The 56,859-nt window shown below is 61.6% G+C and carries 53 protein-coding genes and 1 pseudogene (2 of these 54 running past the window's edge); 25 read left to right on the forward strand and 29 right to left on the reverse strand.

Annotated features, from left to right (window positions below):
- From HAV21_RS07135 to purU, 8 genes are all read right to left on the reverse strand, one after another.
- A protein-coding gene (locus tag HAV21_RS07135) for an IclR family transcriptional regulator (protein ID WP_166841185.1) crosses the window boundary here: on the reverse strand, positions 1–85 show its 5' end (the start). The gene continues 722 nt to the left of window position 1, outside the view; 85 of the gene's 807 nt are visible here — the first part of the coding sequence; its start codon is at positions 83–85; its stop codon lies beyond the left edge, outside the window.
- A gap of 164 nt (positions 86–249) precedes the next feature.
- Complete coding sequence (locus HAV21_RS07140; protein ID WP_166841186.1) at positions 250–1,479, reverse strand: molybdopterin molybdotransferase MoeA; 1,230 nt, start codon at positions 1,477–1,479, stop codon at positions 250–252.
- Positions 1,480–1,591: 112 nt separating this feature from the next.
- The gene (gene fdhA / locus HAV21_RS07145) at positions 1,592–2,809 is read right to left on the reverse strand and encodes a formaldehyde dehydrogenase, glutathione-independent (RefSeq protein ID WP_166841187.1); all 1,218 of its coding nucleotides are present in this window, start codon (positions 2,807–2,809) and stop codon (positions 1,592–1,594) included.
- A 159-nt stretch (positions 2,810–2,968) separates the two neighbouring features.
- Positions 2,969–5,287 (reverse strand): FdhF/YdeP family oxidoreductase, encoded by a 2,319-nt coding sequence (locus tag HAV21_RS07150; protein ID WP_166841188.1) that lies wholly within the window; start codon positions 5,285–5,287, stop codon positions 2,969–2,971.
- Positions 5,288–5,297: 10 nt separating this feature from the next.
- The gene (locus HAV21_RS07155; protein WP_166841189.1) at positions 5,298–6,197 is read right to left on the reverse strand and encodes a bifunctional 5,10-methylenetetrahydrofolate dehydrogenase/5,10-methenyltetrahydrofolate cyclohydrolase; all 900 of its coding nucleotides are present in this window, start codon (positions 6,195–6,197) and stop codon (positions 5,298–5,300) included.
- On the reverse strand, positions 6,194–6,820 hold the full coding sequence (locus HAV21_RS07160) for a cyclodeaminase/cyclohydrolase family protein (RefSeq protein WP_166841190.1): 627 nt from the start codon (positions 6,818–6,820) through the stop codon (positions 6,194–6,196). Before HAV21_RS07160 ends, HAV21_RS07155 begins: the two co-directional genes overlap by 4 nt.
- Positions 6,821–6,823: 3 nt before the next feature.
- Entirely contained in the window at positions 6,824–9,316 is a 2,493-nt protein-coding gene (locus HAV21_RS07165; RefSeq protein ID WP_142936897.1) for an FAD-dependent oxidoreductase, read from the reverse strand.
- Positions 9,317–9,373: 57 nt separating this feature from the next.
- Positions 9,374–10,288 (reverse strand): formyltetrahydrofolate deformylase, encoded by a 915-nt coding sequence (purU, locus tag HAV21_RS07170; RefSeq protein WP_142936896.1) that lies wholly within the window; start codon positions 10,286–10,288, stop codon positions 9,374–9,376.
- A gap of 117 nt (positions 10,289–10,405) precedes the next feature.
- Between purU and HAV21_RS07175 the strand changes: the two genes are divergently transcribed.
- Complete coding sequence (locus tag HAV21_RS07175) at positions 10,406–11,086, forward strand: GntR family transcriptional regulator (protein WP_142936895.1); 681 nt, start codon at positions 10,406–10,408, stop codon at positions 11,084–11,086.
- A 28-nt stretch (positions 11,087–11,114) separates the two neighbouring features.
- On the opposite strand, the gene HAV21_RS07180 is transcribed toward HAV21_RS07175, so the two are convergent.
- Positions 11,115–12,047, reverse strand: coding sequence for a LysR family transcriptional regulator (locus HAV21_RS07180; protein WP_166841191.1), 933 nt, complete (start codon positions 12,045–12,047; stop codon positions 11,115–11,117).
- Positions 12,048–12,209: 162 nt separating this feature from the next.
- Here HAV21_RS07180 and HAV21_RS07185 point away from each other — a divergent pair, with 162 nt between their 5' ends.
- The 11 genes from HAV21_RS07185 (at position 12,210) to HAV21_RS22180 (ending at position 22,506) form a co-directional block, all read left to right on the forward strand.
- Positions 12,210–13,511 carry an aromatic ring-hydroxylating dioxygenase subunit alpha gene (locus HAV21_RS07185; RefSeq protein ID WP_142936893.1) on the forward strand — a complete coding sequence of 434 codons (1,302 nt, stop codon included), beginning with the start codon at positions 12,210–12,212 and terminating at the stop codon, positions 13,509–13,511.
- The gene (locus HAV21_RS07190; protein ID WP_166841192.1) at positions 13,508–14,917 is read left to right on the forward strand and encodes a ferredoxin reductase; all 1,410 of its coding nucleotides are present in this window, start codon (positions 13,508–13,510) and stop codon (positions 14,915–14,917) included. The genes HAV21_RS07185 and HAV21_RS07190 overlap by 4 nt, the downstream gene beginning before the upstream one ends.
- A gap of 171 nt (positions 14,918–15,088) precedes the next feature.
- The gene (locus HAV21_RS07195; protein WP_142936891.1) at positions 15,089–15,427 is read left to right on the forward strand and encodes a hypothetical protein; all 339 of its coding nucleotides are present in this window, start codon (positions 15,089–15,091) and stop codon (positions 15,425–15,427) included.
- A gap of 93 nt (positions 15,428–15,520) precedes the next feature.
- Positions 15,521–16,915: a deoxyribodipyrimidine photo-lyase gene (locus HAV21_RS07200; protein WP_166841193.1), complete on the forward strand. Its 1,395-nt coding sequence runs from the start codon at positions 15,521–15,523 to the stop codon at positions 16,913–16,915.
- 140 nt (positions 16,916–17,055) lie between these two features.
- Positions 17,056–18,555 (forward strand): CoA-acylating methylmalonate-semialdehyde dehydrogenase, encoded by a 1,500-nt coding sequence (locus tag HAV21_RS07205; protein ID WP_166841194.1) that lies wholly within the window; start codon positions 17,056–17,058, stop codon positions 18,553–18,555.
- A complete protein-coding gene (locus tag HAV21_RS07210; RefSeq protein ID WP_166841195.1) occupies positions 18,555–19,619 on the forward strand; it encodes an enoyl-CoA hydratase/isomerase family protein in 1,065 nt (354 codons plus the stop codon). Before HAV21_RS07205 ends, HAV21_RS07210 begins: the two co-directional genes overlap by 1 nt.
- Positions 19,620–19,630: 11 nt before the next feature.
- Positions 19,631–20,551, forward strand: coding sequence for a 3-hydroxyisobutyrate dehydrogenase (gene mmsB, locus HAV21_RS07215; protein ID WP_166841196.1), 921 nt, complete (start codon positions 19,631–19,633; stop codon positions 20,549–20,551).
- A 42-nt stretch (positions 20,552–20,593) separates the two neighbouring features.
- Entirely contained in the window at positions 20,594–21,373 is a 780-nt protein-coding gene (locus HAV21_RS07220; protein WP_166841197.1) for an enoyl-CoA hydratase, read from the forward strand.
- 48 nt (positions 21,374–21,421) lie between these two features.
- Positions 21,422–21,796, forward strand: coding sequence for a hypothetical protein (locus HAV21_RS07225; protein WP_142936885.1), 375 nt, complete (start codon positions 21,422–21,424; stop codon positions 21,794–21,796).
- Positions 21,797–21,988: 192 nt separating this feature from the next.
- Positions 21,989–22,315: a hypothetical protein gene (locus tag HAV21_RS22175; RefSeq protein WP_243753161.1), complete on the forward strand. Its 327-nt coding sequence runs from the start codon at positions 21,989–21,991 to the stop codon at positions 22,313–22,315.
- A 53-nt stretch (positions 22,316–22,368) separates the two neighbouring features.
- Positions 22,369–22,506 carry a hypothetical protein gene (locus HAV21_RS22180; protein ID WP_238703269.1) on the forward strand — a complete coding sequence of 46 codons (138 nt, stop codon included), beginning with the start codon at positions 22,369–22,371 and terminating at the stop codon, positions 22,504–22,506.
- Here the strand turns inward: HAV21_RS22180 and HAV21_RS07235 are convergent.
- Positions 22,503–23,168, reverse strand: a complete 666-nt coding sequence (locus tag HAV21_RS07235; RefSeq protein WP_166841198.1) for a TenA family protein — start codon at positions 23,166–23,168, stop codon at positions 22,503–22,505. The two genes, HAV21_RS22180 and HAV21_RS07235, sit on opposite strands and share 4 nt — an antisense overlap.
- Before the next feature lie 106 nt (positions 23,169–23,274).
- Here HAV21_RS07235 and HAV21_RS07240 point away from each other — a divergent pair, with 106 nt between their 5' ends.
- Together HAV21_RS07240 and HAV21_RS07245 are read left to right on the forward strand one after the other, a co-directional pair.
- The gene (locus HAV21_RS07240) at positions 23,275–24,150 is read left to right on the forward strand and encodes a universal stress protein (protein ID WP_166841199.1); all 876 of its coding nucleotides are present in this window, start codon (positions 23,275–23,277) and stop codon (positions 24,148–24,150) included.
- 95 nt (positions 24,151–24,245) lie between these two features.
- Positions 24,246–25,142 carry a helix-turn-helix transcriptional regulator gene (locus HAV21_RS07245; RefSeq protein WP_166841200.1) on the forward strand — a complete coding sequence of 299 codons (897 nt, stop codon included), beginning with the start codon at positions 24,246–24,248 and terminating at the stop codon, positions 25,140–25,142.
- A 42-nt stretch (positions 25,143–25,184) separates the two neighbouring features.
- On the opposite strand, the gene HAV21_RS07250 is transcribed toward HAV21_RS07245, so the two are convergent.
- A complete protein-coding gene (locus HAV21_RS07250; RefSeq protein WP_166841201.1) occupies positions 25,185–25,694 on the reverse strand; it encodes a cyclophilin-like fold protein in 510 nt (169 codons plus the stop codon).
- Entirely contained in the window at positions 25,691–26,887 is a 1,197-nt protein-coding gene (locus HAV21_RS07255; protein ID WP_166841202.1) for an MFS transporter, read from the reverse strand. Before HAV21_RS07255 ends, HAV21_RS07250 begins: the two co-directional genes overlap by 4 nt.
- Positions 26,888–27,033: 146 nt before the next feature.
- Here HAV21_RS07255 and HAV21_RS07260 point away from each other — a divergent pair.
- Positions 27,034–28,459 (forward strand): annotated as a pseudogene (locus HAV21_RS07260) (DUF222 domain-containing protein).
- A gap of 23 nt (positions 28,460–28,482) precedes the next feature.
- Here HAV21_RS07260 and HAV21_RS07265 read toward each other — a convergent pair.
- Positions 28,483–28,992 carry a MarR family transcriptional regulator gene (locus tag HAV21_RS07265; protein ID WP_024819327.1) on the reverse strand — a complete coding sequence of 170 codons (510 nt, stop codon included), beginning with the start codon at positions 28,990–28,992 and terminating at the stop codon, positions 28,483–28,485.
- Between the two features lie 42 nt (positions 28,993–29,034).
- A complete protein-coding gene (locus HAV21_RS07270) occupies positions 29,035–30,753 on the reverse strand; it encodes an AMP-binding protein (protein ID WP_166841203.1) in 1,719 nt (572 codons plus the stop codon).
- Positions 30,754–30,886: 133 nt separating this feature from the next.
- On the opposite strand from HAV21_RS07270, the gene HAV21_RS07275 reads away from it, so the two are divergent.
- The 3 genes from HAV21_RS07275 (at position 30,887) to HAV21_RS07285 (ending at position 34,087) form a co-directional block, all read left to right on the forward strand.
- Positions 30,887–32,104, forward strand: coding sequence for an acyl-CoA dehydrogenase family protein (locus tag HAV21_RS07275; protein WP_166841204.1), 1,218 nt, complete (start codon positions 30,887–30,889; stop codon positions 32,102–32,104).
- 104 nt (positions 32,105–32,208) lie between these two features.
- Positions 32,209–32,796, forward strand: coding sequence for a TetR/AcrR family transcriptional regulator (locus tag HAV21_RS07280; protein WP_208096373.1), 588 nt, complete (start codon positions 32,209–32,211; stop codon positions 32,794–32,796).
- A 4-nt stretch (positions 32,797–32,800) separates the two neighbouring features.
- The gene (locus HAV21_RS07285; protein ID WP_166841206.1) at positions 32,801–34,087 is read left to right on the forward strand and encodes a glycosyltransferase; all 1,287 of its coding nucleotides are present in this window, start codon (positions 32,801–32,803) and stop codon (positions 34,085–34,087) included.
- A 36-nt stretch (positions 34,088–34,123) separates the two neighbouring features.
- Here HAV21_RS07285 and HAV21_RS07290 read toward each other — a convergent pair whose 3' ends face one another.
- From HAV21_RS07290 to HAV21_RS07300, 3 genes are all read right to left on the reverse strand, one after another.
- Entirely contained in the window at positions 34,124–35,686 is a 1,563-nt protein-coding gene (locus tag HAV21_RS07290) for an APC family permease (RefSeq protein ID WP_142936875.1), read from the reverse strand.
- A gap of 144 nt (positions 35,687–35,830) precedes the next feature.
- Positions 35,831–37,483: a GMC oxidoreductase gene (locus HAV21_RS07295; protein WP_166841207.1), complete on the reverse strand. Its 1,653-nt coding sequence runs from the start codon at positions 37,481–37,483 to the stop codon at positions 35,831–35,833.
- Positions 37,484–38,995, reverse strand: coding sequence for an aldehyde dehydrogenase family protein (locus tag HAV21_RS07300; RefSeq protein ID WP_166841208.1), 1,512 nt, complete (start codon positions 38,993–38,995; stop codon positions 37,484–37,486).
- Positions 38,996–39,121: 126 nt separating this feature from the next.
- On the opposite strand from HAV21_RS07300, the gene HAV21_RS07305 reads away from it, so the two are divergent.
- From HAV21_RS07305 to HAV21_RS07315, 3 genes are all read left to right on the forward strand, one after another.
- Positions 39,122–40,708 (forward strand): molybdopterin-dependent oxidoreductase, encoded by a 1,587-nt coding sequence (locus HAV21_RS07305; protein ID WP_243753162.1) that lies wholly within the window; start codon positions 39,122–39,124, stop codon positions 40,706–40,708.
- Between the two features lie 230 nt (positions 40,709–40,938).
- The gene (locus tag HAV21_RS07310) at positions 40,939–41,685 is read left to right on the forward strand and encodes an SUMF1/EgtB/PvdO family nonheme iron enzyme (RefSeq protein ID WP_142936871.1); all 747 of its coding nucleotides are present in this window, start codon (positions 40,939–40,941) and stop codon (positions 41,683–41,685) included.
- 151 nt (positions 41,686–41,836) lie between these two features.
- Positions 41,837–42,433 carry an NUDIX hydrolase gene (locus HAV21_RS07315; RefSeq protein ID WP_166841210.1) on the forward strand — a complete coding sequence of 199 codons (597 nt, stop codon included), beginning with the start codon at positions 41,837–41,839 and terminating at the stop codon, positions 42,431–42,433.
- Positions 42,434–42,937: 504 nt separating this feature from the next.
- Here the strand turns inward: HAV21_RS07315 and HAV21_RS07320 are convergent.
- From HAV21_RS07320 to HAV21_RS07330, 3 genes are all read right to left on the reverse strand, one after another.
- Positions 42,938–43,216, reverse strand: coding sequence for a hypothetical protein (locus HAV21_RS07320; protein WP_166841211.1), 279 nt, complete (start codon positions 43,214–43,216; stop codon positions 42,938–42,940).
- A 135-nt stretch (positions 43,217–43,351) separates the two neighbouring features.
- The gene (locus HAV21_RS07325; protein WP_142936868.1) at positions 43,352–44,446 is read right to left on the reverse strand and encodes an NAD/NADP octopine/nopaline dehydrogenase family protein; all 1,095 of its coding nucleotides are present in this window, start codon (positions 44,444–44,446) and stop codon (positions 43,352–43,354) included.
- 71 nt (positions 44,447–44,517) lie between these two features.
- On the reverse strand, positions 44,518–46,095 hold the full coding sequence (locus HAV21_RS07330; RefSeq protein WP_142936867.1) for an AbgT family transporter: 1,578 nt from the start codon (positions 46,093–46,095) through the stop codon (positions 44,518–44,520).
- Between the two features lie 273 nt (positions 46,096–46,368).
- On the opposite strand from HAV21_RS07330, the gene HAV21_RS07335 reads away from it, so the two are divergent.
- The 4 genes from HAV21_RS07335 (at position 46,369) to HAV21_RS07350 (ending at position 49,557) form a co-directional block, all read left to right on the forward strand.
- The gene (locus HAV21_RS07335; protein ID WP_142936866.1) at positions 46,369–47,031 is read left to right on the forward strand and encodes a GntR family transcriptional regulator; all 663 of its coding nucleotides are present in this window, start codon (positions 46,369–46,371) and stop codon (positions 47,029–47,031) included.
- A 290-nt stretch (positions 47,032–47,321) separates the two neighbouring features.
- A complete protein-coding gene (locus tag HAV21_RS07340) occupies positions 47,322–47,828 on the forward strand; it encodes a hypothetical protein (protein ID WP_142936865.1) in 507 nt (168 codons plus the stop codon).
- 203 nt (positions 47,829–48,031) lie between these two features.
- On the forward strand, positions 48,032–48,475 hold the full coding sequence (locus tag HAV21_RS07345) for a hypothetical protein (protein WP_142936864.1): 444 nt from the start codon (positions 48,032–48,034) through the stop codon (positions 48,473–48,475).
- A 596-nt stretch (positions 48,476–49,071) separates the two neighbouring features.
- Positions 49,072–49,557, forward strand: coding sequence for a hypothetical protein (locus HAV21_RS07350; RefSeq protein ID WP_142936863.1), 486 nt, complete (start codon positions 49,072–49,074; stop codon positions 49,555–49,557).
- A 76-nt stretch (positions 49,558–49,633) separates the two neighbouring features.
- Here the strand turns inward: HAV21_RS07350 and HAV21_RS07355 are convergent, their stop codons facing one another.
- From HAV21_RS07355 to HAV21_RS07395, 9 genes are all read right to left on the reverse strand, one after another.
- Positions 49,634–50,038 carry a hypothetical protein gene (locus HAV21_RS07355; RefSeq protein WP_166841212.1) on the reverse strand — a complete coding sequence of 135 codons (405 nt, stop codon included), beginning with the start codon at positions 50,036–50,038 and terminating at the stop codon, positions 49,634–49,636.
- Positions 50,031–50,588, reverse strand: a complete 558-nt coding sequence (locus HAV21_RS07360; protein WP_243753163.1) for an RNA 2'-phosphotransferase — start codon at positions 50,586–50,588, stop codon at positions 50,031–50,033. The genes HAV21_RS07355 and HAV21_RS07360 overlap by 8 nt, the downstream gene beginning before the upstream one ends.
- An 87-nt stretch (positions 50,589–50,675) precedes the next feature.
- Complete coding sequence (locus HAV21_RS07365; RefSeq protein ID WP_142936860.1) at positions 50,676–51,167, reverse strand: hypothetical protein; 492 nt, start codon at positions 51,165–51,167, stop codon at positions 50,676–50,678.
- Between the two features lie 345 nt (positions 51,168–51,512).
- Positions 51,513–52,433 carry a hypothetical protein gene (locus HAV21_RS07370; protein WP_166841214.1) on the reverse strand — a complete coding sequence of 307 codons (921 nt, stop codon included), beginning with the start codon at positions 52,431–52,433 and terminating at the stop codon, positions 51,513–51,515.
- An 11-nt stretch (positions 52,434–52,444) separates the two neighbouring features.
- Positions 52,445–52,780, reverse strand: coding sequence for a hypothetical protein (locus HAV21_RS07375; RefSeq protein ID WP_166841215.1), 336 nt, complete (start codon positions 52,778–52,780; stop codon positions 52,445–52,447).
- A gap of 88 nt (positions 52,781–52,868) precedes the next feature.
- Complete coding sequence (locus HAV21_RS07380) at positions 52,869–53,456, reverse strand: TetR/AcrR family transcriptional regulator (RefSeq protein WP_166841216.1); 588 nt, start codon at positions 53,454–53,456, stop codon at positions 52,869–52,871.
- 137 nt (positions 53,457–53,593) lie between these two features.
- Complete coding sequence (locus HAV21_RS07385; RefSeq protein WP_166841217.1) at positions 53,594–54,949, reverse strand: MFS transporter; 1,356 nt, start codon at positions 54,947–54,949, stop codon at positions 53,594–53,596.
- 4 nt (positions 54,950–54,953) lie between these two features.
- Positions 54,954–56,207: a hypothetical protein gene (locus tag HAV21_RS07390; RefSeq protein WP_166841218.1), complete on the reverse strand. Its 1,254-nt coding sequence runs from the start codon at positions 56,205–56,207 to the stop codon at positions 54,954–54,956.
- Positions 56,204–56,859, reverse strand: the 3' portion of a protein-coding gene (locus HAV21_RS07395; protein WP_166841219.1) for a SagB/ThcOx family dehydrogenase. Its footprint extends 409 nt past the window's final position; the window shows 656 of its 1,065 coding nt (coding positions 410–1,065); its start codon lies beyond the right edge, outside the window — the gene reads right to left on this strand; it ends in the stop codon at positions 56,204–56,206. The genes HAV21_RS07390 and HAV21_RS07395 overlap by 4 nt, the downstream gene beginning before the upstream one ends.

The following is a 56,859-nucleotide window of genomic DNA, read 5'->3' on the forward strand; positions in this document are numbered from 1 at the left end:
TCTGGAGCGCACGGTCCACCGATTGCACGCCGCCATTTGGGGCGTCCACGTCCTTGTCAGGGTCCGGGTTGTTGTTTGCGGCCATGGTGCCTCGTGTCATTGTCCAAGCAGGCCGCCGTAAGCCGGTAGCCATGTTCGGCCTGCACCCTCGTCTTTCCTCATCCTAGACGGAGTTTTCCACGGGCCTCGACTCGGACCACGGACCCATTCACACCACGGGCCTCGACTCACACCATGGGCAGCGACCGGCTAAGTCCAGGGCAGCGGCAGCACCGGCACGGGCGCTCCGGCTGCCACGCCTTCAGGAGGCACTGCCATGTATCCATGTGCCCAGGCAAGCCCACGCATCATTCCCGGACCCGTGTGGGAGGCCGGGAACACCAGGTCATGAACTACGGTGCAAGGAATTAGCCGTGTTCGCCGTGGGTCCGGTTCAATGTCAGCCCCGGACGTCATGGGGCTGGCTTCAGTGAGGGGCCTGTTTCCCAGCGCAGCCAGCAGGGGTTCGCCAAGGGTCATCAGCGCCATCATGGCCGCCAGCGGGTTCCCCGGAAGCCCGATGATGAACCGACCATCAGGAAGTTCCGCCAGCACTGCCGGATGTCCCGGGCGCATGGCTATCCCGTCCAGTAGGAGCCTGCCGCCCAGCGCCGCAACGGCGTCGCGGAAATGGTCTGTGCCGGATTTCCCTGTTCCGCCGGTGGTAATCGTGACGTCCGGCCGTTCGGCGTCGGGAACTGAGCCTTCAGGAGCGCCGCTCAGTGCCGCCATCCACTCGTCATACGAGTCGCCGATTCTTTGCTGTCCGCGAGGCTCCCCGCCCAGTTGCGAAATGACAGTATCCAATTGAGGACCGAAGGCGTCGCGGACCTGTCCCGGTGCAGGCTCACCTGAGGTGACTACTTCGGAACCGGTAAGTACGACGGCGACCCTCGGCTTGCGTTGTATCCGGACGTAATCGTGGCCTGCTACAGCGGCCAGGGCGATGTGTGCCGGGTTGAGGAGGGTGCCGGCGGGTATGAGGACGTCGCCGGTGGTGGCTTCTTCTCCGGCCGGACGAATGTGACGGCCGGGGAGTGTTTCGTCGGGCGTTGAATTGGGCCTGAGGGTGAGGTGCCCGGCGCCGGAGACGCGGCCGCTCTCCTTGCGCAGAATGGACGTGGCACCTGCGGGGACGAGCCCTCCGGTGGCGATAACGCTGGCTTGACCTGCGGCGAGCGGCCCACCCGGCGTGGTTAACTTCCATGGGCCGCCGCCGTTAATGGCCCAACCGTCCATGGCTGATGAGGCATAGTGCGGGAGATTTCGTGGCGCGGTGACGGGGCTGGTGAGCGTGCCGCCGATTGCTTCGCGGAGGGTAACTGCCACGGAGGGTAGCGGCGTGGCGCATGTGTAGGACAGCTGCCGCGCTTCGGCCCAGGTAGGCGCATGCCGCCGGACAATGGTGGTGCCGGGGGCGACTCTTTCTTGGGTGAGCATGGTTCTTCGCTTCCTGGGGTAGTGCTGCTGTTCCAACGCAGATACCGGGGACTGCACGGCCTTCCCGTAATGCGTGCCGCGCAGTCCCCGGTATCAGTTGATGCGTACTGTATTAACCCTTCACGTAGCCGTTGGGGTTCAGCACGAACTTTGTTGCCGATCCGGCGTCGAACTCGGCGTAGCCGCGCGGAGCGTCCTCGAGCGGGATGGCCTTGGCGTTGACGGCCTTGGCGATCTGGACCTTGTCATGGAGGATGGCCATCATCAGCTGGCGGTTGTACTTCATGACGGGGCACTGGCCGGTGGTGAAGGACAGGGACTTTGCCCAGCCGGTACCGAGGGACAGTGAGAGGGAGCCGTGCTTGGCTGCCTCGTCGATTCCACCCGGATCGCCAGTGACGTAGAGGCCCGGGATGCCCAGGGAGCCGCCGGCGGCGGTGATGTCCATGAGGGAGTTCAGCACGGTCGCCGGAGCCTCGTGGGAGGCATCCTTGCCGTGGCCGCGGGCTTCGAAACCAACAGCGTCCACGCCGCAATCCACTTCCGGAACTCCAAGGATCTGTGCGATCTGCTCCTTGGGATCGCCGTTGGAGACGTTGACGGTTTCGCAGCCGAAGGATCGCGCCTGCGCCAGCCGGTCCTCGTTCATGTCGCCCACAATCACGACGGCGGCGCCAAGCAACTGGGCGCCGACGGCGGCGGCAAGGCCCACAGGCCCGGCACCAGCGATGTAAACCGTGGATCCTACGCCCACGCCGGCAGTAACCGCGCCGTGGAAGCCGGTGGGGAAAATGTCCGAGAGCATGGTCAAGTCCATGATCTTTTCCAGGGCCTGATCGCGGTCCGGGAAGCGCAGCAGGTTCCAGTCAGCGTAGGGAACCAGCACGAACTCTGCTTGTCCGCCTACCCATCCGCCCATGTCAACGTAGCCGTAGGCGCTGCCGGGGCGGTCGGGGTTGACGTTGAGGCAAATGCCGGTCTTCTGTTCCTTACAGTTCCGGCAGCGGCCACAGGAGATGTTGAACGGCACGGAGACGATGTCGCCTACCTTGATGAACTCGACGTCGGGTCCCACCTCCACCACCTCGCCGGTGATTTCGTGGCCGAGGACCAGGTCCTTCGGAGCCGTGGTGCGGCCGCGGACCATGTGCTGGTCCGAACCGCAGATGTTGGTGGTCACCGTCCGGAGGATCGCGCCGTGCGGTACTTTCCTTCCGACGTTGGCAGGGTTGACGCCTGGTCCGTCTTTGAGCTCAAACGTGGGGTAGTCAGTGTCGATGATCTCAACGACACCGGGTTCCTTGTAGGCGACTGCTCTGTTTCCTGACATGGTCACTCCCTATTCTTTGGCTGTTACTGACATTGCTGCCCAATGGACCGAAAACGGTGCTTCGATGAGGAAATACCTCCCCAGGTTTCAGGCACCGAAGCACCAATTACGGCCCACCGGACGGGTAAAAAACTGACAAGTGGAAAATCTGCTCTGGATCTACGCTTTCTCCAGCCGGATGATCACCGACTTCGAGGTGGGTGTTCCACTGGTATCGGCCACGGAATCCAAGGGCACCAGGACATTTGTTTCCGGGTAGTAGGCGGCGGCGCACCCTTTCGGCGTCGAATAGGACACGATGCGGAAGTTCTCGGCCCGCCGGTCCGTCCCTTGGAACTCGGAAATCAGGTGGACCATGTCGCCGTCGGAGAATCCCAGCTCGGTGATGTCGTCGGCGTTGATGAGCACCACGCGACGGCCACCGTGGATTCCGCGGTAGCGGTCGTCCTTGCCATAGATGGTGGTGTTGTACTGGTCATGTGAGCGCAGGGTCTGCAGGACCAGCCGGCCGGGCGGGATCTTGATGAACTCCAGCTCGTTGCCCGTGAAGTGTGCTTTCCCGGATGCGGTGTGGAACTTCCTGGCGTCGCGCGGTGGGTGTGGCAGCACGAAGCCGCCGGGGTGCTGGATGCGTGCTTCAAAGTCCTCAAAACCATCGAAGACGGCCTCAATGTGCTTCCGGATCAGGGTGTAGTCGTCCCGCATGGCCAGCCAGGATGCCTGGGGCGTGTTGGGCAGGTGCCCGTGACCGTCCGTAAACAACCTGTCCGCGAGATTGCAGACGATCGCCACTTCCGAGTGGAGGTGGTCGCTTGCAGGTTTGAGGCGTCCCCGTGAGGCGTGGACGGCGCTCATGGAGTCCTCCACGGTGACCCGCTGGTCGCCCGTGCGTTGCGTGTCCTTCTCGGTGCGGCCGAGGGTGGGCAGGATCAAAGCCCGCCGACCCGTGGACAGGTGTGAGTGATTCAGCTTGGTGGAGATCTGCACGCTCAGGCCAGTGTTGGCCAGGGCCTGCTCGGTAACCTCTGAATCGGGGGCGGCCCGCACGAAGTTGCCGCCCATCCCCATGAAGAAACGGACTTTCCCGTCGCGCATGGCGCGGATGGCTGCCACGGTGTCGTAGCCATGCTCCCGGGGGGAGCGGAACCCGAATTCCTGGTCCAGCCGGTCATGGAACGTCGGAGGCATCTTTTCGAAGATGCCCATGGTGCGGTCGCCTTGAACGTTCGAGTGCCCGCGCACGGGGCACACGCCGGCGCCGGGCTTGCCGATATTGCCTTGGAGCAGGAGAACGTTGACCACATCGCGGAGGGTGGGGACGGAATGTTTGTGCTGGGTCAGTCCCATGGCCCAGCACACGATGGTGGCGCTGGAGGCGAGCAAGCGCTCACCCGTCGCATGGATCTGCTCCAGGGTCAGGCCGGTTGCCTCCACAATGTCATCCCACTCCACCTTCTCCAGGTAGCGCAGGTAGTCATCGAGACCCACGGTGTGGTTGTTGATGAAGTGGTGATCCAGCACGGTGTCCAGGCCCGGAGTGTTCCGTCCCGCAGCTTCGGCCTCCAGAAGGTATTTGCCCAGTCCTTGGAACAGGGCTTGGTCTCCACCGGCACGGATCTGCAGGAAGTCGTCCGTCAGCTGGGTCCCTTGAATCATTCCGGCCAGGTGCTGGGGGTTTTCAAAGTGCAGGAGCCCGGCTTCGGGAAGCGGGTTGACGGACACGATGATCGCGCCGTTCTTCTTGGCCTTTTCCAAGGCGCTGAGCATGCGCGGGTGGTTGGTGCCGGGGTTCTGTCCAGCGACGAAGATCAGTGACGCCGTCTCCAGGTCCGTCAGGCTGACGGAACCCTTGCCGATGCCAATGGTTTCCACCAGTGCGGAGCCGGAGGATTCGTGGCACATGTTGGAGCAGTCCGGGAGATTGTTGGTGCCCAGGCCGCGAACCAAGAGCTGGTACACGAACGCGGCTTCATTGGAGGTCCGGCCGGAGGTGTAGAAAACCGCTTCGTCCGGGTGTTCCATGGCCCGCAACTCTTCGGCCATGAGGTCATAGGCATCTTCCCAGTCAATGGTCCTGTAGTGAGTAGCGCCTTCATCGAGGAACATCGGGTGGGTGATCCGGCCTTGCTGGCCCAGCCAGAAGTCATCGCGGGTTTTGAGCTCAGCAACGGAATGGTGGGCAAAGAACTCCGGCGTGACGCGGCGGCGGGTGCCTTCCTCAGCCACTGCCTTGGCGCCGTTCTCGCAGAACTCTGCCGCATTACGCTTTTCATGCTCGGGCCAGGCGCATCCCATGCAGTCGAACCCGTCCAGCTGATTCACAGCTAGAAGGGTCTGAACGCTTCGCAGCGGTCCCATCTGTTCCAGCGAAATTTTCAGGGCGTTGGCAACAGCGGGGATGCCTACGGCCTTGGTCTTGGGTTTGGTGACGGTCAGCTTTGACTCGTCAATGTTCTCGCGTGGAGCTTTGGAATGCATGGGAACCCCTTCAGATCCGGGAAGTGGAAGCGGCCAGCAACCCGCTGTGGGACTGCTGTCGGGCGGCTTCCACAGTGTGCAGGAGCAGGAGCGCGGTGGTCACTGATCCCACCCCGCCCGGGACCGGACTCAGCCCGGCCGCCACGCCGGTGACACTGGCCTCGTCAACGTCTCCCACCAGGGAACCGTCGGCCAGGACGTTCGTGCCGACGTCGATCACCACAGTCTTCTCCGAGACGTGATTCCCGGTCAAGAGCCCGGTCCGCCCAGCAGCAACAACCACGACGTCGGCGGGCCGGGTGTAGTGTTCCAGCGCCCCGGATTTGGAATGGCAGACGGTGACGGTCGCGTCTTTCGCGAGGAGCAGCAAAGACAGCGGCTTGCCCACCACGGCGGAACGCCCGACGACGGCCACGTTCCGTCCCGCTACCGGGATCTGGAAGTGGTCCAGCAGTTCCACCACTGCCCGGGCGGTAGCGGGGGCGAAGGCGAGCTGTCCCACAGCCAAGCGACCGAGACTGAGGGGATTGGCGCCGTCGATATCTTTATCCGGGGCGATGAGCCCCACCAGCCGGTCAGGTCGCACGGCAGCGGGCAGGGGAGTCTGCAGGATGATGCCGTGAACGGTGGGTTCGGCGCTGAGGTCCGTAAGGACGTTGGCCATGACCTGCTCGGTGGCGTCGTGGCCAAGATCGACTATCCTGCAGCCGATGCCTGCCCGCCCGGCTGCACGTTCAATGGACCGAACGTACCAGTGTGTGGATTCATCGTCCGTTGCCACAACAACAGCCAGCACCGGGTGGAGGCCCTCATCGTCCAGGAGGGTTGACTCCTGCTGGGCCCGCTGCTGGATGAGGGCAGCGAGCGGCTTGCCGGAAAGTACTTCGGTGTTCCCTTGCACTGCGGTCATGAGAGGATCCTTTCGCGGACGCGCTTCGCCAAGGCATCTGCCGCCAGCACCACCTTTTCCTCAATCCCGTCCGTCTGTTCTGCCAGGCGGGAGCGGGCTTGGCCGTGTTTAATGGCCACGAAGTTGATGTCGATGTTGACCCGGGCCGTGGTTGCAGCTGCGCGTGCTGCGTCCGCGGCAGCCGCGACGTCGCTGATGACGTTGGGGTTGGCCACATCAAAGAGTTCGGTGGCAAGGTCCACCACTTCACCGGCAACGTTGATCAACTGCGCGGGAGTGTGGGCCGCCTGGACCAGCGCTTCCTGGATGGCAGCAGACTTTATTGCCTTAAGTTCATCGCTGTCTGACGCGAGCTTGTAGGAGTCGATGACGGACTGGAAAGCGTGCTCATCGGCGTCCGCCAGGCGCAAGGACTCCACCATCAGGTGGTCGGCGGCGCTGGTGATCCGGTTGACCAGAGCGGCGTGTTCCTCATACTTTGCGCCGGTGGTGTATCTGGCCACCATGGCTACCAAAGCGGCACCTTGGGCGGCATGCAGGGCTGCGGCCGCGCCCCCACCGGGGGTGGGCTGGCGGGAGGCAAGCCTGGAGAGGTAATCGTTGATGGCTTCTGAACTGATCATGGATTAGCCCCGGAGCCGGCTCATGGTGGGGTCGTACAGCGGATCTTCGGTGACGGTTGCCTGGATGCGGCGGCCGAAGTATTCGATTTCCACGGAGTCCCCCAAGGACACTGCAGAGGGCAGGTAGGCGTAGGCGATCGGCTTGCGGACCGAGTAGCCGTAGGCGGCGCTGGTTACATAACCCACGGCCTGGTCCTTGTAGAACACCGGTTCCTTGCCCAGCACCAGGCTCCTGCCGTCGTCGACGGTCAAGCAGCGCAAGCGGCGGGCTGAGCCTTCCTCGGTGCGGCCTTCCAAAGCGGCCTTACCGACGAAGTTTTCCTTGGTCATTTTTACGGCAAACCCGAGGCCCGCTTCGTAAGGATCGTGCTCGGTGGTCATGTCCGAGCCCCAGGAACGGTAGCCCTTTTCCAGTCGCAGCGAGCTGAACGCGGCACGGCCTGCGGCAATGACGCCGAACGGCTGGCCGGCCTTCCACAGGGCGTCCCAGAGGCGCTGCCCGTTGTCTGCGCTGGTGTAGAGCTCCCAGCCGAGTTCGCCCACGTAGGAAAGGCGCATCGCAGTGACAGTGACCCCTCCGATGGTGACCTTCTTGGAACGGAAGTACTTCAGGCCGTCGTTGCTGAAGTCGTCGCTGCTGACGGTGCTGATGAGGTCGCGGGCCAACGGACCCCACAGGCCGATGCAGCAGGTGCCGCCAGTGGTGTCACGCACCTGGACCCAGTCGCCGGCGTCGCCGTTCTCCGTTTGGTGCCGTGCTGCCCGCTCGAAGTAGGCGGTGTCCATGTTGCCGTTGGCGCCCAGCTGGAAGGTGTCTTCGCTGAGGCGGGCCACCGTGATGTCACTTCGAATGCCGCCGGCCTCGTCCAGAAGGAGCGTGTACGTTACCGCGCCGGGCTTCTTGGACATGTCACCGGTGGTCAGTTCCTGTAGCAACTTCACGGCTCCCGGGCCGGAGATCTCGAGGCGCTTCAGTGGCGTCATGTCATACATGGCAACGGCTGTGCGGGTTTTCCAGGCTTCAGCTGCGGCAATGGGCGAGCTGAACATTCCGGACCAGGCGTCACGGGCCGGGGGCTGCCAATCGTCCGGCATTTCCTTGAGGAGTTCAGCGTTGGCTTCGAACCAGTACGGACGTTCCCAGCCGGCGCCTTCCAGGAAGTAGCCGCCCAGCTGCTTATGGCGGGCGTGGAAGGGGCTGACGCGAAGATTGCGGGGGGAGAGCTTGGGCTGGAGCGGATGCATCACATCGTAGATTTCCACGAAGTTCTGCTGGGACGTTTCGCTGACATATTCGGGGGTCAGCTGAACCTCTTCGAAACGGTGGATGTCGCAGTCTCCCAGATCAATCTGAGACTTTCCGTCCACCAGCAGTTCGGCCACAGCGCGGGCAATGCCGGCGGAGTGGGTCACCCACACGGCCTCTGCAACGAAGAACCCGTCCACTTCCTTGGACTCGCCCACCAGTGAGCCACCGTCCGGGGTGAAGGAGAAGATGCCGTTGAAACCATCCTCGATTTCACTTTCGCGCAGTGCCGGCAGGATCTGCTTGGTGGCCTCCCACGCAGGAAGGAAGTCCTCCAGCGTGAAGTCCAGGCGGGAGGGCATATTGTGTTCGCTGATGCTGCTGGGCTCGTAGCTACCCAGCTCGTCAAGGTCCACGGGCATGGGGCGGTGAGCGTAAGAGCCAATGCCGTAGCGCTCGCCGTGCTCGCGGTAGTAAAGGTCCTGGTCCTGGTGACGCAGGATGGGCAGCTGGGCGCCGTTGGGCAGTTCGTTCTTGCCCTTCTGGGCGGGAACCGGCGTCGTTTTTACATACTGGTGAGCCAGCGGGAGGAGCGGAACGGACATTCCGATCAGCTCGCCCACCTTGGCGCCCCAGAAACCGGCGCAGGAAACCACGATGTCCGCGGGGATCACGCCGTCGGCGGTTTCGACGCCGGTCACGCGGCGGTTGGTCTGCTCAATTCCGGTGACCTCGGTGTTGCCGATGTACTTCACCCCGGCAGCTTCGGTGCGCTTGATCAGCAGCTGCACGGCACGGGCTGCAAGCGCCAGGCCATCGGTGGGGACGTGCAGGCCACCGAGGATGTCTTCCTCATTGATCAGCGGGTAGAGCGCCTTGCACTCCTCGCGGGAGAGGATCTTGCCGTCGATGCCCCATGACTGTGCGTAGCCGAGCTTGCGCTTCAGGTCAGCCAGGCGGGTCTCCGTGGTGGCTACTTCCAGTCCACCCACCTGGTTGAAGCAGCTCTGGCCATCCTCCGTGAGGGACAGGAGCTTTTCCACCGTGTACTTGGCGAACAGTGCCATGGACTTGGACGGGTTGGTCTGGAAAACCAGGCCCGGTGCGTGGGACGTGGAGCCACCGGGCATGTTCAGGGGTCCTTGGTCCAGGACAGTGATGTTGTTCCAACCGCGGGTGACCAGTTCGTCGGCGAGGTTGGTGCCAACAATCCCAGCTCCAATGATGACAATGCGAGGCGTGGATGCCATGGGGTTCTCCTGCTGAAGTTAAAAAGGGGTGAGTCTGCTGGTGTTCTGGGGCGTGGTTTAGCGGAAAACCACTGTGCTGGTCTGGTCCAGCAGCACGCGGTGTTCGCAATGCCACTTCACGGCGCGGGACAACGCCAGGGCTTCGGCGTCCTGGCCCACGGTGGAGAGGGTGGTGGGGCCGTAGCTGTGATCGACGCGGATGACTTCCTGCTCGATGATGGGTCCCTCGTCCAGGTCCGCGGTGACGTAGTGGGCGGTTGCACCCACCAGCTTCACGCCACGGTCGTAGGCCTGGTGGTAGGGACGGGCGCCCTTGAATCCCGGCAGGAAGGAGTGGTGGATGTTTATGGCGCGTCCCTCGAGGGCGCGGCACAAGTCGTCCGAAAGCACCTGCATGTAGCGAGCCAGTACTACGAGGTCCACGTTGTACTCCTCCACCAGGTCCAGGAGCTGCTGCTCGGCTTCAGCCTTGGTGTCAGGCGTGACGGGAATGTAGACGAAGGGCAGGCCGGCGGCTTCTGCCATGGCGCGGTGGGTCTCATGGTTTGAGGCAACCACCACCAGGTCACCGCCGAGGCTGCCGCCCCGCCAACGGAAGATGAGGTCGTTCAGGCAGTGCCCGAACTTGGACACCATCACCAGGACCCGCTTCTTGGTTTGGTCGTGGAAGCTGAACTTCATCTCGAAGCGGTCGGCAATTGCGCTGAATTCTTCTTCGAGCCGCTCCGGCGAGTAGGACAGTGGTCCGGAGAAAGCGGTCCGCAGGTGCAGCGTCTGGCGGAGGCCGTCGTCGAACTGCTGGTGTTCTTCAATGTTGAAACCGCGCTCGAACAGGAAGGTGGTGACTGCCTGAACGATCCCGGCCCGTTCGACGCACGACAATGTGAGTACGAACTTCTGTGCCTGCTCGTCTTTGAGCGCTTCCGGCTTGGGCAGTGTGCTTACGGGTGAGTCTGTCGCCATGAGGGTCATGTCGCCTCCTTTAGATATATTCCTGAGTCCCGAACTGATATATTAGGATTGGATTCAGCGTATACTGGTCATTCAGGCAGGTCAATAGATTTCTTTTGGTTGGAAGGAGAAGGCGCCGTGACTTTTGGAACTCTGGCAATCGCCGGTGACGACACGAAGAAATCCCTGGCCGACATCGCCTATGAACGCCTCCGGGACCGGCTCCTGATGTTGGACATCAAGCCCGGCGAGCTCCTCAACGACGATCAGCTGGCCAAAGACCTGGAGGTAGGTCGGACTCCGGTGCGGGAAGCATTGAAACGCCTGGAGCTGGACCGGCTGGTGATTACCTATCCAAGGCGGGGGACGTTTGCCACGCGCGTGGATGTGACTGACCTGGCCTTTATTTCCGAGATCCGGGCACAATTGGAACCCCTCGCTGCTGCGAGGGCGGCTCGCGTTGCATCCGCTGCCACCAAAGAACATCTTCGTGAAGTGATGCGCGCAGTGGAGGACTTTGACGTCGATGCTGCGTCGGTGGTCGAAACTTTGCGGCTCGACGCCAGCGTTCACCGGGGAATCTACGCGGCGGCCGCGAACCCGCACCTCGAAGACATCCTGATTCGCTACGACAATCTGGCAACCCGGATCTGGTGCATGGTCCTGGATCGTTTGCCGGATCTTGAGCACCACGTGCGTGAGCACCTGGATCTGCTGAAGGCTGTCCTTGACGGTGAAGAGGACAAGGCTGCTGAGCTGGCCCGCGTGCACGTCAGTGGCTTTGAGCATGCTGTACGTCAGGCCCTTTTCGCGGCGTAGTTACCGTCTGCAGCCTCGCGCCGGATTGTCAGCGGTCGTCTTCCGGCCGGGCCGTGAGGATCCTCTGTGCGCTCTCCTGCAGGATGCCCAGCGATTCCTGGATCAAAGGCGACGCGATGCTGCCCCTGCGCACCGCTGCCACAATTCGGCGTGCGGGCTTGCCTTTACCGGTAATGCGTAGCCGGACCACGTTCTCGGCATTATGCAGGGGTGCGAGTCGCGGCAGCAGGCCAACGCCCAGCCCTGCGCCCACGAAAGCGATTTGGGTTTCCCATTCAACGGCCTCATGAGCTACTCGCGGTGTTACACCTACAGCCGTAAAGGCCGCTGTAAAGAGGGCGTGGTACGTGGATCCGGCGGCTTCTGTGATCCATGGTTCTGCAGCCAGTTCTTCAAGGGTCACAGTTTCCCGTGATGCCAGCCGGTGGGTACCGGGAATGATGACGTCCAGGGGATCGTCCAGCAAGACGGTCTGTTCGAACCGGGGATCGTCCTCCACGTAGGTGTCTGACTGCATGGCAACAATCACTGCAAGGTCTATTCGCTCGGCCACCAGCAAATCGAAGCAGCGGGCCGGATTTGCTTCCAGCACCTGCACCTCCAGCAGGGGACGCGTGGAGCGAAGGGTGGCGGCCAGCGGCGCCAGCAACTGGGCGGCCGCCGTCGAGAAGCCGCCGAGCCCAAAACGTGACTGCACCTGATCGCCGGCCTCCATCGCCGCTGCGCGCAGGCTCTCCCATTCGGCAATGAGGGTGTCCGAACCGGCCACCAGAAAGCGGCCCGTGGCGGTCAGCCGCACGCCCCGGCCGTCCTTGGTCAGTAGCTGCATTCCCAGCATGCGCTGGAGCTCCCGCAGCTGAGCGGAGACGGCGGAAGGAGAGTATCCGGTGAGCTCCGCGGTGGCGCCAATGGTGCCGCAGCGGGCAAACACCCGGAGTGTGATGAGCCTCGCATCGATCATGCACCTATTGTGCACGGTTATCTTCTGAATCTTGCGCTTTTGTTGTGGTTCAATGATCCCTAATCTCATGAATACAAGGTTTTCGACATCGCCGCTCGCCCCCCAAGCAGCAGTGCTCCCCACGAAACACACTCTGACCCACGCCTCCCGGGAGGAAAACATATGTCTGCTCCAGTCTTGCCCCTCAACTCACGCGGAAAACTCGCCTCTTCTTTGCCTGCAGAGCAGCTGGCAGAGATCAGCGCGTTGTTCGAGTTCCGGCGCAAGGGTTATTCCCTCGACGCGCCCTTCTACACCGATGCCACGATCTTCAAGATGGACATGGAAGCCATTTTTGGCCAGCACTGGATCTTTGCCGGCAGCGTCGCCGAGCTACCGGAGCCGGGCGACTACATCACGGTTGACTACGGTCCTTACTCCCTGATCGTTCTGCGCAATGACGACGGCGGCGTGAACGTCCTGCACAACGTCTGCCGCCACCGCGGCGCACGGGTCCTCACCGAGGCTGCAGGGGCCACTGGAAACCTGGTGTGCGGCTACCACTCCTGGACCTATTCCCCCGAGGGCAACCTGATCCATGCCTCCGCTCCCGGCGAGGCCAAGTTCGACAAGAATTGCTTCGCCCTGAAGCGGGCACACGGCCGCGAGGTTGCCGGGCTCATCTTCGTCTGCATTGCCGATGAGCCGCCCACCGATTTTGACGAAACCTCAAGGATCTTTGAGCCGTACCTTGCGCCCCACGATCTGTCCAAGACGAAGATTGCCTACCAGCAGAACATCATCGAGGAGGGCAACTGGAAGCTCGTCATGGAGAACAACCGTGAGTGCTACCACTGCGACGGCCACCCGGAGCTCGCCTGTTCGCTGTTTCCCACGTGGGGACTGACGGAGGGCCTGATCCCGGCCCACCTTGAGGAAGTGTGGGACCGCAACAAGGAAGCACAATCCTCGCTTGAGGAGCGTTGCCGCCGCTATGGCCTTCCCTACGAGGTGGTGGAGGAGCTGGACACCCGCATTGCAGGAATCCGTATTTCACGTGAATCCCTCGACGGTGAGGGCGAATCGTTCTCGGCCGACGGGCGCAGGCTTTCCAAGAAACTGCTTGGTGATCTGCCGGACTTCCGCCTTGGCCGCTGCTCGATGCACCTGCAGCCCAACAGCTGGTTCCACTTCCAGAGCGATCACGTCATTACGTTCGGTGTCTTCCCCATCAACGAACACCAGTCCTTGGTTCGCACCACCTGGCTGGTAGCTGACGACGCAGTGGAAGGCGTGGACTACGACCTGGAGAAACTCACCTACACCTGGAAACAGACCAACCTGCAGGACAAAGCGTTCGTGGAACTGTGCCAGACCGGAGCCGGCAGCCCTGCCTACGAGCCCGGCCCGTACATGAAGAGCGAATACCAGGTGGAGGCATTCATCAACTGGTACGTGCAGCGTGTCCAGGAGCACCTGGCATGACCGAACTCCTCACTGAGACCATCGTCCAGGAGCCACATCGCATTCGCGGTCTTGAAATGCCGTGGAACAGGGTGATGGGCAGCACCGAGGGACCCGCCAGCGCAGCCCGCGCCCTGGGTCCCTGGCATCCGCAGGAGTTCATGGCCGAATGCGTGGAAATCGTTCCCGAAGTGGGTGGAATGATGACTTTCGTGTTCCGCCGCTGCGACGGTGCGCCCCTGGCGTTCCGGGCCGGCCAGTACGTGAACGTTGCCTTCCCCGTGAACGGCGAGGACCAGGATCCGGCGGACCGAAGCTACTCGCTGTCCAGCGCACCCACCAAGCCGTGGACTTTCGACATCACGGTCAAACGCGATCCCACAGGACTGGTTTCGCCGTGGGTGCACCAGAACATCAAGCCCGGCACTGTCCTTGAGATGTTGGGACCCGTGGGTGCCTTCCACCTGCCCGACGCTGACCGGCGGGCACGCTACCTCCTGCTGGCCGCCGGCGCCGGCATCACGCCGATCATGTCCATGGTGCGGACCATCCACTCTCTGCCCGGACAGGCCGATGTGGTTGTGCTGTACCACGGGGCGGCGGACGAGGGTTTTGCCTTTAATAAGGAGCTCGCCTACATCGCCTCGGTGGACTCGCGCATCAAGGTCTTCTACTCCTTGGGCGACCGCGCCAAACCCGCGGATTGGGAAGGGCTGAGCGGACGGCTCACGGCGGCCATGCTGAACGAGGTTGCGCCGGACGCCAACGGGCGGCAGGTCTACGCATGTGGCCCCGAGGGCTACCTGAACACGGCCACCGAACTGTTGGGGAACGTGGGAGTGGATGACACCTCCATCCATATGGAGTTCTTCACCGGGGACCGCCAGACCATCCTTGAGTATCAGGCAGAGCTGGCCCTTGCGGTGGACATTGCTGAGGAGATCGCAGAGGAAATCGCGGATTCCGCGGAGGACTACTATGAGGGCCAGCCCGCAGCGTTCGGGCTCTACGAGCCCGGCTACGACGCCGAGGGGACCCTGCAGGCCACGGGGATGCCGCTGGAAACGGTTGACCCGGATGCACCTGAAGCTTCTGACGACGGTTCGGATGCGGGGGCGGAGGTTTCAACTCCCGATGCTTCGAGTTTTGAGACAGTAGGAACGGGAAGCCTCACCTTGTCCTTCATGCGCACGGGGATCAACGTTCGGGTGGATCCCACTGAGCACATCCTGGGCCCTGCCCAGCGTGCCGGCGTCAGGATCGGTGCCAACTGCAAAGAGGGTATGTGTGGCTCCTGCAAGGTGGTGAAACTTTCGGGTGAAGTGGAGATGAACCACCAAGGCGGAATCCGGGCACGTGAGATTGATGCAGGCAAGTTCCTTCCCTGCTGCTCCACCGCGCGGACCGATATGGTGATTGACGCTTAGTCCTAATCATCCCTGTTTTCCCGCATTAGCACGGGCATTTGGCCGTGCGCAACCCAGAGTTAATCTCATTTCCTCGTTCAGACCCCCGGAACGGGTCTATAGTGAGGGAACAGGACATTCGCTGATGCAGACCGGCGGCCCGTTATTTCTTCCGACGCCGGAGGCCCCGTAATGACCGACACCCAAATTGGTAGCTTTATTCGCGACTGTGTGGTGTTTGAGGACGACACTGACAACGGCTTGGACTTTGACACGTTCTATGGCTTGTACATCAGCTGGTGCGTCCTCGGACGCAAAATCCCCATTCCCGACTCCGCCTTCAAGACCGCTCTGGAACTCGAGGGCCATAAGCCCGTCAAGGAAAATGGCCGGCGGATTTACCCGGGCATGACCATGGTTGGACCGGCCGCCAGGGACTACGTGGTAAATAGTGTCCCGATGTGGACCGAAACTGCCACCGACATTCCGGTTTCCGAGATCCGCCAGCAAGCCTTGGCATCCATCGCCTGATTTCATACCAGCGAGCTCTCAGCCCATGCCCCTAGGATTTCTTAGGGGGCATGGGCTGTTCCTGTTTCCCAGGGTTTTCGCTGAAAGGTACTCATGAAGCCGTCCATTGTTTGGTTTCGCGACGATCTGCGGGTCGCCGACAACCCGGCCTTGCGTGCCGCCGTCGACGACGGTGCGGCCGTTGCCCTCTACGTCCTTGACGAAGAATCGCCGGGCATCCGCCCTCACGGCGGGGCCTCGCGGTGGTGGCTCCACCACTCGCTGACCAGCCTCCGTGAGGAGCTGGACAAGCTCGGTGTTCCATTACTCCTCCGCCGTGGCCCGGCGGCGGACATCGTGCAGAAGACCACGACGGCGATTGGTGCCGGCGGGCTGTACTGGAACCGGCGGTACGGTTCCGCTGAGCGGACGGTGGACGCCGGCATTAAGGCTTGGGCGGGCGAGGCGGGACTGCACGTCTCGAGTTTCCAGGCCTCCCTTCTTCATGAGCCGTGGGAAGTCACCACCAAAACAGGCGGACAGTACAAGGTCTTTACCCCTTTCTGGCGGACCGTTTCTGCGCAGGATTTCCGCGAGCCCTTGGCTGTCCCCCAAGCGGGCCACGGATTCACGGGAAAGCTGCCCGCCTACGAGCAGCTGGATTCGTGGCATCTGCTGCCCACAACGCCGGACTGGTCAGGTGGGCTGGCCGAGATGTGGACGCCGGGAGCTGCTGCCGGGCACAAGCGGCTCGCCAAGTTCGTGGATGACGGCCTGTCCAACTACAGCGAGGGCCGCAACCGCCCCGATACCGATGGCAGCAGTTGTCTCTCGCCCTACCTTCGCTGGGGTGAGCTCAGCCCGTTCGAGGTGTGGCATGCCCTGGGGTCCAAACGCTCCGAAAGCGCCTCTATTTATGCTTCCGAGTTGGGCTGGCGTGAGTTCTGCTGGCACCAGTACTTCCACAACCCGGAGTTGGCAACGGCCAACCTTCGCACTGAGTTTGATCGCTTCCCGTGGGCGTGGCCGGGTAGCGCCAAAAATGGCAGTAACAAGCATCCCGGCCACGAGTCGGCACCCGAGGAGTTCCGGGCCTGGCAGCAGGGCCGCACCGGTTTCCCCATGGTGGACGCGGGGCAGCGGCAGCTGTGGCATACGGGCTGGATGCACAACCGCGTCCGCATGGTTGCCGCCAGCTTCCTGGTGAAGAACCTCGGCATCCATTGGCAGCTGGGGGAGCAGTGGTTCTGGGACACCCTGGTGGATGCGGATCCTGCATCGAATCCCGCCAACTGGCAGTGGGTAGCCGGCTCCGGCGCGGATGCTTCACCGTTCTTCAGGATCTTCAATCCGGAGGCTCAGCGCGTCAAATTCGATCCTCAAGGGAAGTACATCGCCCGCTGGATTCCGGAGTTCGGGACACCGGAGTACGCAGAGGAAATCGTGGACCTCAAAACCACGCGGGCCGAAGCGCTGGAGGCGTACAAGGAGATGAGGGAGGTCCACTAGTACCCCTCTGGAAATTAGTAGGAAGTCCGAGTATATTCGGATTCAGAGATGACCTGGATCACAGTTGGTCACGTGTTCGGCAACGGTCACAGCACCCGGCGGCACGGCAGTCATTCACCGATGCAAAGGAGCATTTCACCATGGTGCGCGAGCTTTCCCACTACGTAGACGGCCAGAGGATCGACGGCACGTCCGGCCGGTTCAGTGATGTCTACGATCCCTGCACGGGCGAAGTTCAGGCACGGCTTCCGCTGGCCAGCGCGGACGAGGTTCGCAACGCCGTCGCAAATGCAGAAAAGGGCCAGCTCGAATGGGCGGCCATGAACCCGCAACGCCGGGGACGCATCCTCCTGAAGTTCGTGGACCTGGTCAACCAGAACATGGACGAACTTGCCAGGCTCTTGTCCTCCGAGCACGGCAAGACCTTCGCGGACGCCAAGGGCGATATCCAGCGCGGCATCGAGGTAGTGGAGTTCTCGGCCGGGGCGCCGCACCTGCTCAAGGGCGAATTCTCGGACAACGCCGGGCAGGGGATCGATGTCCATTCGCTCCGCCAGCCGTTGGGCGTGGTCGCAGGCATCACTCCCTTCAACTTCCCGGCCATGATTCCGCTGTGGAAGTCCGGTCCGGCGCTCGCAGCCGGCAACGCCTTCATCCTCAAGCCCTCCGAACGGGATCCTTCCGTTCCCCTGCGCCTTGCGGAACTGTACAGCGAGGCAGGCGTGCCCAACGGCGTCTTCAACGTGATCAATGGTGACAAGGAAGCCGTGGATGCGCTGCTGGAAGATCCGCGGGTCAAAGCCATTGGATTTGTGGGCTCCACGCCCATCGCCCAGTACATCTACGCAACGGCCGCGGCGCACGGCAAACGCGCGCAGTGCTTCGGCGGCGCGAAAAACCACATGGTGATCATGCCCGACGCCGATCTGGACATGGCAGCCGACGCCCTGATTGGTGCCGGGTACGGTTCCGCCGGCGAACGCTGCATGGCGATCTCCGTTGCCGTTCCAGTGGGGCAGGAAACCGCTGATGCGCTGGTGGCTAAGCTGACCGAACGCGTCAAGGACCTCAAAGTGGGCCACAGCCTGGACAAGGATTCGGACTTCGGCCCCGTGGTGGCTGCTTCTGCCAAGGAGAGGATCGAGGGTTACATCCAGTCCGGCGTGGACGAGGGCGCAACGCTGGTCACTGATGGTCGTGGCCTCTCCGTGGATGGATACGACGGCGGCTTCTGGGTGGGCCCCACCCTCTTCGACAACGTCACCAAGGACATGAAGATCTACAAGGAAGAGATCTTCGGTCCCGTCCTCAGCGTTCTGCGTGCGGCTGACTATGACGAAGCGCTCAGGCTCTGCAGCGAGCACGAGTTCGGCAACGGCGTCGCAATTTTCACCCGCGACGGCGACTCCGCCCGGGACTTTGCCAGCCGCGTGGAGGTAGGCATGGTGGGCATCAACGTGCCCATTCCCGTGCCCATCGCTTACTACACGTTCGGCGGCTGGAAGGCGTCCGGCTTTGGCGACCTCAACCAACACGGCGCCGATGCTTTCCGCTTCTACACCAAGACCAAGACCGTGACGTCGCGGTGGCCCTCCGGTATTCGCCAAGGCGCCAGCTTCATCATGCCGGCGGGCAGCTGATGGGGGCTCCGGAGACAGAAGACGAAGTTCTCTTTGAGCGTCGCGGCCACCTCGGAATCGTGACGCTCAACCGGCCGAAAGCAGTCAACGCGCTGAACGCCGGGATGGTGAAAGCCATGCTTCGGCAGCTGGCCGCTTGGGCCGACGACGACGCCGTTGCCACCGTTTTGGTGCGCGGCGCGGGCGACCGGGGGCTGTGTGCCGGTGGCGACATCGTGGCTATCTATAAAGACATGCTCCACGGTGGCTCCGAGACAGCCGAATTCTGGGCTGACGAATACCGGCTTAACGCGCTGATCTCGCACTATCCCAAGCCTTACGTCGCGTTCATGGATGGGCTGGTCCTGGGTGGTGGCGTAGGCGTTTCGGCTCACGGCTCCGTTCGCGTGGTTACCGAAAGGACGCGGACCGGAATGCCGGAAACCACCATCGGCTTCGTGCCCGACGTCGGTGGCACGCTCCTTCTTTCTCGCTCACCGGGGGAGGCAGGCACGCACGCAGCCCTGACCGGGGCTCACCTATCCGGTGCGGACGCCCTGTTCCTGGGGCTCGCGGACCACTTCGTCCCGTCCGAAAGCCTCCCCGCGTTGGCGGAAGCGCTGGAAAGCTCGACGGCGGAGGCCGCCGTCGAGCACTTTGCCCAAGCGGCGCCGGACTCGGCACTTGCGGCACAGCGGGACTGGATCGACGCAGCGTATGCGCACCACGACGCGGAGGAGATCGTCCGAAGCCTTCGCACCTTGGGCGACGAGGCAGCTGCTGCTGCCGACACCATCGAGGCCAAATCACCGACGTCGGTCAAGGTCACGTTGGAATCGTTGCGACGCGTCCGCGGGCTCTCCTTGGAGGAATCGCTGGACCAGGAATACCGCGTGGGCCTGCGATGCCTGGCCGGGCCCGATTTCCGGGAGGGCATCCGCGCGCAAGTGGTGGACAAGGACCGCAACCCGCAATGGAAGCCGCCGAGTCTCGCCGAAGTCCGGGAGTCCGACGTCGAGGGCTACTTTGCGCCGCTCGGCGAGCGGGAGCTGGGACTTTCAGCCGCTCCAGTCCAGTCGAACTAGAGGAGACGATCATGACAGAGAATGCAGCAGCAACCGGCCTCATCGCCTTCCTTGGGCTGGGCCATATGGGCGGGCCTATGGCGGCTAACCTGATCAAGGCCGGGCACGATGTGATCGGCTATGACCCCGTTCCAGCGGCCGTCGAGGCTGCTTTGGCCCACGGAATTCCCATGGCTTCCACGGCGCATGAGGCTGCGGCGGAGGCCGCAGTGGTGTTGACCATGCTGCCCAGCGGCAAGCACGTGCTGGACGCTTACCGCGGCGTGGACGGGCCGGGGCTGCTGTCCATCGCCAAACCGAACACGCTGTTCCTGGACTGCTCCACCATCAATGTGGACGAAGCCCGTGAGGCTGCCGCGCTGGCCGTGGATGCCGGGCACCGTTCCGTCGACGCGCCTGTGTCCGGCGGTGTGGTGGGCGCCGAGGCCGGGACGCTGACCTTCATGGTGGGTGCTTTGCCAGAGGACTTCCAGACCGTAAAGCCCATTTTGGAGCTCATGGGCAAGAGGATCGTTCACTGCGGTGATCATGGGGCCGGTCAGGCCGCGAAGGTTTGCAACAACATGATCCTGGGTGTGTCCATGATCGCCGTTGCCGAAGCGTTTGTTCTAGGTGAGAAGCTGGGGCTCACGCACCAGGCACTGTTCGACGTCGCATCCAACGCGTCCGGCCAATGCTGGGCGCTGACCACCAACTGCCCAGTTCCGGGTCCGGTTCCCACCAGCCCCGCCAACCGCGACTACCAGCCTGGCTTCGCCGGTGCGTTGATGGCCAAGGACCTGCGCCTGGCTCTGAACGCGTTGGAAAGCACGGGGGTTGCTGCCCAAATGGGTCCCTTGGCCTCGCGGATTTACGACGCTTTCGCCGCAGGAGAAGGCGCCGGGCGGGACTTCTCCGGGATCATCACGGAGATCCGCGATAAGTCGGTGTGAGAGATTGTCCGTGTACTTGAGCGTTTTTACGAGAGGGAAAGCATGACGGAGCAGTACCAGAACATTGTGGTGGAACGTCGGGGACGCGTGGGCTTGGTGACGTTGAACCGGCCTGAGGCGCTGAACGCGCTCAATACTGCACTCATGAACGAACTCGTGGACGCTGTTTCTTTGATGGACACTGATCCGGATGTTGGGGCTGTGGTGATCACGGGATCGGCCAAAGCATTTGCTGCCGGCGCCGACATCAAGGAAATGTCCTCCAACACCTACATGGACATGTACGCAGCGGACTGGTTCCGGCACTGGGAGGACCTCACCCGGCTGCGCATACCCGTAATCGCGGCAGTGTCCGGTTTTGCATTGGGCGGCGGCTGCGAACTGGCCATGATGGCCGACATCATCATTGCCGGCGACAACGCAAAGTTCGGCCAGCCCGAGATCAACCTCGGAGTGATTCCCGGAATGGGCGGTTCGCAACGGCTCACCCGCGCCGTGGGCAAAGCCAAGGCAATGGACATGATCCTGACCGGCCGGTTCATGGACGCCGAAGAAGCCGAACGCTCCGGCCTGGTGTCCCGTGTGGTTCCTGCCGCTGAGGTGGTTGATGAGGCCATCAAGGCCGCGGAAGTCATCGCCTCCAAGTCCAAGCCCGCCGCGATGGTAGCCAAGGAAGCCGTGAACGCAGCCTTCGAGATGGGCCTGACACAGGGTGTGCTGTTTGAGCGCCGTGTGTTCCACTCCCTGTTCGCCACGGAGGACCAGAAGGAAGGCATGGCAGCGTTCAGCGAGAAGCGCCAGCCGGAGTTCAAGCACAGGTAGCTGGTTGCGCGGAACGTCGTTGTCATAGTCGGGTGGTAAGAATGAACCATGTTTCAGAAGCCTCCGAATATTGCCCTTGAACACTTCACCAGCACCACGCAGGACTTGGCCCGGGCGGTTATAGCCAGCAAGTACCTGACTCTTGAGCTGCACTTCAGCTTGGAGGGCTTCATTGCCCGTGACCCGGAAGGTGTTCGGATCCTTACCGCCGATATCGGTGTACGGACGGACAAGAAGACAGGAGCACGGGTCGGAGCGTTGGAGCGTCTCCGTGAGCAGTGCACGGAACCTGGATTCCCGCGGGCGATCTCGGTTTATCAAGCGAAGAATGCCATAAAGCACTACGACTTGGAACGCGATGGAAAAGGCGACCCCTACTTCTTCCTCCAGCGTCCACACCCGGGAACTGATGAAGATGTCTAACAGGTCCTTTGCTCAGAGGTCGTAGCTGCGTCATATGGGCGTGCCAGTATTTGCCCGCCCATCCTTGCCGAGGGCCGGCCACGCCCGAAAGTTGCCGGGAGACCCCCGAGGAGGAAGCCTGGGAAGGGCTTGTGGGCTCATTCTTCGCGGCGTAGGCTCCTTCGGGCCGGAACCGGATGGAGGAGTTCGCTCATGGGACAGCTGATCGTCCAGAATTTTGTGACCGCCGATGGATACGCCGCTGATACCAACAACGAGTTCAAGGCCTACGAACTGCTGGAAGGGGGAACCGCTGAGTTTGACCGCGCCCAGCTCAAATGGCTCGGCACCGTTGAAGCCATGGTGCTGGGCGCCAACACCTACCGGTATTTCGTTGAGTATTGGCCTACGCCCGCCTCCGATGGCGAGATCATAGCGCCCGCACTCAACGGCTTGCGTCGTCATGTCTTCTCACGTCAATTGAAGGCAGCCCCTGGGGTGACTTCCCGCCGTCGAACCTTGAATCCGGCGACGCGATAGAGGCGATCCGTCGCATCAAGCGGCAGTCCGCGAAGGACGCCGTCCGGCTGGTAGTGACGCTCGGAGACCAAGGCTCAGGCAGGGGCGTGTTCCCGGCAGGACACAACCCCGCACTGCTGAAACTGCAGGAAGTGAACAGCTACGACCAAGGCTTGGTGGAGCTGAGCTACACAGTCCGGAAACGCCCCTAAACCGAAGCGCCCGCGGGCACCAACGCAGCGTCAAAGAAAGCCCGCTCCAGCCGCACGGCCTCCGCGAAGGTTGCGGCAACTCCCTGTCGTTCCGCGGCGTCAACAGGCTCGACGGCGTCAAACTCGTCGCGTAGCCACGTCACCCACGCGTTGTACTCGGGGTTGTTGTGGAGACGGATCCATTCGGCGTGCTTCGCGTGGACGGGCCAGTGTGTGGGATCGCCGGCGCGGGCAGCCCAGTCTCCGTAGAGCCACTCGGCAACCAGCAGCACTGCCAGGACTTTCGGGTACGAACGGGTGGCGAGGGCGCTGCGCATCAGGTTATCGAAATCCCGGGTGGCAGATCCCAGCGCGGGGGCTGTTCGATCCGCCTCGGGAACGTCGAGTTCGTTGAAGCAGTCCTGGAAGTACGTATTCTCGTCCGAAGCGAAAGCCCCAAGAACCGCGGCAAACACCAGACGCGAAGGCAGCGAAGGCGCCGATGCGACCGCTTGCCCGAGGAGCGCTGTGAAGGCGTCGCAGAACTGGTAATCCTGAACAAGGTAGCGGCGCAGGTGGTCATCGGGAAGGGACCCGTCCAGCAGCTGGTCCACAAAAGGATGGTTGACGGCGGCGTCCCAATCCTCGGCGCACTGGTTCTTGAGTTCTTCGGCAAAGCCCACGGTGTTTCCTCCTGAGGTGTCAGCATCGGAGCCTAGCAGCGTATTGCGCCCTACCGGCGGGGGTTACGCTCTGGTGCCGGTCCCGGCGCCAGCGTAGGCTCTGGCCATGACGAACGAGCACGCTTCGAAGACGATCGTGGTTGGCTATGACGGATCCGAAGAATCACACCGGGCCGTCCAATGGGCCGCACATCATGCCATCCTGCGGAACTGCTCACTGCACGTTGTGCACTGTTCCCTGTGGGTCTTGCTATCCCAAAACAGGGGCCCCGTTCCTGGCATCGCCGATAGTGGTTTGGAGCGGGCCGCCCAGAAAGTCCTTGAAGAAGGGACGGCGCTCGCAAAGGAGGCCGTGCCCGATCTGGAGGTCCACGCCACTTTGCTTCACGGAATGCCGCGCGATCATCTTGCGCACGTTTCGGCCGGCGCGGAGATGTTGGTCCTTGGAAGCCGCGGCCTTGGTGGGTTCATGGGCTTGCTGGTGGGGTCCGTGAGTTTGGAGATGGCGGCAACCGCAGAGTGCCCCGTCGCAGTGATTCGTGCCGATGACCACCCTGAGGGTCCAGTGCTGCTGGCTGTTGATGACTCGGGATCACCGGCAGCCCTGGACGACGCCTGCCTTTTCGCGGCCGCAACGGGTGCCGAGCTCAGGATCATTCACGTCCTGCACGAACCCGAAGGATACCGGCGGTTGCGAGAGCCGGTGGAAGCCTATCCCGAGGCAGAAGCGATGCTCGATGCCGTGCTGAGCCGGGCCCGCCACAAAGCTCCCGGGAGCGCGGTGAGCGGAGAGCTGCTGGTGGATGCTTCATTCTCCCGTGCCGTGGTCAAGGCCTCACAAGCGGCACGCATCACAGTGGTGGGGACCAAAGGACATGGACTGATCAAGGGCACCATAGGTTCAACGGCACACGCAGTACTCCACCACGCCCATAGTCCCGTGTTGGTCTCCCGTCGCAAGGCAGGCTCCGAAGCTTCTTAGGGCTCAGTCTTCCCTGGAGACCGCAGAGCTGGTTGGTCGTCGGAGGCCCTCACAGGGACTCCCTCCGGCGATGAACCGGACTTATGGTGGAGGGCATGGATAATCGGGCGGAAGTTCGCGAATTTTTGATCTCCCGGCGTGCCCACGTGGCCCCGGAGCAGGTGGGGCTGCCCGCGGGATCCAACCGGCGGGTTAAGGGTCTGCGCCGTAGCGAAGTGGCCACCCTTGCCGGCTTAAGCGTTGAGTACTACACCCGCTTGGAACGCGGCGCCATTAGCGGCGCCTCGCCGCAGGTTCTTGAGAGCATCGCCCGCGCGCTGAACTTGGACGACGCTGAACGCGCACACCTGTTCGACCTTGCGCATGCCGCCAGTCCAGTTGCCCGGCCGCCACGGCGCCGGAACTCGAAATCCTATGTGCCCCACCAGAGCCTGCAGTGGGAGTTGGATGCTGTCACGGCCGGACCCGCGTTTGTCCGGAACGGCCGGATGGACCTCTTGGCCGTGAACCCCTTGGCCCGGGCGTTTTACAAGGACTGTTACGACATGCCGGGCCAGACGCCCAACATCGCCAGGTTCACGTTCCTGGACCAGCGCGCCCACGAGTTCTACCCGGACTGGGACGCTTTTGCGGAAATAACGGTTTCCATTCTCCGCACGGAGGCCGGACGGGACCCGCACAACAAGGAATTGCACGATCTCATTGGTGAGCTCAGCACCCGCAGCGAGGAATTCCGCACTCGCTGGGGCGCACATAACGTCCGGCACCACGGCACGGGTTTCAAGACGTTCAATCACCCGGTGGTGGGCGAAATGACGCTCGCCTTCGAGGGCTTGGAAATGGCCGCAGAACCAGGATTGACCCTGACCATTTACGCAGCTGAACCCGGGTCGCCGTCGGCCGAGCGCCTCCAACTGTTGGCCTCCTGGGCGGCGAGCGAATACGCCCAAGGCGTTCGCCCGGCGTCGGAGAAGACCCGAACGGACAGCTGACCGCCGGCGGTGCTGCCGCGCGCTACCGCCGATGGCAGACGGTCAGCGATTGACTTCTACGCGGACTTCCTGGCCTTCGAAGCGCGCAAGCTCTTCCCGGGTGGCTTTGGATCGTCCCAAATGAATGGTTTGGTCTGAGTATTCGATGCCTGACGCGTTGTAGTAAAAACCGAGGTTTCCCCAGGGGACGTAGTAGATCAGGTCACCGTCCTCGGGGTCGGACCCAGGTGACCCTTCATAGTGGAGGGGCCTGGGCAGGTCCGCGATCTTCTCCCGGCCGGCGAACTCTTTCATGCTGAGGGTGAGCGGCAGCATGCTCAGGAAGTCCCGGGTGGCGGGATTATCCTCCCCAATGGTGACGTCCAGTGACGCCGAACCGGCGCTGAAGTGCACCACGGTACCTACTACGTTGTGGGCGGCGGAGGTGGCTGCCTCACTGGGTTTTGAGGTCCCTCTGGCCGAACCCGGTGTCGTCTCCACGGCGGGGGATGGGCTGCAGCTGACTAGTGCCAACGCCACCAGCAGCAGTTTTCCGGCGGTGGGGTGCTTCATGAGTGGGAACCTTCCTTCCGGTCCTTGAGCATCAATAGCGTAAGTGGGACGAAGTAGAGCGCGGCGATTCCTGTTCCCACCAGCACGGGGCCTGTGGCACCAAGTGCGGATTCCAAGGCGTAACCGGCCATCCACGATCCCACGGCTGTGCCGAGGTTGAACGCTGAGGTGCTGAGAGCTGAAGCCAGCGTGGGTGCGTGCCCCGCGTAACCTACGGCTTTGCCGATCAGAATCGGATTGGTGGCCATGCCGAAGAGCCCCAGCAGGAAGATCAGGACCACTGTCACCACGGCGTTATGGGAGAGGAAGGAAAGGGCACCCAACACCAGGAAGGTCATACCTGCCGCGACGAACAGCGCCGGATAGGGGCGGTGAGAGCCGAAATGACCTCCCAGATTGGAGCCAATGAAGGCTCCCACACCGTACGCCACCAGAACCAGCGGCACCACCGAGGCGGCCATTCCGGTGTTCTCAGTAAGCAGTGGCGAAATGAAGCTGTAGGCAGCCAGGGACGAGCCGCAAACGATCGCGCAGCCGGCCAGGACAAGCCAAACCCTCGTGTCGCGCATGCTGGCGAGCTCAGCGCGAACGGACGGTATGGGCCCGGATTCCGGCCCCACCGGGACTAGCCGGTACACAACAACAGCCCCCGCCAGCGCAAGAAGTGCCAGACCCCAGAAAGGGCCTCGCCAGCCAATCACCTGACCTGCGAAAGCGCCCAGCGGTACGCCAACAACATTTGCCAGCATCCCACCGCCCAACACCACGCCCAACGCCCGGGATGCCGACGCCGCACCTGCGGCTTTTGCACCTACGACGGCGGCTACCGCCCAGAAAGCGCCCGTCGCCAAAGCCGTGAGGAAACGTGCGCCAAGAATGAGTGTGAAGTCAGACGTGAGCGCCACCACGACGTGACCAGCCGCAAAGACCAGCAGTGCAAGGCTCAGCGTCAGGCGTCGTGGCAGCTTAAGCGTGAGGATTGACATGGTGGGCGTTCCAACGATCATGCCTACGGCGAAGACCGTGATCATGAGGCCGGCGTTGGCTACGGACACCCCAAGGTCGCCCGCAATCTCAGGCAGGATCCCCGCCACAATGAACTCGGTGGTTCCCATCAGGAACACACCCGCAGCCAGAACGTACGTCACCAGTGGCAGACGCCGGGTCTTGACGGTGGAAATGGTGGTGGTCATGACTTCAGAACATCAGGTCTACGGGGTGTTAGGGAGTCCCGCTTAAGGGAGGTCCTCTGAGGGACTCCCTCGGTGAGCTGCCCCAACTAGGGCGCCCGGGCGATCAACGACGTTATATTGTCGGTGCCTACTGACATGGTTGATTCATGGAACAGGTTCGGGAGAGTCGAGTGGGTACGGCGCTATCCGATGCCCTTGTTTCTGTCTCCCCTGCGAACGTTCAACTCGCGGCTCCGTCCAGCACCGTCAGCAGTAATCTGATCGAGCAGTTGCGGGTGTTGGAGGAGATGAAGTCGGCTATCACCGCGTTGCAGGCGCGGGTTGTGGTGGCGTTTGATCTAGCTCAGCGCGCCGAGCAGGCCGAGGCTGGTGTTCCTGCGTCCGAGCGTGGTCAGGGGGTGGGGGCGCAGGTGGCGTTGGCGCGTCGGGAGTCCCCGAACCGTGGGTCGAGGTTGTTGGGTTTTGCGAAGGCGCTGGTGTTGGAGATGCCGCGGACGTTGACGGCTCTGCGGTCGGGGCAGTTGAATGAATGGCGCGCCACGCTGCTGGTGAGGGAAACGGCGTGTTTGTCTGTTGAGGATCGGTGTGCGGTGGATGAGGAACTCGCCGCCGATACCGGGACTTTTGATGGCAAGGGCGACAAAGCGATCATTGCGGCGGTGAAGGCGGCTGCGTATCGGCGTGATCCGCGGTCGGTGGTGGGTCGTGCCAGTCGTGCCGCTGCTGAGCGGACGGTGAGTTTGCGTCCGGCGCCGGACACCATGACGTACCTGACGGCGCTGTTGCCGGTAGCTCAGGGGGGTGGCGGTTTATGCTGCGTTGTCCCGGGCTGCTGATACTGCCCGTTCCACAGGTGGTGCTGGCACTGGTGGGGGTGTCGGGTCTGGTGGAGTAGCCCCGACCCGTGGCCAGGTCATGGCGGACACATTGGTTGAACGGGTTACCGGCACTCCGGGTGGGTTTTCGGGGATCAACCTGGATCTGGTCATGACCGACCGGACGCTCTTTCAAGGGGACAGTGAACCGGCCCGGCTCAAGGGGTACGGAATCGTCCCGGCAGAGTGGGGGAGGGAACTGCTGGGGTTGGGACCGGCCGGAAGCCCAAGTCCGCGGCCCGGTTCCGGGCGGGCAGTGGACGAACCACAGGCACGGGCAGGACAGGCAGCACAGGCACCGCCGGACACAGAGTTCGCTGTGTGGCTCCGCCGGCTTTACACAGCCCCTGCTACGGGAGAGCTCCTGGCCACGGATTCCAAGGCCCGGCTCTTCACCGGCAGGTTACGGCGGTTCGTTGAGACTCGCGACGATACCTGCCGGACGCCCTACTGTGATGCGCCCATCCGGCATATCGACCATGTGGTTCCGTGGCGTTCAGGAGGGAAAACGAACCTTAGCAACGCCGCGGGGTTGTGCGAGGCGTGCAATCACACCAAGGAACACCCCGGTTGGAGCACCACATCCCTGCCCGGCGAAAACTACAGCGTCCATACCTTGGAAATCCGCACCCCCACCGGTCACACCTATCAATCCAAAGCCCCACCCCTTCCAGGGCATCAGCCCTCCAGGACGTAAAACGCTTCGAGGGTGTGAACCCTCTATTCCTCCGTGAAATCCCCGGCATCCCTGCGGAAGGTGCCCAGGACGCGGATAAGGTGATCGACGTCGTCGGGCCCAAAGCCGGACTTGCCGAAAACCTCGGCGTTAAGCGCCGCCGTCGCTTTCTTCGCCAAGGTGCGGCCCTCTGCGGTGAGCTCGATCAGGGTGGTGCGCCCGTCTGTTGGGTGCGGGGAACGAGCCACCAAGGCGGCTTTTTCCAAGCGGTCCACGGCGTTGGTTACCGACGTGGGATGGACCTGCAGCAGCGCGCTGGCCTTGTTCATGGGAAGTGCGCCGCTGCGGGCGAAACTCAGCAGCGCCAGCAGTTCGTAGCGCGCGAACGTCAGCCCGAACGGTTTCAGAACTGTTTCGATGCGCGCGAGCAGAATCTGTTGCGTGCGCATGATCGCAGTGATGGCGGCCATGGGCGCGGCGACATCGCCCCAGCCATGCCGTTCCCAGTTGCGCTGGGCGTCGGCGATGGGGTCGCGGGGGAGTGGGGTGCCCATGGGCCTCCTTCGGTTACGTGATCGGCCTAGTGTCCCGGGTGGCTAGTCTCTCAGGTTCGGAAACTCTTCCTCCGTGTATTCCACGCCCAATCCGGAGGGCAGTGGGCCGTCGCCGTGCCTTGCGACCTCGGTTCCGCGAAGTTCCACGCGCCTGATTTTGCCGGAAATCGTCTTGGGAAGTTCGCCAAATTCCAGCCGCCTGATGCGCTTGAACGGTGCTAAATGCTCACGGCAATACTTCAAAATGTCCTCCGCAACCTTGGGCCCGGGTTCATAGCCCGCGGCCAACACGACGAACGCCTTGGGCACGGACAGCTTCACGGCATCAGGCGAAGGAACGACGGCGGCTTCGGCCACTGCGGGGTGTTCGATCAGGACGCTTTCGAGTTCGAAGGGAGACAAGCGGTAGTCGGAGGACTTGAAAACGTCGTCATCCCGCCCCACATAGGTGATGACGCCGTCGGCGTCCCGGCTGGCCATATCGCCCGTGTGATAGTAACCATCCCGGAATGCTTCGGCCGTCTTGGCTTCGTCTCCAAAATAGCTCTTCATGAGCCCCACGGGCCGGGGGTCCAAGCGCAAGCAGAGTTCGCCGTCGTCGGCTTCCTCCCCGGTGACCGGGTCCACCAGGACGACGTCGTATCCGGGGAGCGGCCGTCCCATGGAACCGATTTTGACCGGCTGCGTAGGCGTGTTGGCGATCTGGACCGTTGACTCGGTCTGACCGAAGCCGTCGCGGATGGTGACGCCCCAGGCCTTTTCCACCTGGCCGATCACTTCCGCGTTGAGTGGCTCACCGGCAGAGACCACCTTAAGCGGAGGGTGAGTGAGCTGGGTGAGGTCGGCTTGGATGAGCATGCGCCAGACGGTGGGCGGGGCACAGAAGCTTGTGACGCCTTCTTTGCCCATTTGGTTCATGAGGGCGGCGGCGTCGAAGCGCTGGTAGTTGTAGATGAAGACGGTGGCCTCGGCGATCCACGGTGTGAAGACGTTGGACCAAGCGTGCTTCGCCCAGCCGGGAGAGGCGACGTTCAGGTGGACGTCGCCAGGCTCCAGCCCAATCCAGTACATGGTGGACAGGTGACCCACCGGATAGGACGTGTGCGTGTGTTCCACCAGCTTGGCGCGCGAGGTGGTTCCGGAGGTGAAGTAGAGGAGCAATGTGTCATCAGCGAGGGTGGGAGCGTCGGGCGTAAATTCCGTGCCGGCGTCGTATGAGTCTGCGTACTGTCTTGCCTCGGCGGTGGTTCTCTCGGATCCGACCTCGATCAGCGTGTAGCCGCCCTCGACGTCGGCGAACTTGCCGATGTTTGCGCTCCCGACCGCCACCCAGGTGGCACCGCCGCGCTCCACCCGGTCCTGAAGATCGCGGGCGCCCATGAGGGTGGTGGTGGGGATCATGACAATGCCCAGCTTGATGCCTGCCAGCATGAGTTCCCACAGCTCAACCTGGTTGCCGAGCATGATGATCATGTGGTCGCCGCGTTTGACGCCTTGGTCGCGCAGCCAGCTGGCGAGTTGGGAGGAGCGCTGCGAGAGGTCCTTGAACGTGCGGCGCGTGGAGCTGCCGTCCTGTTCCACGATCACCAGCGCGGGCTTGTTGCCTCTGGTCTCGTCTGCCGCGATCTGGTCGAACCAGTCGAGGGCGAAGTTAAATTCCTCAAAGCGTGGCCACTGGAACTCGGCGTGAGCCAGTTTGTAGTCTTCGCGCAGTTCCAGCAGCCTGTCCCGGGCCGCACGGAAGTCGTCTGTGACTGTCATAGTCCACCTTTCGCTTTCGGGTTCCCTGGCACCTTCGCCGAAGCATCCCGCCTAGTGATCCACATCACCTTGCAATATACTAGGACATCCAAGGGTTTGGAAGAGCCTATGCGGGACATGACGAAGGGGTCTAATGCTCGACGAAAAAGCTGCCGGCACCGTTACCAACGGTGCGGCATCAGAACACGTCCTGCCTCCTTACCCGGAGGCGGACTTGATGCATGTTATTGACCTGCTCCCCCCGGAGGAGCGTGCCCGGTACTTGGAGATCAGGGAGTTCCTGCAGGCGCGGATCCGGGCTGCGAGCATCGACTACTGGAACCGGGAGGAATTCCCGTTCGGGCTGCTGGCGGACATGGCTAAGTTCGGGCTGGGCGGGCTTCAAACCGACGGTTCCTCAAAGCTGTTCAAGGGCCTCATGTACACCGAGGTGGCCCGCGCGGACGTGTCTCTTTCAGCGCTGGTGGGGATCCACAACGAGCTCATTGTCGGCATGATTGATGAGCTAGGTTCCCCCGAGCAGAAGCGCAAGTGGTTGCCCGGGCTTGAGGCTTTCACCCAGCTGGGCGCTTTCGCGCTCACCGAACCGGACCACGGCTCGGACATCGCCGGAGGGCTCTCGACGACGGCGCGGCGCGACGGCGGCGAATGGGTCATCAGCGGTGCCAAGCGCTGGATAGGGGCAGGGACGATTGCCGACTTCGCCTTGGTTTGGGCTCGTGATGAATCCGACGGGCACATCAAGGGTTTCATCGTGGAGACCGACCGCCCCGGGTATGCGGCCACCAAGATTTCGAACAAGATCGGCCTGCGCATCATGCAGAATGCGGACATCGTGTTGGACGAGGTCCGCATTCCTTCGGAGAACCTCCTGCCCGGCGCCACTGAGTTCTCCCGCGCCAATGATCTCTTGCGCGATTCCCGTGCCTGGGTGGGATGGCAGGCCGCGGGGATCCAATTGGCAGCCTTTGACATAGCCCGTTCCTACGCGTTGCAGCGCAAACAATTCGGCAAGGAACTGGCACGCTTCCAGCTTGTCCAGCAGCAGCTCGCGGACATTCTGGGCAATGCAAACGCCTCATTGTCCATGATGGTTGAGCTCGCCCGGATCCAGCAGGCCGGGAAACTCGAAATGGTGCAGGCTGCCATGTGCAAGGCAACTACCACGCGGCTGGCCCGATCATCCGTGGCGATGGGCAGATCCCTCTTGGGAGGGAACGGCATCACCACGGACTACGAGATGGGCAAGCTCTTTGGTGACGCCGAAATCCTCTACACCTACGAGGGCAGCTACGAGATCAACTCCATGATCGTGGCCCGCGCGGTGACGGGGAAGTCGGCGTTCGTTTAGGGATCCGCCGGCGGTGCTTTCTCGGCCACTGTGCAGATCCTATTCGTGTTACACTATGTAACATGAAAGCGCCTGATCGGGAGTCGGGGCCGCGTGCTTATCGGATGAACGCAAGGCAGGAAGCCGTTGCCGCAACCCGTGAGCGGATACTGTCCGCCGCCTACGAGCTGTGGCTGGAGAGTCCTTACGACCAGGTGTCCATTGATGCCGTCTCCAAAATCGCGGGAGTGTCCAGGCAGACCGTCATCCGCCACTTCGGAACCAAGGACGAACTCGCGTTCGCGGTAGCCGACTGGCAGAAACCCGGTGAGGACGCCCTCCGCGAAGCTACGCCCGGAGATGCTGACGGAGCAATCGCCAAGCTTCTGGACCGCTACGAGACCATGGGCAACGCCAACATTCGCATGCTTGAACTCGAAGGTCGCGTGCCTGCGATCGACCACTTGCTCACTATCTCCCGGGTAGGTCACCGTGAGTGGATCGAACGCACGCTGATCCCCGGTGTGACCGGCGATGAAAGGCTGGTCCTGGCGCTCTATGCTGCCACCGACGTCACCCTCTGGAAGCTTCTGCGCCGCGACCTTGGGCAGTCCAGGACGGAGACTGAAGCAACGATCCTCCGGCTGGTCCACGGAGTGTTGGGTGGGAGTCCGGAGAAACGTTCATCCGAAAGTTCAGCCGGAAAGGATTAGGAACATGAGCCGCTATCTGTTCGCTATCTGGGACGGGGGAGGAGCCGTGGCGCCGGAGCTCGGAGTTGCCAGGCGACTCATTGAGAATGGCCATCAGGTAAGGGTTCTGGCCGACCCAACCCTGCGCGCCCAGGTGGCCGCGGTGGGTGCCACGTTCAGTCCATGGGTTCGGGCTCCCCATCGCACTTCAAACGATCCGTCCGGGGACGTGGTGAAGGATTGGGAGGTGCGGACGCCCTTCGAAGGCCTGCGAAGAATGCGTGACAGGCTCATTGGCGGACCCGCGGAGCTTGTGGCGAGCGAGACGGCCGAGCAGATTGGCGACTATTCACCAGACGCGCTCATGGCGGACTACTTCATGTTTGGCGCTATGATCGCGGCGCAAGGAGCCGGGCTGCCAGTAGCCGCTGTGATGCCCAATATCTGGGCGCTGCCCGTGCGCGGCGTTCCGCCGATCGCCGCCGGTTTCCCCTTGGCGCAGGGCGTTCCCGGACGTGTCCGCGACGCCATGCTCATCGCCCTCGTAAACCGGGTTTTCGCCAAGGGATTGCCGGCCCTCAACCAGGTGCGCGCCCGCCACGGGCTGCGGCCCCTGCGGTCCTTTTATGATCAGGTTTTGGGTGTCGACCGTATTTTTGTGCTCTCCAGTTCCACCTTTGATTACGCATCGCCGTTTGTGCCGGCGAATGTGAGCTACGCCGGGCCGGTGCTCGACGAACCTCAGTGGGCAGTGCCATGGGTCCCGCCCTGGTCAGAGGATGACGCTCGGCCCCTGATTCTTGTGGGCCTCAGTTCGACGTTCCAGAACCAGGGAGACTTGCTGCAACGCATTATCGATGCCCTCTCCACCATGCCTGTACGTGCGGTGGTGACCACCGGACCGATGATCGACCCTGATGCGCTGACAGCAAACAGCAACGTGAGCGTGGTGCGTGCGGTGCCCCACGGACCCATCATGGAAAAAGCTGCCTTGGTGGTGACGCACTGCGGGCACGGCACTGCCCTGAAAGCCCTTGCCGCTGGCGTGCCCATGGTCTGCCTGCCCATGGGACGGGACCAAGACGACACAGCAGCCAGGATCGTCCACCACGGTGCCGGCGTACGGCTGGCTCCCAACGCGTCGGCGGAGAAAATCCGGCGTGCAGTGGCGGAAGTGCTGGAACGGGACAGCTACCGGCTCGCGGCTGCCCAACTTTCCTCGTCCATTACTGCCGAGCTTGCGTCCAGCCGGCTGGTGGAAGAACTTGGGTCCCTGGCAAGCAAGCCGAACCAGCCACGCCAGCGCTCCTAGGAGTTTCACCAAGCGCAGGAGCCAACGCCGGCCTCCTCATTGCACGCGAGTCAAGATGCGTGGTCCAGCCGCCGCATGCTCGGCCAGAACTCCGGTGTGGTGCCTGATGCGGAGACGGTAGAGCAGGGTTCCGCCGATGATCACCGCGGCAACGAACATGACGCCGCCCCATTGCAGATACCACTCAAACGGCGGCACTGAGTTGTAGATCTCCGGTCGAGGCCAGACCAGGTTCAGCGTCATGGCGCCACCCCACAGCACGGCCAGGATGTTGACGGGGAGACCCCATTTGCCGAGGCTGAATCCCGGTTCTGTCTCGTCGTCCTTCAGGGGCCACTTTTTCAGGAACCTTTGCCGCAGCATGGGCACGGTCACCAGGAGGTAGGACAGATAGATCAGGACGATGCTAATGCTGGACAGAATGGTGAAGATGGCTGGCTGGGAGATGTTGACGATCAGGGGAATCACTGCCACTACACCGATGACGATTGCAGCCACCGTGGGGGTTTTGCGGGTGGGATGCACCTTGCTGAGCTGACGGCTGAAGGGAAGGTTGTTGTCCCTGGCCATGGCAAACATCATCCGGATAGCTGCCGCGTGCACGGCCAGCGTGCAGACCACAACAGCTACCACGATGCACGCCAGGAACGCCTTGCCGAAGGGGCCACCCAGCACTGACAGCACAATGTACTGCAGCCCGCCATCGGCCGCTCCAAGCTTGGGATCGGAAAGATCGGGGGCCGCCAGGATTCCGCCCAGCAGGAGCAAACCTCCCAGGAGGAAGGATGCCGTGACAGCGCGGAGAATAGCGCGGGGCGCGGTTTTCTTGGGGTCCTTGGTTTCTTCACCCAAGGAACTGGCGGTATCGAATCCGTACATGACATAACCGGAAGCCATGGCGGCGATGAGGAATACTCCGAAGAAGCCCATCGGATGTTCTTGACCGAATCCAGCGGTATCAAGGAGGACTTCAGGTCCCCGCACCGAGTGCCACATGAGCGCCGCAATGAGCAGAACAGCGGCAACCAGTTCCACAAAAACGCCCACACTATTGATCATGGTCATGAGCTTTACGCCGAAGGCATTGATGAGCGTGGAAATGCCGATCATGATGCTAGCCAGGATGACTCCGTTGACCGCAAAGTCGTAGGGGCCGGTGCCATCGCCCACCAGCTGGAAGCCACTCCAAATCTGCGGCAACGTGATTTGGAGGGCCAAGGCAACAGATCCCAACGCCATGATGGAGGAGAGCAGTAGTAACCAGCCCGCCAACCAGGCCCACGTTCCCGTGGAAAGCCTTTTGGCCCAGTTATAGACCGAACCGGCCACAGGGTATCGGCCGGCCAGTTCCGCAAAACACAGGGCTACCATGAGCTGGCCTACGAAAACAATGGGCCACGACCACGCGTAGGCGGGTCCCGCCGTCGAAAATCCGAAGTAAAACAGTTGGAAAACGCCGGTGAGGATGGAGATGTAACTGACGCCGGCGGCGAAGCTGGCAAACTTTCCGATGCTGCGGTCAAGGGTTTGGGCGTAGCCAAACTCGTCCATACCGCTTGCATCGCTCTTGCAGGGTCCTATTTTGCTGGGTTCTAACATTCGAACTCCTAATTCAGACATGCATGAATGGTGATAGCCCGCGGCCGCCATTGGACGCAGTGGATATCAAAAGCCGGGCACCACGGTGTGCGTACGGCCGTTTCCCCCATTTTTTGTTGCGTTGGTCTAAAAGCAGGCGCCTTCTTAGGCGTGGGACAAGCTAAAGCCGGCTTCCGCCGTCGTGGTTTCCTCCGTCCGGTGGGCACTGAGGCGGGCCTTGATGAGATCGGCGCAGCGCTCGCCGATCATCATCACGGTGATGTTGGGGTTTACGGTGACGTGTTCCGGCATGACGGAGGCGTCTGCCACGCGCAGGCCGGTGACGCCCTTGACGCGCAGTTCAGGATCAAGGGGCGACATCTCGTCGTCCGCAGGCCCCATGCGGACGGTGCCAACGGGGTGGTAGACGGTGTTGTGTGTTTTGCGGATGTAGTCCTGCAGCTCCTCGTCGCTCTGGGCCTCGATGCCGGGGGAGAGTTCCCGCCCGGTCCACTCGGCCATGGCTGGTTGAGCCGCGATTTCCCGGGCCTTGCGGATGCCTGCCACCATGACGCGCATGTCGTGCCCCTCGGGATCGGTGAAGTAGCGGGGGTCCACCATGGGTTTGTCGCGGAAGTCCCGGCTGCGCAGGCGAACCGTCCCGCGCGAACGGGCGTGGGTGACGTTCGGAGTCAGGCTGAAGCCGTTCTCCGTGGTGGGGTAGCCGTAGCGCAGGGTGTTCATGTCGAAGGGCACGGAGCCGTAATGCATCATGAGGTCCGGCCGGTCCAGGCCCTCTTCAGTGGGGGTGAAGATGCCGATTTCCCACCACTGGGTGGACGTCTGCACCATGGGCTGCCTGGCCTCGAACTGCACCACGCCTTCCGGGTGGTCCTGCAGGTGCTCGCCCACACCGGGGGAATCCACCATAACCTGGATGCCATGCTGCTCGAGGTGTTCGGCCGGACCGATGCCGGAGAGCATAAGCAGCTTGGGGGAATCAATGGCGCCGGTGGACAGGATGACTTCGCGATGCGCGTGCAGCCTGTGCGTCCGGCCGAAGGCCGAGTCCACAACATCGACGCCGGTGCAGCGCTTGTCCGCGTCGAACACCAGTTGCCGGGCCCGCAAGCCGGTCAGCAGCGTGAAGTTTTCGCGATCGATGATGGGGTGGATGTAGGAGACGGAACTCGAAGATCGTGTCCCGTCCGAGCGGCGGTTGATCTGGAAGAAATTGGCGCCGTTGACCACAGTGGTGCCGTCATTGAACTTCGCCCGGGGGATACCGGTCTGTTCGCAAGCATCCAGGAGCGCGACGCCCGCTGGATCTGCCGGGGGCACGTTCATCAAGTGCACTGGGCCGTCGTGGCCGTGGTGGGGAGCGTCCGGACCCGCGTCCTCGTTGCTTTCCAGGCGCTGGTACAAAGGCCAGGCGGCAGCAGCATTCCAGCCGGTGGCACCGTACTTTGACTCCCACTCGTCCAAGTCTTCGCGGGGAGCCCAGAAAGCGATGCAGGAGTTGTGGCTGGAGCAGCCACCCATCACCTTGGCGCGGGCATGGCGCATGAACGAGTTGCCGTTTTCCTGCGGTTCCACCGGGTAGTCCCAGTCGTAACCGGATTCCAGCAACTCCATCCAGCGGTCCAGCTGCAGGATCTCGGGCAGGTTGCGGTCGTCCGGACCCGCCTCCACCAGGGCCACGGTGACGGCAGGGTCCTCGCTGAGCCGTGCAGCGACGGCAGCTCCGGCAGATCCTCCACCGATGACGACGTAATCGAACCCGCGCTCGCTGAGGTTCTGGATGTTGTCAACGTGCATCTATTTCTCCTTGCCGTGGTCTGCGAACCAGTCGGTGACCTGCGGGCTGGTGTTCTGGTAGATGTGCTTGGCTTCCTGGTATTCGCCCAGTCCCGTGGGGCCGAGTTCGCGGCCTACGCCGGACTGGCCGAAACCGCCCCACTCGGCCTGCGGAAGGTAGGGGTGGTAGTCGTTGATCCACACCGTGCCGTGGCGCAAACGGCCCGCAACCCGCTGGGCCTTTCCGGCATCCTGGGTCCAGACCGCGCCCGCCAGTCCGTAGATGGTGTCATTGGCGGTGGCTACGGCTTCGTCTTCCGTGCGGAACGTTTCCACTGTTACTACCGGGCCAAAAGCTTCGTCGACCACTACCGACATTCCCCGGGTCACGCGGTCCAGAACGGTGGGCTGGTAGTAGAACCCGGCGTCGAACTTTTCGCCCTCAGGGGCGGCGCCGCCGCACCGCAGCCGCGCGCCCTCAGCCACGCCACGCTGAACGTAAGCGTCCACTTTCTCCCGGTGGGCAGCGGAAATCAGCGGCCCGGTTTCGGCGGACTCATCGAACGGGCCGCCGATGCGGATGCCCTGAGCCTTGCGGACCAGCTCGTCCACGAAGCGCTCCGCGATGGATTCCTCCACCACCAGCCGGGCACCGGCGGAGCAGACCTGGCCTGAGTGCACAAAAGCGCCGTTTAATGCGTTGTCGACGGCGGCATCAAAGTCAGCGTCAGCAAACACGACGTTGGGGTTCTTGCCGCCGAGTTCCAACGCCACCTTTTTCACCGTGGCGGCCGCGGCCGCGGCGATGCGCTTGCCGGTTTCCAGGCCACCGGTGAAGGAAACCAAGTCAATGTCCGGGTGCTCAGAAAGTGGTGCGCCTGCCTGCGGGCCGGCGCCGGTCACCAGGTTTGCGACGCCGTCCGGCAGACCCAGGTCCTGCAGCAATTGCATGGTCAGGATGGCGGTGGACGGAGTCAGCTCGGCAGGCTTCAGGACGAACGTGCAACCAGCAGCGAGTGCCGGCGCGATCTTCCAGGCTGCCTGCAGCAGCGGGTAGTTCCACGGCGTGATCAAGCCGCAGACGCCCACGGGCTCGTACACGATTTTGCTCACGACGGCGGGGTCCCCGGCGTCCACCACCCGGCCCGCCGACTGCCCGGCGAGCCTTCCGAAGTATTCGAAGCAGGCGGCGATGTCGTCAATGTCTATACGGCTCTCGATGATTCGCTTGCCGGTGTCCAGTGATTCGGCGCGGGCGAACTTCTCCCGGCGTTCGCGCAGTTCTGCGGCGACCTTGAGCAGGAAAGCGCCGCGCTCCGGAGCGGGAACGTTTGCCCAAACGCCGGAATCGAAGGCTGCGCGGGCTGCGGAAATGGCTCGCTCGGCGTCCTCGCGGCCGGCTTCGGAGACGGTGGCGACCAGTTCGCCGTCGGCCGGGTTGCGGATCTCGCGCACCGCGCCGGAAGAGGCCGGTTCCCACACGCCGTTGATGAAAAGTGTGGAGGCGGAATCGGAAAATGTGGCTTGGGTCATACGAAGCAGGCTAGTGCACTTTGAACATCTGTTCAAGGAAAATTATGAACAGATGTTCAAAGTGGGCTTGTGTGTCGGCCGGATACTCTCACCCATCCCCGGTCCCGCCCGCTACGAACTCCTCACATGAAAAAGCTCGGACTCCGGACCAAAGGCCCCGAAACCATGGCAGCGCTGGCAGGCGTGGTGTCTGCCGCCGTCGTGCTGGCCGTAGCCGAGCTGATCGGCGCGTTCTTCACCGCCAGGGCAACCCCGGTGTTCGCGCTGGGATCCACCTTCATCGACTTCACGCCGTCATGGATGAAGGACTTTGCGATCGCCACGTTCGGTACGAACGACAAAGCCGCACTGTTTGTGGGGATGGGGGTCACCATCGCCCTGCTTGCCTGCGTTCTGGGCGTTGTGGCCTACAAGAAGTGGGCCCTTGGCGTCCTGGGTGTGCTGTTCATGGGTGCCGTAATAGTGGCCAGCGTCCTGACCCGGGCCGGTGTGGGACCCGCCGACGCCATCCCCTCAATCGTGGGCACCATCGCCGGCCTCATCGTCCTGCGCCTCCTCATCAAACCGTTGTGGGGGTTGAAATCGTGGCCGGAAGCCCCCGCTGACGTAGCAGCCGACGCCGACAGCCAGGTTGGCGGCGCCGGCACCAGCCGCCGTCGTTTCTTCGCTGCTGCCGGTATCACCGCGGTAGCTGCCGGAATCGCGGCGACCGGTGGGCGGCTGCTCGGAGCCGCGCGCAACAACATAGCTCAGGCCCGTGATGCCCTCACGCTGCCGTCGCCTTTGAAGGCAGCGCCCCCTGTCCCAGCCGGCGTCCAGTCCCCAGTGGCAGGAGTCTCCTCCTGGCTGACACCGAACAACGAGTTCTACCGCATTGATACAGCCCTGAGCGTCCCCGAAATCAACGTCGAAGACTGGGTACTGCGGGTGCACGGAATGGTTGAGAAGGAAGTAACCCTCACCTTCCAGGACCTGCTCGACGCCGATCTCATCGAATCGCACGTGACCCTCACCTGCGTGTCCAACCCCGTGGGCGGAAAGCTTGCCGGAAACGCCAAATGGCTGGGAATGCCCATCCGCGAAGTCCTGGCCATGGCCAAACCAAAAGATGGCGCGGACATGGTGCTCTCAACATCCATCGACGGGTTCAGTGCCTCCACACCACTGGAGGTCCTGCAGGATGACCGCGATGCCATGCTGGCCATCGGCATGAATGGGGAGCCCCTTCCCATCGAGCACGGATACCCCGTACGGATGGTGGTTCCGGGACTCTACGGATTCGTCTCCGCCACCAAGTGGGTAGTGGACTTGGAAGTCACCCGCTTCGCGGACAGCAAGGCCTACTGGACGGAACGCGGCTGGTCAGAGCGCGGCCCCATCAAGACCATGGCACGTGTGGACGTGCCCGGGTCCTTCGCGAAATTGAAGGCAGGGAAGGTGGCCGTGGGTGGCACCGCATGGGCGCAGACGCGCGGAATCACCAAGGTGGAAGTACAGATCGACGACGGCGACTGGGTGGAAGCAACGCTTTCCACCGAAGCATCCACCATCACGTGGCGCCAGTGGTCCTACGAATGGGATGCCACACCCGGCATGCACTACGTCAAGGCCCGCGCCACCGACAGCACCGGGGAAGTTCAGACGGACAAGCGCGCCGACCCCGTACCTGACGGGGCATCGGGCTGGCAGTCGGTGGCAGTGACGGTGGAGTAACTGACCGGCCTTATTCGATCTGGGTCCTCCCGCCGAGGGTGCTCCACACTGCCGTAAGTTGGACCGGAAACTGTGTAGCGTTTAGGGCACCCTCACCGGGCAGTTTTGCGGGCGGGTCTTACGGGAATTCTGGTTCCGCAGAATGACGCGAGTTTTGCTTAGCGCTATATGGGGCTGCGTGGCGGCCGGTGGAGGACCGGCTATCGGGCACGACATGGGAGCCTTGAGGAATGGCTACCTTTGATCTCCTTCCGCTACAGGCCGGACAAGTGGAATTGCATGACGCACGACGAAAGCGCCGCTGGGTCGTCCATCTGGAACCATTCGAGATTGCTGCTGCCCCGGTCACCACGGCTCAATTTGCGCAGCTGATGGGTGATAGCGAAACGGGTTCCCAAACTCCTTTGGCAGACATTAATTGGTTGCAAGCCATCAATCTTTGCAATGCAGCTTCATTGAACGAAGGTCTTGCCCCTGCATACGTCTTCGAGGCAGGCCAGGTAACTTGGAGGACCGATGCTTCTGGGTACCGTCTGCCCACCGAAGCCGAATGGGAATATGCATGCCGCGCTGGCACAGTGGGTCCGCACTACGGACCCCTCTCTGCCATTGGATGGACAGCGAATGACAAGCTGGAGAACCCTGCAGAAGTGGGACTGAAACAACCCAATGCCTTCGGACTTCAGGACACCCTTGGAAACGTCTGGGAATGGTGCTGGGATTTGCTCGATCCTGCCCGCTACGGAGATTATCGTGTCTTCCGTGGGGGAGGTTTTGCTGACAAGCCGTGGAGCGTGCGCGCTTCGACTCGGCGCGGAGGTGCCCCTGGTATGAGCCACCCAGACCTAGGTTTGCGCATGGCTCGGGGTGTCTTCGAGAACTCACTGGCAGCTCAAGGTTGGTCAGCAGAGGCTGATTCTGAACGAGCCAAGATCACTGGCATGCTTCCGTCAGGGTGGACACCGCGGCGGCGCTAACTTCAACCACCGTAGGCCTGCCTGAATTCCCAATGATGAGTTGCCCCGGTAGAGGATCGGCATTTGGGCGCTCTGAATGTCAGCCCGGCGTGGCTAGACTGTCTAGCTCGACGGTTAGCTGTGGAGCGCAGCCGCGCAGAGAAGGAGCACAATGCCTATTGCCGGTGAGTGGGCAAAAATCCGATCGACGATCACATACCAGGGCTTTGTAACGATCAACCGTGATACCTACGAAGAGCCAAATGGGGCCGTGACTGACTGGGACGTTATTACGGGCCGTGATTCGGCGGCAACCCTCGCGTTCACGCCTTCAGCAAGCCACGTCGTCCTATTCGAACAGTTCCGTGTTGGACCAGAGAAGGCATTACTCGAGCTCCCTGGTGGATACCTCAACAACAACGAGCCGCCCACCGATGCAGCACTTCGAGAACTACGAGAAGAAACTGGATACCACTCAGAATCAGCTTTCTACGCCGGCTCAGAGTGGTGGGCTGCGAACTCATCAAGACGTAAGCATCTCGTCATCGCGGCCAACGCATCCAAGACATATGAAGCGACCTGGGACGAGTCCGAATCTGGACACGTGCGACTTCTTCCCGTTTCAGAACTCATTGACTTGCTAGTCAGCGGAGAACTTACCGACGCGGGACTTGCCTGCCGCGGTCTGACAGCCCTCGCCCGCAGTAATCCGGACACCGAAGTTCTCGCTGCCCTCCGTGACAGGGTCCGCCAACTTCTAGTCGCCTAGTAATACCTGAATTCTCAAAGCTCAGCGCGAGTCCTGGCTCGACTCGATCAGCGCCGGCGTATCGGCCCGGTCAAGGATCCCCATAGGAAAGACAATCGCAGTGCAGACGACTTCTGACATTCAGTGCAGTCAGCTTCCAAAAACGACAATTCGGATGGATGGGGGAGTGTCCCAGGGGAGGTGTCCCACTTCGAAGGTTGTGGGATACCTTTGTAGAACCGTGACGCTCGCTGGGGAGCCGGCTCGGACAGAGCGCTTGGCGATTGAATGACCCGGTTTTAGGGTGGGGTGTCCCATGAGTATCGGGCATAGACCTCGTCGCCTTGAGATTTTTCGAACATCGTCCGCGGGTAGGCGCCAGAGGCGGAGATCCAGAGTATGGAGTTGTCGGGCATGACTGCGTCTACGGTTCCTGTGTGAACTGTCTTTCCTGACCGCCGAATTTCGACGTATTGGCCATGAGCCCGCTGCCAGTCAGGTTGAGGGTGAAGCTCCATCAATGGATCACTTTCGTATTGCCGAACTACTGACTGTGTAGCTCGGGGAGGGGAGCGTTGCTATGTTTCCGGTTGCTGCTAGCAGCTGGCCTATGTCGAGGTCGTACGTGGCGTCGTAGCCGTCGTGGCGCTGGACCCGGACCGTAGAAGTGAGCCGGTCTACGCGGAGCATTCCGTCGCGGTGGGTGAGGTCCTTGATGGCTGCACTCTCGCCGTGGCTGATAGGGCCGGCGGTGTCTTCAGTTGATCGCGGTGAAATCCCGGGCCGGCGTCGTGGCGTATCCATCTGTCTGTCCAGTCTGCGCGAATCAGGTGCCGCTACTTGGTCCGGGCGCAATCCGGGACGCACGAGCTGAGCTGTATCTGAACCGGCAGGGTCAGGCCTTCGAAGGAAGATCTGACCCTGCCAGCAGTGGTTTCCTTACGCGGTAACTAGCGGAGTCACGCCGTTTAGGAAGGCTTCTTTGATTGCTGCAGCGTCCAGGCCTTCAAGGCCGAGTATGTCCGCTGTCCGGCCTTCGGCTTCGAAGTCAGTTCCGCAGATGAGTCCGCTGATCTTGATGAAGGAGTCAGTCAGTGGGAGGGGGAGCCCGATTTGTTTTGCCAGCGAGCTCCAGATCACCAAACCGAAGGGGATGTCCTCAGTAAAGTACCGGTGGGTTAGGGAATCGGGTTCCGGGAATGCTTGACGTCCGTAGCCTTGAACAATTCGTTCCACATGGGATCCCTCGGTGACGCCGTAGGCGCTTTCGAGGAATTCCCAGAAGCTTGGCGTCTTTACCCCGAGAGCCTCCGCCAGGGCGAGCCGTTCTTGATCGAGCGCGTTGATGACCTCCGCGACGCGGGGGGTTACCAACGTGTGGTGGGGCCGGGAGTCTGCATCTTCGACGGTTTTGATGTTCAGCACTGCCGGGGGGACGTGGTAAATCGCGTTGCAGTTTCCAAGGCCCACTGACAAGGTATCGCTGCCGGCGATGTAGCGGTCGCCGAAGTAGTGGCTTAGGCGGTCGAGTGCGTCTTGGGAGGATGCGTGGGGGATGGTTGCCAGGTGAACAGCTTGCTTGATTGCACCGATGAAGACCTGCGCCGGGCCACGGAGGCGGCAGGTATATAGGCTTGTCGGGGTTTCGGCTATGAGGCATGGCGTTCGCTGTGCCAGGGCGAAGTGCCTGGCGAGTTCGACGGAGCTGCCCAGGACGCTGGGCTGGAACACCACCAGTTGTTCTGGTTCCAGCAACGCGGCGAGACGCTCTGACAGGTAGGCATGGGCGAACGCTGGCGCAGCGACGATGACGACGTCAGCGCCAACGATGGCATCGCCGAGGTCGGTTGTCAGCGTCGGTTTGTTTGCGTGACCTTCAACATCGCCTGAGAGATCGATTCCGTTGTTGGCAATGATTGCCTCGAAATCCTTCTCCCAGCGTGAGAAGAGCCGGACGTCATGTCCTTGGAGAACCATGTGGCCGGTGATTGCTTGGCCGACGTTTCCTGCTCCAACAATTGCGATACTTCCCATTTGGGTATGTTTCCTTCGTTTATGAGGTACGCGAAACGAGCTATTCCGCGCAGGTACAAGGGGCCGCTGCTTTAGCGGACAGGGACGCCGGGTCCGAGAGGGATTCCGAGGGCGTACCAGAGGACAAAGAACGCGGTCCAGACCACGAGGACTCCGACGGCCAGCGGAATGGTGAAGGAGAGCATGGTTCCAATGCCTGCGCCCTTCCGGAATTGCTGGACGAAGCCGAGGGCCAGCACGAAGTATCCGTTCAGCGGCGTGACGCAGTTTGTGACGGAGTCGCCGATCATAAAGGCCACCATCGAGGCTTCGGGCTTGAGCCCGACGTACATCACCATGGGGATGATCACTGGGGCCAGGATTGACCACATTGCCGAGCCGCTGGTGATGAGCATGTTCAGGACACTGATGGCCAGCACGATCACCAGCAGGATGACCAGGTGCGGTGCTTCGAGGGACTTAAGCGTCTGGGCGCCGTTGACGCTGATGACCGAACCGATGTTTGTCCATGCGAAATAGGCCAGGAATTGAGCCACGACAAAGAAGAGCACGAGCACGGGTGCAAGATTGCGGATTCCCTCGGCCATAGCCACGGGGACCTCGCTGAGTTTAGGGATTGAGCCTGTGATCCGCCCGTAGACGATGCCAAGGACGGCGAAGATGATGCAAAGGAAAATGGCGATGTTCTTTACGACGACGGAAGTCACGAGGTCGCCGCCTTCACCAAGGAACGGTGAGCCCGGCAACAGCATCACCGAGATGAGCGCCACGCATAACAGGAAGGTCACAGCGGATACCGTGAGCGCCTTCGCTTCAATTGGGGCAAGCTTCACTGCACTGTTGGCGTTGGCTGAGGTGTTGAAGAGTTTGTCGGCCTTCTCGAAATCAGCTTCGAGGGTGGATGAACCGAACTCTGGGCGGCGCGCCAGGAGCTTGTCCACGATGAAAGCGATGGCAACGGCCAGAACTACCGAAGACGCAGCCGTGAAGAAGTATGTTGCCACCGGGGTGATGACGTAGTCCTTGTCGACAAGGCGGGCTGCCGCGGTCGACAACGAGGACCGAATGGCATCAGCTGGTGTCACCAGGGGGCTCGCATTGAAGCCAACGGCAGTTGCAGCGTAAGCGACCATGAGGCCCAGGACAGGGCTACGGCCTACCGCACGGAAGGCCAGTGCGCCGAGGGGGATCATGACGAGGTAGGCGGAGTCGCTCATGACGTGGGCGATCATTGAGCTGAAAGCAATGGAGAAGGTCAGCACTGAGGCCGGCAACCGCCCAATGGTGACCCGGAGTAGAGCTGTCAGAAGCCCGCTGCGTTCCAGGACGGCAACGCCGAGCAGAACGACGACAACAGTCGCCAGTGGCGGGAACGTGGCGTAGTTGGTCAGCGCGGACTCAACAGCGAACTTGGCCCCTTCCATGGAGAAGAGGTTCTTGACGGCGACTGTCTCGTTCTTGCCTGGCAGGGTGACAGTGACGTTCAGGCCAGCGAGTATCGCGCTCACCGCACCGAGAATCACTATCAGAATGACAAAGAGCCAAAACGGGTGGGGGAGCTTGTTGCCGGCACGCTCTATGGCGCTGAGAGCCCGATAGAGACGGTTTGTAGGGACATCGATTGTCGTATCGACAGGAGCTTGTGTCATCGCTCAAAGCCTTGTCTGGTTCAGGTGGATCATATGGAAATGGGGGAGTTGGGGTGGACTACCTGAGTGGATGGGTCCGCTCGAGCTCGACACCTTCAGCGTCGTCGCTTAAGGCCTGAACTACAAGGCACATCGACTCAAGAATGCAAGTGTTATTCGTGTTATATATAACAGGGATGTTAGGCTGGTCACGTGCTGCTGTCAATAGCAGTCGCGAAAACAGAAGATCGAGCGGCAAGGCGTGCGCTGCGGCGCTTGGGAAGGCCAGGAGTGATGGATAAGCCGGTTTCGATGGCGGATCGGGCATACGAAATGCTCAAGAGGGACATTTTGCGGTGCCGTTTCAGGCCTGGCAGCGCCATCCTGGATACCTATCTGGCCGCAGAGTACGGGATGAGTAGAACCCCTATTCGCGAGGCTACGAATCTGCTCCGTCGCGAGGGTTTGGTTGTGGTGATTCCAAAGCGGGGCACCCTCGTGAAGCCGATTGACTTCGGGGAACTCCAAGACACCTACCGGATGCGCCAACTTCTTGAACCGGAGGCGGCGGTTCTGGCATCCCGGCGTGCCAATGCTGAAGAGCTTGATGCGCTGGCGGAGCTCGGTGAGGCCAGCGTCAGCCCCGACGCGGATGCGGCGACTTTGAACGAAAGGAACCGGCTCCTCCATGTCCGGATCGCGGAGTTGTCACGCATACCACTGCTCGCACAAACCATAAATTCTCTTCATGAGGAAATCGAGCGATTTCTTAACTTCCGGGGTGCACAGGGGCGTCCCTACACGGCCACTAATCATGGACGAATCGTTGACATCATCCGCACCGGAACGGAAGACGAAATCCGGCACGTAGTCTCCTCAGGCATCGAGCGCGCCCGCACCCACATGCTCGAAGGGCTGATGGCCAACGATAACGGACGCACGGAGCAGGCGTCCTGACCGGTGGCCCGGCACCAAAGAGCCTGACCAAATTCCGGATCAAGGGAAACTGGAGCTATTCGGCCCGCACTTGGGGCGCTATTGGCATGGCAATGCCGTGCATGGGCCGTAGCTGTCCCACTTCTAAGGAAGTGGGACAGCTAACCGTGTAGCGTTTAGGGCACCCCGCATTCTGTCGGTCGAAGCAACGCCCGTATTAGGTGGAGGCGAAGCAGAGGGCTACGCTTCCACAGAGCACAGCTCAACCTATACTTCTGAGACTAACTTCCGCGCACCCTTTGGATCCGACCATGAGCACGATAGATCTCTCGCAGCCGTACACCATTCACCTCGGCGTGGACGAGACGCAGTTTGAACGCCTGACCCGCGATGCGTCTACGCGTCAAATGATGGTCTTTCAACTTGACCTCACGGGGCTCGTTGACCGCGTAGCGCTGGCTGATTACCTGGCTCAGGAGTTTATGTATCCCTTCCCAACATCGGGACTGGACGCGGCAATATCGCTCATCTCGGATCTCGAATGGTTTGGAAACACCAACGGCCACGTCGTGATTGCCCGTGGACTCTCAGCACCATCGGAAGTGGGTGAAACATTCGTCTCCCCCCTCCCGAACATCACCGAGAGGTGGCAGACCCAAGGGACCCCATTCATTGTCGCCATTGATGGCAAAGGCGATGAACTACGGTCGTCCTTACAAGACGCCAACGATCACCTGGATGAATTCGCGAAGAAGGGCGGTCCGGGATTCGTGACGTACCAAGGACCCATTCAGGTAGTCGTCCATAAGGACGTTTGATTCCTGATTCCAAAAGGTGCGTTGAGTCCCCGCTGGCACCTCGGCATGGTTTGTATAGGTCCACGCAGACATTGGCTAGCGTACTCGACCGTTAGGGCCCTAACCCCAGTACCCGCCCCGTAAGCCGATGGCTATGCGGACATATTATGGGGCGTTTTAAAGAAGAGACTTACGGACGCCTGATGTGCGCCAGTATGGTTCCCATGACATCTGAACTTGATTGGGCGCGCGTCCACGAAGCTTTCGGGGATAATCCCGGCGTGCTCCCTGATGGAGAGGTGGTCGGGAGTGAGGAACACGACTGGGATTTGCTGTTTGCGATGCTGCACGACAGCGATTGGAAGGTGACGACCAGTGATGGCCATTCGCCGCTTCCACCCGATAGGCACGGGCTTGCCGAGTTTGAGATTGTTGCCGTTTGGCCGATCGATGGAGTGCGCGTCAACTTCTTCCGAGGACCCGACGGCGTATATTTCGACGTCGACCTTCGGGAACTCGTTGACCAGGCCGCAGTTGACGGGCTAGCCCACTTGATGCGCAAGCTCGGAGCAACGATTCGTCGAGATGTAGTCCTTAGAGACGAGGGGTCAAGAGGTGCCCCGGTCATTCGCTACGCCACTGCGACAGGCCTGTTCACAATAAGCTAGATACAAAAGGCCCCTCCAAGGACCTGTCCCTTGCAGAGCTGGGCCCCACCGGTGAGAGATCCGCTAGGGGCGCGCGCTTCCTCGGACAAAGAGCAGGGAACATAGCCCGGGAATGTGGAGGGGCATGGATGCCTAGAACTGTCGTCAGCGTCGTCGTAGGTATCTATAGGTAGTCGAAGTACCTGAGCCACCAAGTCGGCTTGTTTGGCAGGAACACCCTCGGGGGGACACAACCGTCGTACAGCTTCCACAATGGCTCTTCTGGAATGAGAACGTATTTTTCCTCGTCCAAGGACTTAGAGATGCGCGCGACGTCCTTTTCGTGAAGGAGTGAATCAAGCTCCTGTTGGTTGTAAGCTCCTGGGTTCTCGAGCACTCGTGGCTGTTCCACTTCTAAGGAAGTTGGAACACATATCCGTGTAGCGTCAAGGGCTGTGACTTTCGGCGATAAGTGGCGGTGCTTCCGTGAGCCGGTGGGTCCACACGGTGTTCAAACGCCCGCACGGGGATCGTTCACCGGACACGTTGGAACGGCCAGAGCTCCGGAAGACCAAGGGGGTGATTTCCGGCCCGCCATGTCCATATACACTCACGCCATGAGTCCTTGGTTCAAAAGGTCAGCAGTACCGTCGCCCCTGACCGAAGCCCCCGTGTATTTCGTGTCAGCGTCCACCGCGATCAGGGCCACACCCGAGCTGATCTGGGACCTCATCAAACCAGCGGAGAAAGGCCCACTCCTTTCACCGGACGTTGTTTGTGGTTTTCGTGCTCCGGACGTGGAAGGTCTCGGTGAGATTCAGGTATTCATCTCGGTGCATGCTGGTGTCGAAAACGTGTCCGCCGTGGAAGTGATGGAGGAGATTCCATGCGAACTGGCAATCACCCGCTACATGGGGGACGAAGATCCGGCAGCACGATTCCAGTACGTTGTGCATACCGCGGATGACGGCATGTCAGTTTTCGAAATCGGGAAGTACTTCACACTGCCGCCCGACGAATCCGAAAATCTAGACAGGTATGAGAGGAACTACGAACTCTTGTGCCAGCAGTACGTCGATCGGGTGAAGGCTCTCCTCGAGTAGCCTGTTGCCCGCTGGCGGATCCTTGAGCGCACCCTATTTGATGTTGGAGTAACGTGCCTCATGCACGTGAAATCCGTCAGGGCTCTACCGGTCGGAGGTGGACGGCGTAGTGCGCTTCGGCGTCTGCGACCAGGTCCGGACCGGCCCATCCGGGCAAATTACTGTGCCACCAGAGTGCGGTCTCTGGTAATACTGATGGCCCGGAGCGTAGGAGCGCGGCGAAACGTTCGTCAATATCGGCGATTGCCTCCGCGAAAATAGCCAGTTCAGGGTGCGCAGTGAGTTCCGGGGCAGTGAGGGCTTTGTCGATCACATCCCTAATTTCGAGTTCGTTCTCATACTCGTAGATGCTCCACCGGTAGCCTTCTTCGCAAGCCGCCACGAAAGATTTCCACGCATCGATGTGTCCGGCAGGTGACCAGTTCCTTCTCGCTCCCTTTTCGCCTGCGACATCACGAAAGCGGCGGATGAACTCACTCATCTTCCGGAACGACCGATATGAACGCAGCAGGAACACTATCCGCTAGCCATACTTTTTCGCCGCCACGGTAGAAGCTGACGTGCTCTCCGTGGGCGGACGAGCCTTCAATGACGAGGACAACCGGGTCAGTGTCCTTTCGTTGTCCCACCTGCCTGGCCATTTCAATGTTTTCGGATAGGTGAACGTACTGGCGTCGCATAGGCCGCAAACCCTCTGACTGAATAGCTTCAAGGCTTTCCCTGGATGTTCCATGAAACAGTTTTTGGGGTGGACCTTCTTGTGGCTTCACTATGCGGGTCGGGACACTGTGACCGTAGAGAGCCCGAATGCGGCCCCCGCTCAGTTCATGGCGTCGTTTAGGGGAGGACAGGAGCATACTTTCCAGGTCGGTGACTTCAAGGTTCACCCAATCAGGGGACTCCCCCCGGAGCGCCTGAAGTAGGTCGTCCACCGATGTCCACCCTTCCCCGTCCAGCTCCAGTTCGTAAAGCCAGGGCTCGTGACGCAAAGCATGCGATACGGCCCGGCTGAGCTTCGGCAAGTCAGTCATGGACCTCATCCCTTCTTCAGATGGGAGTTGAAGGTGTGCTTCACGAGTAGTTTTCGGGCATGAGGGCTAAGGGGATCCGAAGTGTATCTAGCTCGAAAGGCGGCTTTCCTTTGAATAGCAAGGAGAAAACGACTTCATTTCCCTCAACGCTGTAACCGTGGGTGAGGACTGTGATTTGCGAACCATCGCGTAGGTCAACGGTCCACAGCTCGGGTTCATCGCAAGCTCCAGAGCATTGCGAACGACACGAACACCAGGTGACAGGTTTTCGAAATTCGCAGTGCCATTTGCTCCCTCAAGGTTGTTGTCTTGGAAATCTGGCATCGTCGATTCCTCTTCCCACGCAAAGCTTCGAACGTGCCACTCTCCACCAACTTCCAAACGGTCAGCCAGCGTCCCAGGAGGCAACTTCGCCATCTCCGCAAGTGTCGGGTCGAGCCGTGTGACGTGACTGATGTGTGCAGCAACTGCCCCACCAGGAGTGTTCGGGTCATCAACTCCATCAGCAAAGCCCCACCCATTGTCAGGGTCGTGAAGAACTTGAAGAACAGGTCGCTCACCAGAAAGGACCGACTTCATGACCACGGCACCGAGGCCCTCGGGAAGCGGTCATCCGGGAACGGCCACGCCATCTCTCGGTGCATCTCAACATTTTGCGACATGGAGACATTGTCCCCGATCACCAAGGGGCACGGACGACCCACCCCGTCCCCGTTAGACGGTGGTTCTCCGGACGTCAAGCGCCCGGTCAGGGACACCCTTACGGACAGCTCCGAAGCATCGAAAAGCTGTTCGCCAAAAACCAATGTCCCTCTAGGGGAGTCACTCTCGCCAGGGATGCTGACAATCGCGACACGGCGGAATGCCGACGACGGCGGGCGCTGCCGCCGTCGTCGGCTTCCTTTTCCAGTGAGTGAGTGAGCGTTAGCCGAACACCCGGGTACCTTCGGGCATCGCGGGCATGGAGGAGGCTCCGCCGCCCAGGTCCTTGTCGTTGGCGGTCAGGCCGGTGGGGTCGTAGTAGGCGGCGACCAAGCGCTGCTTGATGTAGCCGAGCACTATCTGCCCTTTGCTATCGCAGTTCCTGGCGGTGATGGCCGTGAAGTTCTGCCAACCATTCCCCGCGGCCGGGCGGATGGTCTTGGAGCTCCACTGGGTGGGGGTGGCGTCCGGGATGATGTACTGGCGCAGTTCGCCGGTGGTGAGGGTAGCCATCAGCACGGCAACCGGCTTGCCGTTGATGGCGATTGAAGGCGCCGAGCCGATGGCTGTAATGGAGGCGCCTCCGCCGAACACCTTGACCGTACCGGTGATGGTCCGGGCGTTGGTGTCCAAGGTGTAACGGTAAAGTTCGCCGCCGCTGGTGAGCCGGAAAATGAACTGCTGGCCCCGGACGTCCGCTGTGCCGCTGTAGGCGGTGGTGATGGACTTCTGGAACCACCCGTTACCAATAGTGGTGATCGGTCCGTCGATGGAGTGCTTCCAGGTGCCGTCCGCCTGGAGGTCCTGCCGCTGGTTATAGAACTTCGCTTTGCCGTCAGAGGAGGTACCGAAGTAGGAGAACTTGCCGAACGTCTCGTCACCCATCCCGCCGGTTTGCGTCAGGTAAGTCGCATCGAACGGTACAGGCGAGGACCAGCTCTTGTTCTCCCAGCGAAGCTGGCCCCCGCTGAGGAAGATGGCACCGAGATTCCCGTTCGGTTCAACGCTCAGAAGGCCACCAAAGCAGTCGGCGGGCGTCGGGGTGGGAGCGGGGTAGACCGTGGCAGCGCTGGCGGGAGCGGCGCCGGAGAGTGCCAGTGCGCAGGCGGCGAGGCACCCGAACAGCTTAGTGGTGAGTTTCATATGCGGACTGCTCATCGGACGTTGCGCCAAACCTGAACGGCCCTGGTGCCTGCCGGGCAGTTGGCGTAGGAGGTGTTGAATCCTTGCGAGGCAGGCATCTGCCACCTCCAGGGCCCGGTCACGATAGCCTCCTGACCGGTGGGGACATGACGGCACTTGCCCGCAACCTGATACTCAGTGCCCGGCGCATCGGAATTGCAACTGCCTCCCACACTGTATTCGTAGTGGATCCAGACGTTGCAGTTGGCATAGCCATCGTTAGCCAACGCAGGTTGAGCCGTGAGCAATGCCCCTCCCATGAAGGCAAGGGCAGCGCTGGCAGCAAGAATTTTTTTAGCAATCTTCATGGTGTTCCCCCGGGTCGGTTAGGTATTCCCTTGATACTCGGGCACAACCGGTCCTCGCGCTATGGGGCGAACTACCCACGTGGTGTGCTCAGCGAGGGGCGAGAGCGATCTCTTCCGTGCGGGCTATACCGCGCTGGATGGCCGCTTTGTCGATCCCCAGCAGCGTGGTGAGCCACATGCCGTTCTGCACCACAACGACGTCGGCCGCGCGGTCCCGGCATTCTTCAGGTGACAGCCCGGGAACGGCGTTGCCGATCAAGGCCGCGAGCCCTTGGAGGTACCTGTCAAAGGCTGCGGCATTGATGCGTGCAAAGTCCTCATCCGCCTGGGCGAGGGCCCACAAATGAAGTCGGAGGGATAGGTATGGTGTGGTTAGAAGACCAGGATCTGCAACACGTCGCAGTGACTCCCGGAGTTGCTCGTCCGGTGTTGATGAAGCTAGCGGCTCCACCAGCAGGAGGTCGTGCTCTTCGATCTGGTGGAGCACCGCGCGGATCAGGCTCGATTTGTCTTCGTAGTAGTAGTTCACAAGCCCCAGCGCGACGCCGGCTTCACGCGCCACAGCCCGCATGTTAATGCCTGAAATGCCGTGGCGGGAGAGCAGTTCCAAGGCCGCGTCGAGAATGCGTTTCTGCCTATCGACCTGTTCGCCGGACTTCACGGTGCTTGTACCCATCCGGCCAGACTATTGCCTCAGCCTGATCAACGCATCCTGACCGTCTACAGGTTCTTTTCTGCGTAGATCCGCAGGGCATCCCTGACGAAGATGGCCACACTGATTCGCCGGTGCAGCGACGGGCTATTCTGCGTTTGTCAGGCCTTCGCTGGCTGAACGGGCCCTGACGGCGGTTCGTCCAGGCCGTCATGTACGGGCAATCTGGTAAAGCTGCGCAGCTGACGGCTGCAGAGGCAGATCAGCGCGCCGACCACGAACCCGCAGCTACCCACTACTACCGATGCTTGAACCCCTGCGATGGCAGCAACTGCACCACCCATGAGGGCGCCGATGGGATCAACGCCCCAAGAGACGAAGCGTGCCGTTCCGGCAACCTTGGACAGGTGGCGTTCTGGAAAGAGCGCTTGTCGCATCGAGCGCCCAATGATCATGTTGACGACGATGCACAATTCAAAAACGGCGAAAACAATCGACGTAATCACGGCGGCGCTTACCCCGTGTGTAGCCGCAGTCAAGGGAAGGCAGAGCCCGGCAAGGGCAATAATGCTGAAGGAGACAGTGAGAACCTGTCCCAGACGTGCCCGCTGCGTGATTCGGTCCGTCAAGGCCGATCCGATGATTCCAACGACAGCAGGTATAACGAACACCAGCCCCAGGAGTGCCGGATTCATGCCAAGCACTGTGAGCGCGTAGACGGAGAACACCGCCAGAATCCACGAGTCGAAAAAGTTGTACGCCGTGGCAGCGAGTAACACCACCCTTTGCGGCGTCTGCTTCCATAACAGGCTGAAGCCCAACCGGATTTCGCGAAGATGCCCGCGAACAGCGTTTTGTTGCGCGACGTCATGATCCTCCGCTTCCCTTGATGAGCGGTCGAGCGGAAGCTTGATGAGCATCAACGAGCTGAAGACATAAGTGACGGCATTGATGGCAACAATAAAGGGCGCCCCGAGGGTGCTGATGATGATTCCAGCAACAGCTGCGCCGCCTGACTCAGTGACAGACATCCCCCCTTCGATCCACGAATTTGCGCGGATAAGGAGCTTTCGCGGAACCACCGAAGGGATCGCTGCAGCCATGGCGCTCTCGTACAGCAAAGTCAGGACGCCTACCGAAAAGAGTGCAATGGCAAGAATCTGCCAATTCAGGGAACCCGCCAGCATCAGGGCAAGAACCACGGCGAACACAATGAACCTGCCACTGTTGCAAACATGCAGCAGGACGTGGCGCCGGGAGCGGTCCGCTATGACACCTGCGGACAGCGAAATGAACAGCGGAGCCGACAGTCCGGCAGCCACCACCCAGCTGACCTGGGTGGCGTCCAGCCCAAGGACAGTAACGCCGATCACCGGCACGGCGAAGGCCATCATGGCTGATCCGGCATTCGACACGAAGTCGCCTACCCACAGCCGGTAGAAGCCGGTGCGGGCAAGACTGTGGTTCTGCTGCGCCTGTTGTTCGTCGGTGGCGTCTGTTGATGTTGTTTCGACCAAGAGGTCACTCCTGTGTGCTGTGTTTCCTGAGGACGTAGCCGCCCATGAGTGTGGTGGTGGTGCTGGCGGCAAGCTGATCTTCGGGGAGCCGGCCCAGCGTCCGGGCGAACCAGGAAGCCACAGCAGCAATTTGTTGCTCACTGGCGGGGGAGCCTATGACTAACTTATAGTCCGCGTATTCCGTCACGAGGGTCCGGAGGGCGTCCTCGCGAAGGGTACCTGTTCGTTGCTGGGGGAGCTTGTTTGTCAGGGGGTCATGGCGCTGATAGCCGAGCGAGGTGTGCATGTCGGTATACCGGCTCATGACCGATCTGGTGTAAACGAGGTCGCGGGGCGCCCACTGAGGCGCGGTCACTTTCCGGGCCAGTCCGATCCCTCGATAGACAGGATGCACCACCAGGCGTTGGCCCAGGGTGAGGGAGCTGTTAACCTCTGCGAACTCCTCCATCGCATCCGCCCACGCTGTTGGGTAAGGGGCGCAGTAGAGACGCGCGGCAACCGGCTCATCGTCTAGCTTCGCCGCCACGATGCTGACTTCACGCTGCCCCGGATCGAAATCGAGCTTGGGATAATAGTGAAAGCGCTGCAGGGCGGCGTAGTCGGGAAAGGTGCCATGCCCGACGTCGATCTTCTCGCCAAGCGGCCATGACCGGTCGCCACTATGCTCTAGAACCCTCGGAGAGTCGTTGGCACGGACGCGGATAGTGCGGTCCGGTGCCAACGCGGTTTCAATATCGTCGTGGGCAGTAGCAACCAGGAGATCGATGTTGCGCTTTCGGCAGGTCCGCTGCAGGTTGAAAGCGACGACTGATGCCGCCGCCCGGTCTACGGTGGACAGGAACTCGTCCACCAGTATCCTGCGGGAGCCGCCAGCAATCGCCGCGGCGAGACGGGCACGGAAATGCTGCCCATCCGAGAGCCACGATGCCGGTCTGATGACAACCTGGGCATCACCAAGACCAAACCGCGCAAGGAGCGCAATGCGGGTGCCAAGGCTTCCTGTGAACTGATCGATCAGCGGCACATCCGGTGCGAGGTCAGGGAGAAGGCTCCACGAGGGGTCAACAGATTGGACCTGCCGCAGAATCGCAGACTTACCGCAGCCACTGGGGCCGGTGATGAAAGTGATGCCGGCCCCGATCTGAATGTTCAGCGGGGGTATGGCACTCCAGACGTAGTGGGCGTCCTCGAAGAAGGCGTCGATGACCGCTGGCACCAAGGACCCGCCAGTGACCGGTGGGGCCTCCCAGGCGGTCACTTCGAGGCCGCTTTCTGCAGGAGGTCCAGATGCTGGTCACCGTACTCTTGATAACTCGAAGTGGCACCATTGATATGCCCGATGCTGACGCTGGTCAGGACAATCTGTTCACCGGGTGACAGGTTAAGTGCCGCCTCCATCTCTGCGGCATGGATGGCATTTGACGGCACGGCTCCCAGTCCCTTGTCCGCAGCAGCGAGCAAGGCGTTCTGGGACATGTGCCCGGCCTGAAGCAACAGAGCGTTGAAGCCGGACGCGGCGTTGTACTTCCACGCGGTACGAGACACCGCCCCAACTATGACGATGATCGCGGCCGCGGTGTCCGCCCACCGTTGGTTCCCGAGCAGTCGCATCGCATTGGTGCGGATATCAACGGACACCACTTCAAGGGCATTGGATGTTGGCCGGTAGCGGTATACGCCCTGCGATATTCCTTCGACATTCTGGACGATGACATAGCAATCGGCGCCGTTAAGACCACCGGCGCTGGGTGCAAATGAAAGTGGCAGGGGCGGACGCATGGGGGCTTTCCGGTAGCTTTGGATTCCAGCAGTTGCCCAGAGCACACTGCTGAGGTCCTGGAGGCTCACTGCTTCTTGGATGAAATCGCGCCGGCTCCGACGTCGTTCAAGTGATGACGTGAGTCCAGAAC

The organism is Paenarthrobacter sp. MSM-2-10-13 (genome assembly GCF_011605365.1).
Classification (GTDB): domain Bacteria; phylum Actinomycetota; class Actinomycetes; order Actinomycetales; family Micrococcaceae; genus Arthrobacter.

Bases quoted from the DNA above. Each gene is read 5' to 3' on its own strand.
- HAV21_RS07320 (WP_166841211.1), bottom strand. From the start codon at position 43,216: ATGGATACGCCACGACGCCGGCCCGGGATTTCACCGCGATCAACTGAA.
- HAV21_RS07220 (WP_166841197.1), top strand. From the start codon at position 20,594: ATGACGGAGCAGTACCAGAACATTGTGGTGGAACGTCGGGGACGCGTG.
- HAV21_RS07205 (WP_166841194.1), top strand. From the start codon at position 17,056: ATGGTGCGCGAGCTTTCCCACTACGTAGACGGCCAGAGGATCGACGGC.
- HAV21_RS07305 (WP_243753162.1), top strand. From the start codon at position 39,122: ATGAAAAAGCTCGGACTCCGGACCAAAGGCCCCGAAACCATGGCAGCG.
- HAV21_RS22175 (WP_243753161.1), top strand. From the start codon at position 21,989: ATGGGACAGCTGATCGTCCAGAATTTTGTGACCGCCGATGGATACGCC.
- HAV21_RS07365 (WP_142936860.1), bottom strand. From the start codon at position 51,167: ATGAAGTCGGTCCTTTCTGGTGAGCGACCTGTTCTTCAAGTTCTTCAC.
- HAV21_RS07375 (WP_166841215.1), bottom strand. From the start codon at position 52,780: ATGAAGATTGCTAAAAAAATTCTTGCTGCCAGCGCTGCCCTTGCCTTC.
- HAV21_RS07310 (WP_142936871.1), top strand. From the start codon at position 40,939: ATGGCTACCTTTGATCTCCTTCCGCTACAGGCCGGACAAGTGGAATTG.
- HAV21_RS07330 (WP_142936867.1), bottom strand. From the start codon at position 46,095: ATGACACAAGCTCCTGTCGATACGACAATCGATGTCCCTACAAACCGT.
- HAV21_RS07185 (WP_142936893.1), top strand. From the start codon at position 12,210: ATGTCTGCTCCAGTCTTGCCCCTCAACTCACGCGGAAAACTCGCCTCT.
- HAV21_RS07360 (WP_243753163.1), bottom strand. From the start codon at position 50,588: ATGACTGACTTGCCGAAGCTCAGCCGGGCCGTATCGCATGCTTTGCGT.
- HAV21_RS07255 (WP_166841202.1), bottom strand. From the start codon at position 26,887: ATGACCACCACCATTTCCACCGTCAAGACCCGGCGTCTGCCACTGGTG.
- HAV21_RS07325 (WP_142936868.1), bottom strand. From the start codon at position 44,446: ATGGGAAGTATCGCAATTGTTGGAGCAGGAAACGTCGGCCAAGCAATC.
- purU (WP_142936896.1), bottom strand. From the start codon at position 10,288: ATGACCCTCATGGCGACAGACTCACCCGTAAGCACACTGCCCAAGCCG.
- HAV21_RS07350 (WP_142936863.1), top strand. From the start codon at position 49,072: ATGAGTCCTTGGTTCAAAAGGTCAGCAGTACCGTCGCCCCTGACCGAA.
- HAV21_RS07210 (WP_166841195.1), top strand. From the start codon at position 18,555: ATGGGGGCTCCGGAGACAGAAGACGAAGTTCTCTTTGAGCGTCGCGGC.
- HAV21_RS07265 (WP_024819327.1), bottom strand. From the start codon at position 28,992: ATGGGCACCCCACTCCCCCGCGACCCCATCGCCGACGCCCAGCGCAAC.
- HAV21_RS07295 (WP_166841207.1), bottom strand. From the start codon at position 37,483: ATGCACGTTGACAACATCCAGAACCTCAGCGAGCGCGGGTTCGATTAC.
- HAV21_RS07285 (WP_166841206.1), top strand. From the start codon at position 32,801: ATGAGCCGCTATCTGTTCGCTATCTGGGACGGGGGAGGAGCCGTGGCG.
- HAV21_RS07380 (WP_166841216.1), bottom strand. From the start codon at position 53,456: ATGGGTACAAGCACCGTGAAGTCCGGCGAACAGGTCGATAGGCAGAAA.
- HAV21_RS07165 (WP_142936897.1), bottom strand. From the start codon at position 9,316: ATGGCATCCACGCCTCGCATTGTCATCATTGGAGCTGGGATTGTTGGC.
- HAV21_RS07345 (WP_142936864.1), top strand. From the start codon at position 48,032: ATGACATCTGAACTTGATTGGGCGCGCGTCCACGAAGCTTTCGGGGAT.
- HAV21_RS07355 (WP_166841212.1), bottom strand. From the start codon at position 50,038: ATGAGTGAGTTCATCCGCCGCTTTCGTGATGTCGCAGGCGAAAAGGGA.
- HAV21_RS07140 (WP_166841186.1), bottom strand. From the start codon at position 1,479: ATGCTCACCCAAGAAAGAGTCGCCCCCGGCACCACCATTGTCCGGCGG.
- HAV21_RS07270 (WP_166841203.1), bottom strand. From the start codon at position 30,753: ATGACAGTCACAGACGACTTCCGTGCGGCCCGGGACAGGCTGCTGGAA.
- HAV21_RS07155 (WP_166841189.1), bottom strand. From the start codon at position 6,197: ATGACCGCAGTGCAAGGGAACACCGAAGTACTTTCCGGCAAGCCGCTC.
- HAV21_RS07335 (WP_142936866.1), top strand. From the start codon at position 46,369: ATGGATAAGCCGGTTTCGATGGCGGATCGGGCATACGAAATGCTCAAG.
- HAV21_RS07200 (WP_166841193.1), top strand. From the start codon at position 15,521: ATGAAGCCGTCCATTGTTTGGTTTCGCGACGATCTGCGGGTCGCCGAC.
- HAV21_RS07250 (WP_166841201.1), bottom strand. From the start codon at position 25,694: ATGAAGCACCCCACCGCCGGAAAACTGCTGCTGGTGGCGTTGGCACTA.
- HAV21_RS07315 (WP_166841210.1), top strand. From the start codon at position 41,837: ATGCCTATTGCCGGTGAGTGGGCAAAAATCCGATCGACGATCACATAC.
- HAV21_RS07195 (WP_142936891.1), top strand. From the start codon at position 15,089: ATGACCGACACCCAAATTGGTAGCTTTATTCGCGACTGTGTGGTGTTT.
- HAV21_RS07180 (WP_166841191.1), bottom strand. From the start codon at position 12,047: ATGATCGATGCGAGGCTCATCACACTCCGGGTGTTTGCCCGCTGCGGC.
- HAV21_RS07290 (WP_142936875.1), bottom strand. From the start codon at position 35,686: ATGTTAGAACCCAGCAAAATAGGACCCTGCAAGAGCGATGCAAGCGGT.
- HAV21_RS07370 (WP_166841214.1), bottom strand. From the start codon at position 52,433: ATGAAACTCACCACTAAGCTGTTCGGGTGCCTCGCCGCCTGCGCACTG.
- HAV21_RS07225 (WP_142936885.1), top strand. From the start codon at position 21,422: ATGTTTCAGAAGCCTCCGAATATTGCCCTTGAACACTTCACCAGCACC.
- HAV21_RS07340 (WP_142936865.1), top strand. From the start codon at position 47,322: ATGAGCACGATAGATCTCTCGCAGCCGTACACCATTCACCTCGGCGTG.
- HAV21_RS07245 (WP_166841200.1), top strand. From the start codon at position 24,246: ATGGATAATCGGGCGGAAGTTCGCGAATTTTTGATCTCCCGGCGTGCC.
- HAV21_RS07275 (WP_166841204.1), top strand. From the start codon at position 30,887: ATGCTCGACGAAAAAGCTGCCGGCACCGTTACCAACGGTGCGGCATCA.
- HAV21_RS07300 (WP_166841208.1), bottom strand. From the start codon at position 38,995: ATGACCCAAGCCACATTTTCCGATTCCGCCTCCACACTTTTCATCAAC.
- HAV21_RS07150 (WP_166841188.1), bottom strand. From the start codon at position 5,287: ATGCATTCCAAAGCTCCACGCGAGAACATTGACGAGTCAAAGCTGACC.
- mmsB (WP_166841196.1), top strand. From the start codon at position 19,631: ATGACAGAGAATGCAGCAGCAACCGGCCTCATCGCCTTCCTTGGGCTG.
- fdhA (WP_166841187.1), bottom strand. From the start codon at position 2,809: ATGTCAGGAAACAGAGCAGTCGCCTACAAGGAACCCGGTGTCGTTGAG.
- HAV21_RS07280 (WP_208096373.1), top strand. From the start codon at position 32,209: ATGAACGCAAGGCAGGAAGCCGTTGCCGCAACCCGTGAGCGGATACTG.
- HAV21_RS07190 (WP_166841192.1), top strand. From the start codon at position 13,508: ATGACCGAACTCCTCACTGAGACCATCGTCCAGGAGCCACATCGCATT.
- HAV21_RS07160 (WP_166841190.1), bottom strand. From the start codon at position 6,820: ATGATCAGTTCAGAAGCCATCAACGATTACCTCTCCAGGCTTGCCTCC.
- HAV21_RS07240 (WP_166841199.1), top strand. From the start codon at position 23,275: ATGACGAACGAGCACGCTTCGAAGACGATCGTGGTTGGCTATGACGGA.